General features: G+C 71.9%; 52 protein-coding genes (1 of these 52 cut by a window edge). 26 read left to right on the forward strand and 26 right to left on the reverse strand.

Annotated elements, in window-relative coordinates; translation table 11 throughout:
• The 3 genes from KBX34_RS14265 to KBX34_RS14275 all read right to left on the reverse strand — a co-directional run.
• Window positions 1-371 (reverse strand): glycosyltransferase (locus KBX34_RS14265; protein WP_210925348.1); only part of this gene is annotated, 371 nt, incomplete at its 3' end.
• Window positions 368-541 carry a hypothetical protein gene (locus KBX34_RS14270; RefSeq protein WP_172862148.1) on the reverse strand — a complete coding sequence of 58 codons (174 nt, stop codon included), beginning with the start codon at window positions 539-541 and terminating at the stop codon, window positions 368-370. The genes KBX34_RS14270 and KBX34_RS14265, both read right to left, overlap by 4 nt.
• A 312-nt stretch (window positions 542-853) precedes the next feature.
• Window positions 854-1,735 carry a helix-turn-helix domain-containing protein gene (locus KBX34_RS14275; protein WP_210792436.1) on the reverse strand — a complete coding sequence of 294 codons (882 nt, stop codon included), beginning with the start codon at window positions 1,733-1,735 and terminating at the stop codon, window positions 854-856.
• A 132-nt stretch (window positions 1,736-1,867) separates the two neighbouring features.
• On the opposite strand from KBX34_RS14275, the gene KBX34_RS14280 reads away from it, so the two are divergent.
• The gene (locus tag KBX34_RS14280; RefSeq protein ID WP_210792437.1) at window positions 1,868-2,734 is read left to right on the forward strand and encodes an oxidoreductase; all 867 of its coding nucleotides are present in this window, start codon (window positions 1,868-1,870) and stop codon (window positions 2,732-2,734) included.
• Window positions 2,735-2,768: 34 nt separating this feature from the next.
• Here KBX34_RS14280 and KBX34_RS14285 read toward each other — a convergent pair whose 3' ends face one another.
• On the reverse strand, window positions 2,769-3,674 hold the full coding sequence (locus KBX34_RS14285; protein WP_210792438.1) for a LysR family transcriptional regulator: 906 nt from the start codon (window positions 3,672-3,674) through the stop codon (window positions 2,769-2,771).
• Window positions 3,675-3,702: 28 nt separating this feature from the next.
• Between KBX34_RS14285 and KBX34_RS14290 the strand changes: the two genes are divergently transcribed.
• Window positions 3,703-4,584 carry an NAD(P)-dependent oxidoreductase gene (locus tag KBX34_RS14290; protein WP_374223686.1) on the forward strand — a complete coding sequence of 294 codons (882 nt, stop codon included), beginning with the start codon at window positions 3,703-3,705 and terminating at the stop codon, window positions 4,582-4,584.
• Entirely contained in the window at window positions 4,581-4,988 is a 408-nt protein-coding gene (locus KBX34_RS14295) for a RidA family protein (RefSeq protein ID WP_210925352.1), read from the forward strand. The genes KBX34_RS14290 and KBX34_RS14295 overlap by 4 nt, the downstream gene beginning before the upstream one ends.
• A 91-nt stretch (window positions 4,989-5,079) precedes the next feature.
• Here KBX34_RS14295 and KBX34_RS14300 read toward each other — a convergent pair whose 3' ends face one another.
• Complete coding sequence (locus KBX34_RS14300; RefSeq protein WP_307871396.1) at window positions 5,080-6,627, reverse strand: MFS transporter; 1,548 nt, start codon at window positions 6,625-6,627, stop codon at window positions 5,080-5,082.
• 104 nt (window positions 6,628-6,731) lie between these two features.
• On the opposite strand from KBX34_RS14300, the gene KBX34_RS14305 reads away from it, so the two are divergent.
• Window positions 6,732-7,211 (forward strand): helix-turn-helix domain-containing protein, encoded by a 480-nt coding sequence (locus tag KBX34_RS14305; RefSeq protein WP_088951318.1) that lies wholly within the window; start codon window positions 6,732-6,734, stop codon window positions 7,209-7,211.
• A 268-nt stretch (window positions 7,212-7,479) separates the two neighbouring features.
• On the forward strand, window positions 7,480-8,730 hold the full coding sequence (locus KBX34_RS14310; protein ID WP_210925356.1) for an HNH endonuclease signature motif containing protein: 1,251 nt from the start codon (window positions 7,480-7,482) through the stop codon (window positions 8,728-8,730).
• A gap of 301 nt (window positions 8,731-9,031) precedes the next feature.
• Here the strand turns inward: KBX34_RS14310 and KBX34_RS14315 are convergent, their stop codons facing one another.
• Window positions 9,032-9,823 (reverse strand): serine/threonine protein kinase, encoded by a 792-nt coding sequence (locus tag KBX34_RS14315; protein ID WP_247671820.1) that lies wholly within the window; start codon window positions 9,821-9,823, stop codon window positions 9,032-9,034.
• A 236-nt stretch (window positions 9,824-10,059) separates the two neighbouring features.
• Between KBX34_RS14315 and KBX34_RS34035 the strand changes: the two genes are divergently transcribed.
• Together KBX34_RS34035 and KBX34_RS34040 are read left to right on the forward strand one after the other, a co-directional pair.
• Complete coding sequence (locus KBX34_RS34035) at window positions 10,060-13,074, forward strand: S8 family serine peptidase (protein WP_210925358.1); 3,015 nt, start codon at window positions 10,060-10,062, stop codon at window positions 13,072-13,074.
• 98 nt (window positions 13,075-13,172) lie between these two features.
• Window positions 13,173-15,599: an AAA family ATPase gene (locus tag KBX34_RS34040; protein WP_210925360.1), complete on the forward strand. Its 2,427-nt coding sequence runs from the start codon at window positions 13,173-13,175 to the stop codon at window positions 15,597-15,599.
• A 128-nt stretch (window positions 15,600-15,727) separates the two neighbouring features.
• Here KBX34_RS34040 and KBX34_RS14330 read toward each other — a convergent pair whose 3' ends face one another.
• From KBX34_RS14330 to KBX34_RS14350, 5 genes are read right to left on the reverse strand one after another with little or no spacing between them, the layout of a single operon-like run.
• Window positions 15,728-17,941 carry a glycoside hydrolase family 27 protein gene (locus tag KBX34_RS14330; protein WP_210925362.1) on the reverse strand — a complete coding sequence of 738 codons (2,214 nt, stop codon included), beginning with the start codon at window positions 17,939-17,941 and terminating at the stop codon, window positions 15,728-15,730.
• Window positions 17,942-17,986: 45 nt separating this feature from the next.
• Window positions 17,987-20,074 carry an alpha-galactosidase gene (locus KBX34_RS14335; RefSeq protein WP_210925364.1) on the reverse strand — a complete coding sequence of 696 codons (2,088 nt, stop codon included), beginning with the start codon at window positions 20,072-20,074 and terminating at the stop codon, window positions 17,987-17,989.
• Entirely contained in the window at window positions 20,071-20,892 is an 822-nt protein-coding gene (locus KBX34_RS14340) for a carbohydrate ABC transporter permease (RefSeq protein ID WP_210925366.1), read from the reverse strand. Before KBX34_RS14340 ends, KBX34_RS14335 begins: the two co-directional genes overlap by 4 nt.
• A complete protein-coding gene (locus KBX34_RS14345; RefSeq protein WP_210925368.1) occupies window positions 20,892-21,809 on the reverse strand; it encodes a carbohydrate ABC transporter permease in 918 nt (305 codons plus the stop codon). Before KBX34_RS14345 ends, KBX34_RS14340 begins: the two co-directional genes overlap by 1 nt.
• A 1-nt stretch (window position 21,810) precedes the next feature.
• Window positions 21,811-23,106, reverse strand: coding sequence for an ABC transporter substrate-binding protein (locus tag KBX34_RS14350; RefSeq protein ID WP_210792447.1), 1,296 nt, complete (start codon window positions 23,104-23,106; stop codon window positions 21,811-21,813).
• A 147-nt stretch (window positions 23,107-23,253) separates the two neighbouring features.
• On the opposite strand from KBX34_RS14350, the gene KBX34_RS14355 reads away from it, so the two are divergent.
• The 8 genes from KBX34_RS14355 (at window position 23,254) to KBX34_RS14390 (ending at window position 30,426) form a co-directional block, all read left to right on the forward strand.
• Window positions 23,254-24,012, forward strand: coding sequence for an SDR family oxidoreductase (locus KBX34_RS14355; protein ID WP_307871397.1), 759 nt, complete (start codon window positions 23,254-23,256; stop codon window positions 24,010-24,012).
• A gap of 35 nt (window positions 24,013-24,047) precedes the next feature.
• Entirely contained in the window at window positions 24,048-24,758 is a 711-nt protein-coding gene (locus KBX34_RS14360; RefSeq protein WP_088951310.1) for a FadR/GntR family transcriptional regulator, read from the forward strand.
• Window positions 24,755-25,900 carry a galactonate dehydratase gene (gene dgoD / locus KBX34_RS14365; protein ID WP_210792449.1) on the forward strand — a complete coding sequence of 382 codons (1,146 nt, stop codon included), beginning with the start codon at window positions 24,755-24,757 and terminating at the stop codon, window positions 25,898-25,900. Before KBX34_RS14360 ends, dgoD begins: the two co-directional genes overlap by 4 nt.
• A complete protein-coding gene (locus KBX34_RS14370; RefSeq protein ID WP_210925370.1) occupies window positions 25,894-26,733 on the forward strand; it encodes a hypothetical protein in 840 nt (279 codons plus the stop codon). The genes dgoD and KBX34_RS14370 overlap by 7 nt, the downstream gene beginning before the upstream one ends.
• A gap of 11 nt (window positions 26,734-26,744) precedes the next feature.
• Window positions 26,745-27,365, forward strand: a complete 621-nt coding sequence (locus KBX34_RS14375) for a bifunctional 4-hydroxy-2-oxoglutarate aldolase/2-dehydro-3-deoxy-phosphogluconate aldolase (protein ID WP_088951307.1) — start codon at window positions 26,745-26,747, stop codon at window positions 27,363-27,365.
• Window positions 27,362-28,303 (forward strand): sugar kinase, encoded by a 942-nt coding sequence (locus KBX34_RS14380; protein WP_210925372.1) that lies wholly within the window; start codon window positions 27,362-27,364, stop codon window positions 28,301-28,303. The genes KBX34_RS14375 and KBX34_RS14380 overlap by 4 nt, the downstream gene beginning before the upstream one ends.
• A gap of 20 nt (window positions 28,304-28,323) precedes the next feature.
• Window positions 28,324-29,205 (forward strand): SMP-30/gluconolactonase/LRE family protein, encoded by an 882-nt coding sequence (locus KBX34_RS14385; RefSeq protein WP_210925374.1) that lies wholly within the window; start codon window positions 28,324-28,326, stop codon window positions 29,203-29,205.
• A gap of 117 nt (window positions 29,206-29,322) precedes the next feature.
• On the forward strand, window positions 29,323-30,426 hold the full coding sequence (locus tag KBX34_RS14390) for an L-dopachrome tautomerase-related protein (RefSeq protein WP_210925376.1): 1,104 nt from the start codon (window positions 29,323-29,325) through the stop codon (window positions 30,424-30,426).
• 18 nt (window positions 30,427-30,444) lie between these two features.
• On the opposite strand, the gene KBX34_RS14395 is transcribed toward KBX34_RS14390, so the two are convergent.
• A complete protein-coding gene (locus KBX34_RS14395; protein ID WP_210925377.1) occupies window positions 30,445-31,197 on the reverse strand; it encodes a dienelactone hydrolase family protein in 753 nt (250 codons plus the stop codon).
• Between the two features lie 164 nt (window positions 31,198-31,361).
• On the opposite strand from KBX34_RS14395, the gene KBX34_RS14400 reads away from it, so the two are divergent.
• The gene (locus KBX34_RS14400) at window positions 31,362-31,694 is read left to right on the forward strand and encodes a hypothetical protein (protein WP_210925379.1); all 333 of its coding nucleotides are present in this window, start codon (window positions 31,362-31,364) and stop codon (window positions 31,692-31,694) included.
• Between the two features lie 47 nt (window positions 31,695-31,741).
• Window positions 31,742-32,098 carry an SAV_915 family protein gene (locus KBX34_RS14405; protein ID WP_210925381.1) on the forward strand — a complete coding sequence of 119 codons (357 nt, stop codon included), beginning with the start codon at window positions 31,742-31,744 and terminating at the stop codon, window positions 32,096-32,098.
• Here KBX34_RS14405 and KBX34_RS14410 read toward each other — a convergent pair.
• From KBX34_RS14410 to KBX34_RS14440, 7 genes are all read right to left on the reverse strand, one after another.
• Window positions 32,086-32,766, reverse strand: coding sequence for a response regulator (locus KBX34_RS14410; protein WP_088951300.1), 681 nt, complete (start codon window positions 32,764-32,766; stop codon window positions 32,086-32,088). The two genes, KBX34_RS14405 and KBX34_RS14410, sit on opposite strands and share 13 nt — an antisense overlap.
• On the reverse strand, window positions 32,763-35,312 hold the full coding sequence (locus KBX34_RS14415) for a DUF4118 domain-containing protein (protein ID WP_210925383.1): 2,550 nt from the start codon (window positions 35,310-35,312) through the stop codon (window positions 32,763-32,765). The genes KBX34_RS14410 and KBX34_RS14415 overlap by 4 nt, the downstream gene beginning before the upstream one ends.
• Window positions 35,313-35,384: 72 nt before the next feature.
• Entirely contained in the window at window positions 35,385-36,266 is an 882-nt protein-coding gene (locus KBX34_RS14420; protein WP_210925385.1) for a potassium-transporting ATPase subunit C, read from the reverse strand.
• On the reverse strand, window positions 36,266-38,461 hold the full coding sequence (kdpB, locus tag KBX34_RS14425; RefSeq protein ID WP_210925387.1) for a potassium-transporting ATPase subunit KdpB: 2,196 nt from the start codon (window positions 38,459-38,461) through the stop codon (window positions 36,266-36,268). Before kdpB ends, KBX34_RS14420 begins: the two co-directional genes overlap by 1 nt.
• Before the next feature lie 20 nt (window positions 38,462-38,481).
• A complete protein-coding gene (gene kdpA / locus KBX34_RS14430) occupies window positions 38,482-40,137 on the reverse strand; it encodes a potassium-transporting ATPase subunit KdpA (protein ID WP_210792461.1) in 1,656 nt (551 codons plus the stop codon).
• The gene (gene kdpF, locus KBX34_RS14435) at window positions 40,137-40,226 is read right to left on the reverse strand and encodes a K(+)-transporting ATPase subunit F (protein WP_036390805.1); all 90 of its coding nucleotides are present in this window, start codon (window positions 40,224-40,226) and stop codon (window positions 40,137-40,139) included. The genes kdpA and kdpF overlap by 1 nt, the downstream gene beginning before the upstream one ends.
• A 444-nt stretch (window positions 40,227-40,670) precedes the next feature.
• Window positions 40,671-41,711 (reverse strand): TRM11 family methyltransferase, encoded by a 1,041-nt coding sequence (locus KBX34_RS14440; protein ID WP_210925389.1) that lies wholly within the window; start codon window positions 41,709-41,711, stop codon window positions 40,671-40,673.
• A gap of 72 nt (window positions 41,712-41,783) precedes the next feature.
• Here KBX34_RS14440 and KBX34_RS14445 point away from each other — a divergent pair, with 72 nt between their 5' ends.
• Complete coding sequence (locus KBX34_RS14445; RefSeq protein WP_210925391.1) at window positions 41,784-42,641, forward strand: zf-HC2 domain-containing protein; 858 nt, start codon at window positions 41,784-41,786, stop codon at window positions 42,639-42,641.
• A 9-nt stretch (window positions 42,642-42,650) separates the two neighbouring features.
• On the opposite strand, the gene KBX34_RS14450 is transcribed toward KBX34_RS14445, so the two are convergent.
• From KBX34_RS14450 to KBX34_RS14465, 4 genes are all read right to left on the reverse strand, one after another.
• Complete coding sequence (locus KBX34_RS14450; protein ID WP_307871398.1) at window positions 42,651-43,325, reverse strand: CGNR zinc finger domain-containing protein; 675 nt, start codon at window positions 43,323-43,325, stop codon at window positions 42,651-42,653.
• A complete protein-coding gene (locus KBX34_RS14455) occupies window positions 43,318-44,166 on the reverse strand; it encodes an MBL fold metallo-hydrolase (protein WP_210925393.1) in 849 nt (282 codons plus the stop codon). Before KBX34_RS14455 ends, KBX34_RS14450 begins: the two co-directional genes overlap by 8 nt.
• Window positions 44,167-44,304: 138 nt before the next feature.
• Window positions 44,305-44,958, reverse strand: a complete 654-nt coding sequence (locus KBX34_RS14460; RefSeq protein WP_210792464.1) for a TetR/AcrR family transcriptional regulator — start codon at window positions 44,956-44,958, stop codon at window positions 44,305-44,307.
• A gap of 21 nt (window positions 44,959-44,979) precedes the next feature.
• Window positions 44,980-45,387, reverse strand: a complete 408-nt coding sequence (locus tag KBX34_RS14465; RefSeq protein ID WP_088951289.1) for a VOC family protein — start codon at window positions 45,385-45,387, stop codon at window positions 44,980-44,982.
• Window positions 45,388-45,487: 100 nt separating this feature from the next.
• On the opposite strand from KBX34_RS14465, the gene KBX34_RS14470 reads away from it, so the two are divergent.
• From KBX34_RS14470 to KBX34_RS14490, 5 genes are all read left to right on the forward strand, one after another.
• Window positions 45,488-46,462 carry a YafY family protein gene (locus KBX34_RS14470; protein ID WP_210925394.1) on the forward strand — a complete coding sequence of 325 codons (975 nt, stop codon included), beginning with the start codon at window positions 45,488-45,490 and terminating at the stop codon, window positions 46,460-46,462.
• Window positions 46,463-46,603: 141 nt separating this feature from the next.
• Window positions 46,604-47,770: an acyl-CoA dehydrogenase family protein gene (locus KBX34_RS14475; RefSeq protein ID WP_210925397.1), complete on the forward strand. Its 1,167-nt coding sequence runs from the start codon at window positions 46,604-46,606 to the stop codon at window positions 47,768-47,770.
• Entirely contained in the window at window positions 47,760-48,974 is a 1,215-nt protein-coding gene (locus KBX34_RS14480) for an acetyl-CoA C-acetyltransferase (protein ID WP_210925399.1), read from the forward strand. Before KBX34_RS14475 ends, KBX34_RS14480 begins: the two co-directional genes overlap by 11 nt.
• A gap of 17 nt (window positions 48,975-48,991) precedes the next feature.
• Window positions 48,992-51,148, forward strand: coding sequence for a 3-hydroxyacyl-CoA dehydrogenase NAD-binding domain-containing protein (locus KBX34_RS14485; RefSeq protein ID WP_210925401.1), 2,157 nt, complete (start codon window positions 48,992-48,994; stop codon window positions 51,146-51,148).
• The gene (locus KBX34_RS14490; RefSeq protein ID WP_210925403.1) at window positions 51,145-52,266 is read left to right on the forward strand and encodes a CaiB/BaiF CoA-transferase family protein; all 1,122 of its coding nucleotides are present in this window, start codon (window positions 51,145-51,147) and stop codon (window positions 52,264-52,266) included. The genes KBX34_RS14485 and KBX34_RS14490 overlap by 4 nt, the downstream gene beginning before the upstream one ends.
• A 32-nt stretch (window positions 52,267-52,298) precedes the next feature.
• Here KBX34_RS14490 and KBX34_RS14495 read toward each other — a convergent pair whose 3' ends face one another.
• A complete protein-coding gene (locus tag KBX34_RS14495) occupies window positions 52,299-53,150 on the reverse strand; it encodes a cytochrome c oxidase assembly protein (RefSeq protein WP_307871399.1) in 852 nt (283 codons plus the stop codon).
• The gene (locus tag KBX34_RS14500) at window positions 53,147-53,635 is read right to left on the reverse strand and encodes a DUF2243 domain-containing protein (RefSeq protein WP_210925405.1); all 489 of its coding nucleotides are present in this window, start codon (window positions 53,633-53,635) and stop codon (window positions 53,147-53,149) included. The genes KBX34_RS14495 and KBX34_RS14500 overlap by 4 nt, the downstream gene beginning before the upstream one ends.
• Before the next feature lie 186 nt (window positions 53,636-53,821).
• Here KBX34_RS14500 and KBX34_RS14505 point away from each other — a divergent pair, with 186 nt between their 5' ends.
• The 3 genes from KBX34_RS14505 (at window position 53,822) to KBX34_RS14515 (ending at window position 56,841) form a co-directional block, all read left to right on the forward strand.
• Complete coding sequence (locus tag KBX34_RS14505) at window positions 53,822-55,087, forward strand: DUF2786 domain-containing protein (protein ID WP_210925407.1); 1,266 nt, start codon at window positions 53,822-53,824, stop codon at window positions 55,085-55,087.
• A 147-nt stretch (window positions 55,088-55,234) separates the two neighbouring features.
• Window positions 55,235-55,591 carry a YciI family protein gene (locus KBX34_RS14510; RefSeq protein WP_231927527.1) on the forward strand — a complete coding sequence of 119 codons (357 nt, stop codon included), beginning with the start codon at window positions 55,235-55,237 and terminating at the stop codon, window positions 55,589-55,591.
• Complete coding sequence (locus tag KBX34_RS14515; protein ID WP_210925409.1) at window positions 55,588-56,841, forward strand: RNA polymerase sigma factor; 1,254 nt, start codon at window positions 55,588-55,590, stop codon at window positions 56,839-56,841. Before KBX34_RS14510 ends, KBX34_RS14515 begins: the two co-directional genes overlap by 4 nt.
• A gap of 6 nt (window positions 56,842-56,847) precedes the next feature.
• Here KBX34_RS14515 and KBX34_RS14520 read toward each other — a convergent pair whose 3' ends face one another.
• A protein-coding gene (locus KBX34_RS14520) for a helix-turn-helix domain-containing protein (RefSeq protein ID WP_210925411.1) crosses the window boundary here: on the reverse strand, window positions 56,848-57,070 show its 3' portion. 362 nt of this gene lie beyond the right edge of the window; 223 of the gene's 585 nt are visible here — the last part of the coding sequence; its start codon lies off the right edge, out of view; the stop codon is at window positions 56,848-56,850.

Genomic DNA, 57,070 nt, shown 5'->3' on the forward strand with positions numbered 1-57,070 from the left:
GCGGGCAGGATCCCCGCGCCGGAGAAGCCGTGCACCGTGGTCAGCAGCGGTGCCCGGCAGTGTTCCGCGAAGGCCAGCGGCAGCCAGTCCAGGTGGCTGTGCACCACGTCGAACTGCGCCGAGCGGGCCATCGCGTGGGAGACGTGCATCGCCTCCCACACCCGACCGTCCAGGTCGGGGTCGTCCGCGTACCCCCGTGGGCAGACTCCATCGAGCTGGGCGGAGGTGACGGAATCCAGTGTCGCGAAGAGCGTCACGTCCACGCCGCGGCTGACCAGCCCCTCGGCGAGCAGGCCGGTCACCTGCTCCCACGGCCCGTAGTGGTGCGGGGGCGTACGCCAGGCGACCGGTCCGAGCAGCGCAACCCTCAAGGGGAGGACGCGTCGACGAGATCAGCTGGGTTGAGGTGCAGGGTGGCGAGCAGCCCGGAGTGCTTCGCCGGGTCCACGCGCTCCGGCAGCTCGCGCTCGACCCAGTCGGCCCGGGCCTGCTGGCCCCGGTCGCGAAGTGCGGTGACGATCCTGTCCCTGGCGATCCTCATCTGGTGCTCCCCCTGGTTGGGTGTTCAAAACGATCATTCGCACGGACAGTGGTGTGCATGCGTGCGTCGGATCCGGACCACCAACTGTTCCGACCGCGATGACGGCGGAACCCGACAGCCGGCACGTGCTCGGCGATCGGCCGACACGGCCAAAGAGTCGCGGCGACGGGGATGACGATCGGTAACGCCCCTGATGGGCTGGTGGCGACGGCGTCTGGCGGCCACCGGGATCCCGGGCGACGTGTCCACCGTACGCCCTCGGGGCCCTCGACTGCATACGCACCGGTGGCGAGGCCTGCCGGACACGGGAGCTCACTCCGACGGGTAGAGCCGGGCCGGGTCACCGGGTCGGAGACTGTCCGGGGTGTCGTCCCGGGTGCTGGCGGCGATCGAGCCGAGCAACGCCAACGAGCGTGCGGACTCCGTATCCGGCTCGGCGTGGTAGATCACCAGCAGCTGCCCGTCGGCGCCCGCCACCGCGAGCTTGTCGCAGTACAGGTCGAGGTCACCCACCTCGGGATGACGCAGCCGGCTGACCACGCCCTCCCGCCGACGCACCTCGTGACGCGCCCACAACCGGCGGAAACAGTCGCTCTTGAGTGACAGCTCCCCCACCAAGGCCGTCAACCGGGGGTCGTCGGTGGCCCCGCCCGAGTCGGCGCGCATCTGCCCCACCACGCTCTGCATCGCCTGCCGCCAGTCGCGGAACAGCTCCCGCTCGGCCGGGTCCAGAAACACCGCGCGTAGTCGGTTGGCGCCCGGGGCGAGATTCGGCGACAGTGCCCTCGCCATCGGGTTCGAGGCCAGGATGTCGAGGTAGCGGTTCTGCACGAAGGCCGGCATGTCGAGCTCCCGCAGCAGGTGCAGGATGCTGGCCGGCACCCGGTCCGCGGCCGGCCGGGCGGCCCGGCGCGACCGCGCACGGCTCAGCCCGATCATGTACGCGGTCGCCTCCGGGTCCAACCCCAGCACCCCGGCCAGGGCATCGAGGACCTGCACCGACGGATGCCGCTCGCGGCCCTGCTCCAACCGCAGGTAGTAGTCGGCGCTGATCCCGGCCAGCATCGCCACCTCCTCGCGCCGCAGCCCCGGCACCCGGCGCAGGCCCACTCCCGGGCCGAGCCCGACGTCCTCGGGCCGGGTCTGCTCCCGGCGGGCACGCAGAAAGTCGCCGAGCGGGTTCGTTGCGTCCATGAGACCGACGGTAGATCGCCGGGCCGCCCGGTGACTGGCTGTGTCACTACCAGGAACAGCTCGCCCTGCCGGCCGGCTGACCCCCGACGCACAGTCGACGCATATCCACTCCGATCACGGATAGAGGACGACATGAGCGAGAACCTTCCCGGCGGGTCCCTGACCCTGGCTGAGGGCCTCACCCTCAGCCGGATGGGCTACGGAGCGATGCAGTTGGCCGGCCCGGGTGTCTTCGGCCCGCCCCGCGACCGCGAGCAGGCGATCGCCGTGCTCCGCGAGGCCGTCGACCTCGGTGTCCGGCACATCGACACCAGCGACTTCTACGGCCCGGTGGTGGTGAACGAGCTGATCCGCGAGGCGCTGCACCCGTACCCCGAGGATCTGCACCTGGTCACCAAGGTCGGCGCGCGCCGCGGCGCCGACCGCTCCTGGATCCCGGCGCTGGAGCCGGACGAACTGAAGGCCCAGGTCCGGGACAACCTCCAGCACCTCGGCCTGGACGTCCTCGACGTGGTCAACCTGCGGGTCGGTGTGGCGGAGGGCACCGGCGACGATCCCCTCTCCGAGCAGTTCGGCGCCCTCGCCGAACTGCGGCAGGAGGGGCTGATCCGGCACCTCGGGCTCAGCAACGTCACGCTCGACCAGCTGACCGAGGCCCAGGCCATCGCCCCGGTGGTCACTGTCCAGAACCTTTACAACCTCGCCAACCGGCAGGACGACGCCCTGGTGGACCGGTGCGCGGCGGAGAACATCGCGTTCGCCGCGTTCTTCCCGCTCGGCGGTTTCACGCCGTTGCAGTCCGACACGCTCAACGACGTGGCCGCCCGGGTGGGGTCGTCGCCGCAGCAGGTCGCCCTGGCGTGGCTGCTCCAGCGCTCCCCCACCACGGTGCTGATCCCGGGCACCTCGACGCTGGCGCACCTGCGGGAGAACATCGCCGCTGCCGACCTGAAGCTGCCGGCCGACGCGATCGAAGAGCTCGACACCATCGGCGGCTGACGCCGGGACGCGGACCGCCACACGGCGGTCCGCGTCACCCACCCGCTTCACTCAGGCCCGCCGCCCGGTCCAGATGGGTGAGGAACCGCCGGACCGCCGGTGGTCGGCTCCGCCCGGCGACGGTCGCGGCGAAGATCCGCCGGACGGAGACGTCGTCGGGGTGCAGGCGGAGCAGGGTCAGGTCGGATGGAGCGGCGCGTACGGCCAGGGCCGGCACCAGCGCAACGCCCAGACCGGCCGCGACACAGCCCAGCTTGCCGGTCCACTCGGCCGCGACGATGTCGATCCGCGGGCGAAAACCCGCCGGTAGGGTCGCCCGCAGCAGGGTCTCCTCAGCGGTCGCCGAGCCGGCAATGAACGACTCGTCGGCCAGGTCGCGCAGGCGGATGGTCCGCCGGTGGGCGAGCCGATGCGCCCGGGGAACGGCCACCAGAAGCGTCTCGTCGACGAGGTGGTGCAGGTCGAACTGGTCGCCGTCGAGCGGCTTGTCCGACGCGGCGCTCACCACGGCGACGTCGGCGTCGCCGTCGACCAGGCGCTCCAGCAGCCCGGGCGTGAGCCCTTCGACCAGCGACAGGGCCACCTCGGGATGCTCGGACCTGAAGCTGGCCAGAGCACGTGGCACAAGCGCGGCGACCGCCGTGGGGAACGCGCCGACCCGCAACCGGCCGGCGGACAGGTCGCGCAGCGCCGCCAGGTCCCGCCGGGCGGTGTCCAGCCGGTCGAGCACCGCCTCGGCGTGGCCGAGCAGGCAACGGCCCTGCTCGGTCAGGGCGACACCGCGCGGCAACCGGTCCAGCAACGGCGACCCGGTCTCGGCTTCCAGCGCGGCGATCTGTCGGGACACCGCCGACTGGGTGTAGCGCAGGCTGCGGGCCGCAGCCGTGATGGAGCCGTGCTCGGCGACGGCACGGAAGACCTGGAGCGCGTTCAGCTGCATCGTGCCATGCTCCCGCAGCATGGCAACGATGCGTAACAGTCGTTGGTGGCATGACTTCCCGCCCCCTAGCGTTGGCGACATGTTCGAGATCGCACTGTTGGGTACGGGCACGATGGGCACCGCGATCGGCCGTCGGCTGCTGGCCACCGGGCATCGGCTCACCGTCTGGAATCGCACGTCCGCCCGCACGGCGCCGCTCATCGTCGCCGGGGCGCGAGCCGCCGGCAGCCCAGCCGAGGCGGTCCGCGACGCCGACGTGGTGATCACCATGCTCACCGATGCGGTCGCGGTCCGGCACACGTTGGTCGACTCCGGTGCGGCACTGGCGCTGCGGCCGGGCACCCCCGTGATCGAGATGTCCACCATCGGTCCCCGGGCCGTGGCCGAACTGGCCACCCTGCTGCCGGCGGGAGTACCGCTGGTCGACGCTCCGGTCGCCGGCAGTGCCGGGGCTGCCGAGACGGGCCAACTCGTGGTCCTGGCCGGCGGGGAAGAGGCGGTCGTCGAGCGGATCGCCCCGCTGCTGGGGATGTTGGGCACCGTCCGTCGCTGCGGCGGCGCCGGCCGGGGCGCGGCGTTGAAGCTGGTGCTCAACACCGCGCTGATCACCGCTGTCACCGCGGTCGCGGACACGCTCACTGTCGCGGACGCCGTCGGCGTCGACCGACGTACCGCGATCGATGCACTTGGCACCGGACCGCTCGGCGGCGCGGTCGCCCGGGCGACCGCCACGGACGCCGCGTTCGCCGCCGCCCTGGCCGCCAAGGACGCCCGACTCGCCCTCGACGTGCTCGGCGACGCGCCGGTGCCCCTGCTGCGCGCCGCCGCGTCGGCGCTGGCGGCCGCGCGCCATCCGCAGGACGACATCGCCCGTCTCACCGACGCCGCCGCTTCCGAGGAGAATCAGTGAACCTGACCCTGGACAACCCGACGACCGTCGCCGCGCCGTTCGGCGACCGGTTCGCGCACGTCGCCCGCCTCGACCTGCCAGGGGGCGCGCTGCTGATGCTCTCCGGTCAGGTCGGTGTGGACGACGCCGGCGCGGTGGTCGCACCCGGCGACGTGCGGACGCAGTCCGAACGGATCTTCGAGTTGATCGGCTCGCTGCTCGCGGCGCACGGCGCCACCTTCGCCGACGTGCTGCACGTCCGGACGTTCATGACCGACCTCGGCGACCTGGCCAGCTATGCGGACGTCCGCAACCGCTACTTCGGGCAGACCAGGCCCGCCAGCACCACCGTCGAGGTGAGCCGGCTCTTTCTCGACGGCGCGGTGCTGGAGGTCGAGGTCACCGCTGCCGTGACCACGGGTTGACCAGCATCGGCTGATCTTCGTGGCGATCGGCGCAGTCGGCGCGCTGGTCTCAGTGCTGGTGCGGCCGGTCTCAGCGCTGGTGCGGCCGGTCTCAGCGCTGGTGCGGCCGGTTGCGGACGAGGGCGAGCGTGAGCACGGCGGTGACGAGGAAGACGATGCCGTTGATCCGCAACCCGGCCTGGACGCCGGAGGTCATGGCTTCGGCGATCGCCGCCCGGACCGGGTCGGGCAGCGGCTGGTCGCCGGTGACACCGGCGGCCACCGCCGCCTGCACGGCGCCACGGGTAGGTTCGGCGACCTGGTGCGCGGCCAACCGGTCGGGCAGGTCAGCCAGCATCGTGGTGGTGAGCAGCGTGCCCAGCAGGGACGTGCCGAGCACGGAGCCGACCTGTCGGGCGGCGTTGACCGCGCCGGAGGCCATCCCGGCCTGCGCGGGCGCGACGCTGGCCAACGCGGCGGCGGTCGCCGGAGCCACCACCAGGCCGCCTGCGGCACCGAACAAGGCGAACAGCGCCCACCGGTGACCGAACGACGCGGTGGGACCCTGGGCCGCCAGGCCGAAGCTCGCCACCGCACCGAGGACCAGGCCGAGGGTGAGCGGCGCTTTGAAGCCGGTACGACGGATCGCCCGCCCGGCGCCGAAGGCGACGACGACGTAGGCGCCGAAGAGCACCAGCATCCGCCAGCCGGTGTCCAGCGGGCTGAGTGCCTGGACACGTTCGTGGAAGAGGACCAGCAGGATCGCCACGCCGGTGAAGCCGAACAGCGACACCGCGGCGACGACCATGACGGCGCTGAACGACGCGGACCGGAACAGCCGTATGTCGAGCATCGGCGCATCGGAGCGCAGCTCGACCAGGACGAACGCGACAAGCGCGGCAGCCGCGGCGATCCAGGCCACCGTCACCACCGGGCTGGTGTAGCCGTCCTTGCCGCCCTGGATCAGGGCGTAGACGGCCGCGGCGATGGCAACGGTGCCGAGCAGCAGGCCGGGTACGTCGAGTCGGCCTGCGCTCTGCCGGGACTCGGCCACGCCGATGGCGGCGACGACGAGGGTGACCACGCCCAGCACGATCGTCGACAGGTAGACGCTGTGCCACGCGTAGTGCTTCAGCAGGGTGCCGGCGATGAGCGGGCCGATCGCGAGCCCGATGCCGGAGGCGGCCGCCCACGCGGTGATGACCTCGGTACGGCGGTGCGGGTCGGTGAAGGTCGCGCCGAGGATCGCCAGGCTGTTGGGCAGGATCAGGGCCCCGCCGAGGCCGGCGACCAACTGCCCGACGATCACCCAGGCCACGGTGGGGGCACCGGCCACCACGGCACCGCCAACGATCATGGCGAGGATGCCGGCACCGAACATGCGCCTGCGTCCGTAGCGGTTGCCGAGGGTGGCTGCGGACAGCACCACGCTGGCCACGACCAGGGTGTAGGCGCTGGGAATCCAGATCACGGTGGTCGGGTCGACCCGAAGATCGCGCTGGATGGTCGTCAGGGCGGAGACCGTCGCGGTGATCTGGAGGAACGTGATCATCGCGCCCAGGCACATGGCGATCAGGGTCACCGGGCGGGAACCGCGAAGGGACCTGGCGGTGGCCGGTCCGGGTGCGGCTGCGGTCGGGGCCGTGGTGTTGGTGGTCACTGGCGTCCTCGATGCTCGTCGGGCTGACTTGCGTTCGCATAAGCCAGCGACGGCCAAGTGAACCACCTGGCTAGCTTTTACGCAAGTCAGGTACGCTGGACGGCATGGAGGACCTCCGAGAAGATCGCGACTCCTGGTCGAGCGAGAACTGCTCGGTAGCCCGGGCGATGGACATCGTCGGCAGCAGGTCGACGGTCCTGATCATGCGCGAGGCGCTGCTCGGCACACGCCGCTTCGACGACTTCGTCCGCCGGGTCGGCGTCGGCGAGCCCGCCATGGCCGCCCGACTCAAGGAAATGGTCGCCGCCAACCTGCTCGAACGCATCCCCTACCGGGAGCCGGGTCAGCGCACCCGCCACGAATACCAGCTCACCCGCAAGGGCCACGAACTGCTGCCCGTGATCACCGCGCTGCGCAACTGGGGCGACACCTGGGCCGCCGACGACGCTGGCCCGTCCGTCGTCGCCACCCACCACGACTGCGGCGAGCCGGTCCGCGCGGTGCTCCGCTGCGCGGCGGGCCACGAGGTGGAGGACGGCGACATCGACATCGCCGCCGGCCCGGGCCTGATCCGGCGCAGCTGACGGCTGACAGCCCGACGAGGCCGACCCTCGGACCGGACCCGATCCGGGCGTGGATGACCCGGGGGCCGCGGGCCAGGGTCGAACCCCCTCGACCAGGCCAGACCGGGACCGGCGGGGCCAGGCCAGGCCGAGACCGGCCGGGCTGGGCTTGATCCGACGTGGCAAGGCATGGGGGCACGGCCCCGAGACCCGGACGGCACCAGCGGAGCGCCGCCGCCAATCGATCTCTGTCGCTAAAAACGTCGTACACCTGTTCTAGTGTGTGGTCATGGTCGAGGAGTTGGCGCAGGCAGACGACGCGGTCGCTGCCTGCGTTGACGACGCCGTCTGGGCTCTCGCCGACGATGAGCTGGTCGCGGCGCTCGATGCCGCGCATCGCTTGGAGCAGCGTCTCGCCGCCGTGAAGCTGGCGTTGGTGCGCGAGGTGGACGGTCGGGGCACGGCGGTCGCGCAGGGCGCGTCGAGCACCGCGGTCTGGTTGCGTGAGCGACTGCGGTTGACCATTCCCGCGGCCCGCCGGTTGGTCGATCTCGCGGCGTGCGTCGACGCGGCCCCGACGGCCGTGCGGGGCGCGCTGGCGGCCGGCGCGGTCAGCATGGAGCAGGTGCGGGTCATCGCCGACACCGTCGCCACCGTGCAGTCGGTCGCTGGGCCGGAGGTGGCCGACAAGGCCGTCGGTGTGCTGGTCGACTGGGCCGGGCAGTTCGATCCCATGCTGCTGCGCAAGCTCAGCACCCGCATCCTCGACCACGTCGCCCCCGACATCGCCGACGCCGCCGCCCAGGCCGCACTCGAAGCCGACGCCCGCCGAACCAACCGCGACCGCCACGTCACGATGTCCACGCTGACCGACGGCCGACTCCGACTCACCGGCATCCTCGACAGCGAAACCGCCGGCCTGCTGCGCGCCGCGATCGACCCGCTCACCGCCCCGTCCGGCCCCGACGACCAGCGCTGCGCCGGGCAGCGCCGCCATGACGCCCTCGCTGACCTCTGCCGGCTCAGCCTGCGCACCGGAGAGCTACCCGAACACGGCGGCGACCCCGCGCAAATCGTCGTCACCACCAGCTACGACGCCCTCGCGGGACAACTCAGCGCCGCCACCCTCGACACCGGCCTGCACCTCACACCGGAAACGGTGCGCCGACTCGCCTGCGACGCCGCGATCCTGCCCGCCGTGCTCGGCGGCACCGGCCAGGTCCTCGACGTCGGCCGACAACGCCGCCTCATCACCGGCCCACTACGCCGGGCCCTCGTATTACGCGACGGTGGCTGCGCCTTCCCCGGCTGCGACCGACCACCCCGCTGGTGCGACGCCCACCACATTCACCACTGGGCCGACGGCGGCGACACCAACCTCAACAACGCCGTCCTACTCTGCGGCCACCACCACCGACACCTCCACCACAACGACTGGACCGTCCGGCTGACAGGCGACGGCTACCCCGAATTCATACCGCCCGCCTGGCTCGACCCCGACCAACTCCCCCGCCGCAACCACTACCACCGACGGACATAGACACGACCAGCCGCGCTGAGCGCACTGTCACCACGCAGCCGGATCCAGGTAGTCGCACGCGCGACCAGGCCGGGCCTCGGATGACGCCGCGCGCTCGGCGGTACCGGCACGGTGGCGCGACGGCGCAGGCCGGCGCTGGGCATGAGCCCAAACCGCTGCGGGCCACGCTTCCGAACGCGGAGAACCAGCCCTTTCCCGCCACCCGGCCACCCGGCCACCCGGCCACCCGGCCACCAGGCCACCAGGCCACCAGGCCACCAGGCCACCAGGCCACCAGGCCACCAGGCCACCAGGATGAGGGTCAGGGTGTCGCGGACCGACGACAAGGGCATCCCGGTCGGCAACCAGCCCGCCGCCAAGCAGCTACCAGCGCTGGCACGTCGGAGTAACGGGCGGCGGGGGCAGCCCTGGTCGCCCGGTCCACGACGCGACGCTGGTCGTTGTTGCCCCGCCAGCCCTCGGGGGAGTGAAGCAGGTGGTGCAGGGTGCGGCCGAGCAGGTGCACGGTGGTCCGCTCGTCGATCACCGCGCCACGGACGAACTCCTCCGGTGCCATGTAGCGCCGCGAGCCGGGCAGCCGTTCGGCGTCGAGCAGGAAGGGCCCGGGTCGGTACTCGTCCAGGTCGATCAGCCGCATCCGCCCGGCGGAGAAGTCGTACAGGAAGCAGCCGTCGTAGAGGTCGACCGCGACCAGGCCGGCGGCGCTGACGGCGAGATGGGCGTCGAGGATCGCGTCGAGGGCCTCCTCGACCTGCGGCAGCGGCAGTTGCTGGAACCGCGTGAGCCCGCTGCGGTCGGCGCCGTGCACTGTCGCGTGGTTCAACAGGTCGCCGTCGTACCAGGGGTAGACGAGCGTTGGCCCGGCCGGTCCGTGAACTGTCCGCACTGGACGGACGATCGCCGGGTGGTGGACTGCGGCGTGCACCGCGCAGGCCCGGTCGAGGGAAGCTCTGCCCTCGACCGTGATGGCCGTCTTGACGAGCCAACGCCCGCCCGCGTCCTCGACCCCGTAGGACAGGCACCCGGAGTCCTGCTCGCCGAAGACGACGAAGGCCGAATTGATCGACGGCACCGAAACCCGCCGAAATGGCATGGACACCCCCAAGTTCGGTGGCGCCAAATGACGCGCAAAGTACCCGTTGTGTTACGAGCTTGTTTCCAAGATGACAGCCAGGTTACGAGTGCTTCTCGATGATCGATACCGATCCTAGGTTTCGGCCACCGTCATCAGTCGTGGCGGCCGGCACCGAACGTGGAGGCAACGACGTGCCACAACCGAACACAGATCGGACCGGACGGGCCAGGCGCGGGGTCAGCATGCTGGCCGCCGTGGCGCTGACCGCGGCCGGGCTGACCAGTCTGCCCGCCAGCGCAGTCGCCGCGCCGGCGGGCAGTGGACCGACCGCCCGTTACCTCGTCCAGCTCGACGAGGAGCCGCTGGCCACCTACACCGGCGGCGTCCCCGGCATCGCGGCGACCAAGCCGGCCGACGGCGCGAAGCTGAACCGCACGTCGGGCAGCGCCAAGGCGTACCGCGATCACCTGCGCCAGCAGCGTACGTCCGTTCTGGACCGTGTCGGCGTTCCGGCCGACCGCACCCGCGTCACGATGGAGACCGCGTTCAACGGGTTCGCCGCCGACCTGACCGGGCCGCAGGCCGCCCGGCTGCGCGCCACCCGAGGTGTACGGGCGGTCTACGAGAGCCAGAAGGTGCACGCGGCCACCTCGCACACCCCGGACTACCTGGGCCTGACCGGCAAGGGCGGGGTGTGGAAGAAGGAGTTCGGCGGGGACTCCCACGCGGGCGAGGGCATCATCGTCGGGGTCATCGACAGCGGCTACTGGCCGGAGAGCGCGAGCTTCGCACCGCTGCCCAGCCCTCGCCCTGACCAGGCCGTCATCGACGCCAAGTGGAAGGGCACCTGCGACGTTGGCGTCGAGGCACCGGTCACCTGCAACAACAAGGTGATCGGCGCCCGTTGGTACAACGACAGCGGCATCGCCGACGCGTTCCCGGACGACTACTCCTCGCCTCGCGACCGCAACGGCCACGGCACCCACACGGCCAGCACCGCGGCCGGCAACCACGGCGTGCGGGCGACCTCGGGCACCCAGGACCTGGGCATGATCTCCGGCATGGCGCCGGCCGCGCGCCTGGCGATCTACAAGGCGCTGTACGACAACGGTGCGGGCGGCGCGACCGGTACCGACATCGACATCGTGCACGCCATCGACGACGCGGTCGCCGACGGTGTCGACGTGATCAACTATTCGATCGGTGACGACACCGAGCGGTTCGGGGCGGTCGACGCGACGTTCTTCAACGCCGCCGCCGCTGGTGTGTTCGTCGCCGCCGCAGCGGGCAACTCCGGCCCGTTCGCCAACACCGTCGACAACTCGACGCCGTGGCTGACCACGGTGGCCGCGAGCACCACCGACCGGCAGAACACCCGGAAGCTCACCCTCGGCAACGGCACGACCATCGCGGGTGTGGGCATGGGCGAGACCGGTGTCGGGCCGGCCCGACTGGTCTTCGCGAAGGACAGCGCACTCGACCCGGACGGCGCGTACGGTGCGGGCCTCTGCGCCGACGACACGTTGGATCCGGCCAAGGTCAAGGGCGCGATCGTGCTCTGCCTGCGTGGTGAGATCCCGCGTACCGACAAGAGCATCGAGGTGGCACGGGCCGGCGGGGTCGGCATGGTGCTGTACAACGAGGAACTCAACTCCCTCAACGCCGACGTGCAGGCCGTGCCGACCGTGCACATCAACGAGGTCGACCTGGCCACGGTCACCGCATACGTCGCCAAGGGCAACGCCACGGCCACCATCTCGCCGAGCAGGCTGGAGACTGTCGAGGCCCCCGCGGTCGCCGCGTTCTCCTCGGCCGGCCCGTCCAACCTGAACGCCGGTGAGCTGCTCAAGCCGGACATCAGCGCGCCCGGTCAGGACATCGTCGCCGCGTTCTCCCCGTCCGCTGGCGGGAACGACTTCGCCCTGGAGTCCGGCACCTCGATGGCGGCGCCGCACATCGCCGGCATCGCCGCCCTGCTGCTGGCGAAGCACCCCGACTGGTCGCCCGCCGCGGTCCGCTCCGCGCTGATGACCAGCGCGGTGGACAAGACCGACAAGGGCAACCCCATCAAGATCGGCACGTACGACGCCACCCCGCTCAACTACGGCGCCGGCCAGGTGAAGCCGGGTGGGGCGTTCGACCCGGGCCTGGTCTACGACTCCAACCAGCAGGACTGGATCCAGTACCTGTGCGGGGTTTCCGCCGACCGGGGCAGCGACTACGGGCTCGCCGACCTGGACGGCTGCGACACCATCGGTGCGATCGACACGGCCCAGCTCAACTACCCGTCGATCTCGCTCGGCCGGATGGTCGGCAAGCAGACCGTGACCCGTACGGTCACCAACGTCAGCGACAAGACCAGCACGTACACCTCGTCGGTGCAGGCCCCGCCGGGTTACAAGGTCAAGGTCACGCCAGCGAAGATGCAGATCCGTCCGGGCAGCAGTGCCCGCTTCAGCGTGGAGGTCACCAACACCGGCGGCGCGTTCGACACCTGGGCCGACGGCTCGCTGACCTGGCGCGACCAGTTCAAGCACGAGGTGCGCAGCCCACTGGTCGTCCACAACTCCGGGTTGGTCGCTCCCGACGCCATCACCGGCAAGGGCACCTTCGGCAGCGTCCGGATCGCCGCCGAGGTCGGCTACAAGGGTCAGCTGATCTCCCAGCTCTCCGGCCTCACCGCGGGCACCAGCACCGTGGTCACCCTCCAGGGCGACGGCCCGAGCTGGGACTGGAGCACGTCGAACAACCTGCCGGTGCCACTGCCCGCGTCGATCAGCAGGACCACCCTGCACGTGCCGGCCGGCACCCGCAGCCCGCTCGTCCAGGTGACGTCGGAGCGTCCCACCTGCTCCCACATCGACTGGGACGACGAGGAGGGCGTGATGGAGTGCACCGAGTTCAGCCTCAACGTCTACGACAAGGACGGGAAGTTCGTCACCGCCACGGCCAGCGGTCGTGACGGCGCCAAGGTGACGCTGCCGGACGGTGCCGGGGACTACATCGTGGTCGTCGAGCAGGAGTTCACCGAGAACATGCCGAAGGGCACGAACGCGTACACCCTCACCAGCTATCTGCCCGGCGCGCCGGGCACCTCCACCGGCCGGTTCACCATCGACCCGAAGCAGCGCGGCGTGCAGCCTGGCACGACGGCGAACCTGACGGTGCGCTGGTTCGGCCTCGCTCCGGGACAGCGTTACCTCGGGGTGCTGGAGTTCCGCAACGGTGACGGCTCGCTGAAGACCGTGCCGGTCACCGTCCAGTCCTGACGGTGCCAGCGGGGCCGGTGGGCCGGCGTGTGACCCAGGTCACCGCCGGTCCGCCGGCCCACCGTCGGTCCGCGCAGAGGTGATCTGCTCGGCCCACGGTGATCGACGGCGGCGGGGACAAGACGCGGGGCGGCGGGGGCCCAACTCCGGTCCGCCCCGAACGTCTGCGTGGGCCCGTCGAGTTCGTCGGACGAACGGAGGAGTTGGCGCAGTTGCGCCGGCTCGTCGAAGCCCCGCCGTGCCTGATCCTGTTGGAGGGCGAGCCCGGGATCGGCAAGAGCCGGCTGGTCGCCGAGTTGCTCGCCGAACTTCCCGGGCACCACCTCGTCGGCGAGTGCGACGACGTGCCGGAGCCCTTCCCGCTCGGCGTACTGCTGGACGCGATCCGGGACAGCGCCGACCGACTCGGCCCGCTCAGCCCGGTGGCCGGCGCCCTCGCGCCGCTGCTGCCCGAGCTCGCCGACGCCCTGCCCGCCCCGCCGCCCCCGTTGACCGACCCGGCGGCCGAACGACACCGGCTGCTGCGGGCCGTCGCCGCGGTGCTGGCCGCGCTGAGCCCCGCCACCCTGCTGCTGGAGGATCTGCACTGGGCCGACCCGGCGACCTGCGAGTTCCTCGGCTACCTGAGCACCCACCCGGTGGACGGGCTGGCGGTGGTGCTGACCGCACGCACGGCCGCGCCGGGCGGCAGTACGCCGATCCACGACGCGTTGGCCCGAACCCCTCCGTGGAGCGTCGCGCGAGTGCCGCTCGGCCCGCTGGACGCCGACGACGTACGCCGGCTCGCCGCCCGGACCCTGCGGCTCGACGACCCGCCGCAGCAGCTCACCGCCACCCTGCTCGACCGGACCGCCGGCATCCCGTTCGTGGTCGAGGAGGTGCTGCGGACACTCGCCGAGCGGGGTGGCGACCCGTTGGCGGACGACAGCGTTCCGTTCGTCCTGCGTGACGTGCTGCTCTGGCGGCTGCGCCCACTCGACGAGGCCACCCGGGAGGTGCTCGGTGCCGCCGCCGTGCTGGGAATGGCACCGGACCAACGCATCCTCGCCTCGGTGCTCAGCCTGGACCGGGTGGCGATCGGCGCGGCGTTGACCGCCGCCCACCGCGCGGGCCTTCTGCACGACAGCGGTGACGGCCTGCGCTTTCGTCACGACCTGGCCCGACAGGTGGTGTACGACCTGGTGCCCCGGGAGAGCCGGGAATGGCTGCACCTGCGTGTCGCACGGGTGCTGGAACAGGAGCTTCCCAGGCCGGTCGCCCAACTGGCGCACCACTACCGCCGGGCCGGCAGCGGAGCCGACTTCGTCCGCAACGCTGAGGCGGCTGCCGACCTGGCCACCGAGCGCGGCGACGACGCGACCGCCGCCAGCTTCCTGCTCCAGACGATGGACGTCGCCGAGCTGCCCCGACCGGTACGGGTCCGGCTCGCCGCGAAGCTGGGCCGGTCGGCCATCGACGGGCTCAGCCAGGCCGAGGCGATCCCGGTGCTGGAACGGCTGCTCGCCGACCGCCGGCTACCGCCCGGCGCCCGGGGCGAGCTGGGCCTGGTGCTCGGGCGGATGCTGCGTCAGCAGGGCGAGGCACTGCGCGGGTACGCCGAGATCGAGCGCGCCGTGCCGTACCTGCGCGCACCGCGCCGGAGGGCCCCGGCGCTCGCGGTGCTGGCGGCCCCGGACACCGTCGTCGGCCGGCACGTCGACGGCCACCTGGCCCGCTGCGCGGAGGCCGAGGCCGCCGCGACGGCCAGCGGGGACCCGGCCGCGCACCTCGCGGTCCGCATCGCCCGTACCTCGCTGCTGATCGAGCTGGGCGATCCGACGGCCTGGTCGATCATCACCGAGCTGCGCGCGTCCGCCGAGTTGGCCGACCGGCCCCGGGAGCATGCCCGCGCCTGCCTGAACTGGGCGCAGGGCGCGTTGCACGCCGGTCATCCGGAGCAGGCCGAGGCGCTTCTGGCGGCGGGCCGGGGGTTGGTCGACGAGACCGGGTACGAGCGGCTGACGACCCTGGTGGAGGTCACCGAGTTGTCGCTGGACCGGGCCGCCGGGCGGCTCGACGGGCTGGCCGAGCGGCTCGCCCGGCTGGCCGTGACGGCCGAGCGGATGCCGGTGACCCTGCTCGACGCGCGGGTCGAGCTGGCGACCGTGCAGGGCCGTACCGCGGTCGACGCCGACGAGGTGGAGACGGCCGAACGGGCGCTGCGGGAGGTGGTGGCCGACGCCCGGCGGGTCGGCGCGATCTGGCCGCTGGTGCAGGCGCTCTCGGCGCTGGCCAGGCTGACTCTGGCCGGGCGACCGGACGAGGCGGCGCGGCACGCTACGGAGGCGCTGTCACTGGTACGCGGAAAGGGCATCCTGGCGTGGGCCGCCGAGGCGGTCCTGGTGCTGGCCGAGGCGGCAGCCGCAGCGGGCGACCCGGCAGGGGCCGCGGGAGCGGTCGCCGAGTTGGAGGCCGGGATTGCGGGCCGCGACGCGCCGCTCGCCCTGGCCGCCCTGCGCCGATGCCGGGAGCTCGTCCCGGCCTGACGCCGACCCGCCCGAGCCAGGCGACCCGGGACGAGACGCGCCGACGAAGGTGCGGGAGTCGACGCCGCCTGAGCGGACCGGGATGGTGCAGGGTGGCGGGCCGCCCAACGACGGCCCGCCACCGTGGATCAGAGGACGACCTGGTGCACCCGGTTGTCCACGCCGCGTACGGCCAGCCAGGCGCTGCCGTTGGCACCGGCGGCGGCCCCGGGCGCGCCCCGGAACGCGTCGGTCGCGAACTCACCGCGCCGGAACCAGCCACCCCAGGCGCCGTCGGTCAGGTTGCGCTGCCAGAGCCGGTTGTCGGCGGCCAACGAGAACAGGTAGACCCGGCCGGACGTGGCGAGCAACGTCGGGCTGCCACTGGTGGTGCCGCCCAGGTTGGTCCAGGCGGACCAGGTGGTGCCGGTCCGGCTGCTCCACCACACCTCGTCGGTGCGGCTGCGGACAGCCACGTGCAGGACGCCGGCGTCGTCGACGACAGCGCTCGGCCGACCGTAGAACGGCCGGTTCTCCGGAGCCCCGACGCCGATCCAGCCGGTGCCCGCTGCACGGGACCAGAGCTTGCCGTCCGCACCGCGGGCGACCAGCGTCCACTGCGTCGGGCTGGTCCACGCCACAGTGGGCGCGTCGGTCAGCGTGCCACCGAGGCTGCGCCACGGCCCCCAGCTGCCGGCCACGTAACTGCGCTGCCAGGCCGCATTGTCGGTGCCACGGACGAAGACGTCGAGTCGCCCACCGGCGGAGCCGTACGCGGCTGACTGGCCGAGGATCCGGCCGCCGACCGGGCCGCCGAGCGAGGTCCAGCGCGTGCCCCACGTCGTACCGGTGCGGGTGTTCATCGCCAGCGCGCCGGAGGCGTCGCGGACGAAGGCGGCGGCGTGCGTGTCGTCCACCCGGACCAGCGCCGGGCTGGCGCTGGCGGTGCCGCCGAGGGTGGCGCCGGCGACCTGGTCGGTGCCGGTCAGACCGAGCATGGCCACGCCGTGCGCCGGCACCTCGACGGTGTACGAGCCGGTGAACGGCTGGACTCCGGCGGAACCGGGCTGGGCGTCCACGTCAGCGCGGGACCACAGGTCACGGACGCGCACCGACCCGCCGAGCGCGACGTCGGCGAAATTCACAGTGATCTGCTGAGCGGTGTCGTGTCGGTTGAGCAGCGCGACGGCCCGCTTGCCGGAACCGGTGAGCACCTTGCTCCAGACCTGCGCGTCGGTGCCGGTGTCGGCGACCTTGACGCCCTGTCGGACCAGCGGGTCCTGGTCCACCGCGATGATCTCCGGGTTGGTCAACGCCGAGATCATCTCCGCCGGCAGGCCACGCGGGTCGGAGCCGATCACCAGCGGCGCGGCCATGATGGCCCACATGCCGAGCTGCGTCTTGGACTCGTCCAGGCTCAACTCGTACCCGCCGTCGGGCAGCGGGCGCATCGGCAGCAGGTAGTCCGGGTCGTTGTAGTGCCCCGGCCCGGTGGCCGCAGGGTGGTACGCGTTGACGTCCATGTTGCGCAGCACCCACGGGTACGCCCACTGCGGGCTCGGGTCGGTCAGGCCCACGTCGGTGTACGTCCGCCAGGAGTCGGCGATGGTGGGCGCGTACGTGTAGCTCCAGGTGGAGAGCTGTTCCGGGGTGTACGGGCCGCCACCCCAGTCGGAGCTGACCGGGTTGCAGATGTTGAGCAGCATCGGCCGCGGCGACTGGCGTACCGCCTCGGCCAGCTCACGGAAGGTGGCCTCCGGGTCGAGGCCGGCGGCCCGGCCGCAGAGCCAGTCGGCCTTGAGCGCGTCGAAGCCCCAGCCGGCGAACTGGGCGACGTCGGCCTGGTAGTGGCCGTTGCTGCCGAGCCCGCACTGCCCCGACAGGTACGGCCCGGCGTCGGTGTAGATGCCGGCCTTCATCCCCTTGCTGTGGATGTACGCGGCCAGCGCTGCCATTCCGCCGGGGAAGCGGGCGGGGTCGGCGACGAGCTGACCGGCCTCGTTGCGTGGGGTGGGCGCGGCCCAGTTGCCGTCGATCCAGACGTAGGTGTAGCCGGCGTCGCGCAGGCCACTGTGGACCATATGGTCGATGACGGACCTGACCTCGACCTCGGTGGGATCGCCACCGAGGCCGAAGTAGGTGTTCCAGCCCTGGTAGGGCGTCGGGGCGAGGCCGCTGTTGAAGAACGTCGGGGCCCCCTGGTCCTCCGCGCCGGTGGCGGCCGGGGCGTGGCCGGGCCGGCCGGGCCCGTGACCGACCTGGGGTGGGTCGGTGTGCGGTGGGCCGGCCAGTGCCGGCGTCGGGCTGACCAGGCCCAGGCCGAGCACGGCCAGGGCAGCGGTCAGCGGTCGGTTCAGGCGCATGGAGGTACTCCTGTCCCTCGGGGGTGGGGTGGTGGTGCTCCGACCTCAGTCGCGGGTCAGCACGATGAGGTCGGCGTCATGGGTCGGGCTCCACTGCACGGGCAGGCCGACCGCGGCGAGGTGACTGCCGGAGTAGTGGCGGTCGCCGTGTCGGTAGCGGGCCGCCGGGTCGAGGCCACGCAGCGGCAGCCGTACCGGGCGCGACGGCAGCAGGCCGGCGCCGTCGAGCCGGCCGGTGTGCCAGGCCAGGACGACGACCCGGCGCTCGTCGGGCGCCGTGTACTGCACCGCGCAGCGGGCCTGGTCGGGCCCACCGATCAGGTGCACCTCGCCGTGCGTGACGACGTCCCGGATCTGCTTGTACCGGGCGATCCAGCCGGCCGCTTCGGCCCGTTCCTCGGGAGTCCAGGCCCGGATGTCCGCGCCGATGCCGAGCACACCGGCCATCGCCAGGACGAACCGGAACGCAAGGGTTCGCGGTCGACTGTCGAACAGGCCGGGCGCGTCGGTGACCCAGGAGCTGAGCAGGTGCGGGGCGTTGGCGTGCAGAAAGCCGTACTGGATGGCCAGCCGGTCGAGTGGGCCGGTGTTGTCGCTGGGCCAGAACACGTCGGCGCGGGCGGCCATCGCCAGGTCGGTCCGCGCGCCGCCGCCGGCACAGGCCTCGATCAGCACACCGGGGTGGTCCCGGCGCAGCCGCTCGTAGATCCGGTGCAGGTTGGCGACGTGGGCGCCGTCCAGGTCGAGCGGACCGACACCGCCCGGCCGGCCCGGCTCGGTACGCGGCCGGTTGAAGTCCCACTTCAGGTAGTCGATGTCGTACCGGCGCAGCAGATCATCCACAGTGGAGTGGACGAACTCGGCGACCTCCGGCCGGCCCAGGTCGAGCAGGTACTGGTTGCGCACGGGGGTGAGCGGCCGACCGTCGACGGAGTAGACCCATTCCGGGTGCTCGGCGTAGAGGCTCGACCTCGGGTTGACGCACTCCGGCTCGACCCAGAGCCCGAAGTTCAGCCCGAGCGCGCGGACGTCGGCGATGAACGTGTCGAACCCGGCGGGGAACTTCGCCGGGTCGGGCGTCCAGTCACCCAGTCCGGCGGTGTCGTCGTCGCGGCCGACGAACCAGCCGTCGTCCACCACGAACGTCTCGACGCCCAGGTCGGCGGCGATCCGAGCGAGCGCGAGCTGGCTCTCCGCCTCGACGGCGAAGTAGGTGGCCTCCCACGAGTTGTAGAGCACCGGTCGTGGGGTGAGCCGGTCGGCGGCGAGCAACCGCTGGTGGGTGTGCCAAACCCGGGCGAGCCCGTCCAGGCCGTCCGGGCTGTACGCCCCGGTGACCACCGGCAGGGCCAGCAGCTCGCCGGGGGCCAGCGCCAGCGGGCCGTCGACCAACTGTCGGCCGGCCCGGACGCGGGTCAGCCCGCCGGTGTCCCGCTCGGCGCTGATCTCCCACGAACCGGTCCAGGCCAACGCCATCCCCCACGCCGGACCGGCCGGCTCGGCGGTGTCCCGCACGGCCAGCCAGGGCACGTGCAGATGCCCGGGTACGCCCTGGGAGCTGCCGATGCTAAAGGTGCCGTGGCCCAGCTCGACGTGGGAGAGCTGGAACTCCTGCGCCCACTGCCCCCACTGGTGGCTGAGCAGCGCGCCGTGCGGCGTCGGTACGCAGAAACCGCCCGACCCGGCCCGGACCACCCGCAGCGGGGCGGAGCCGCCGTTGGTCAGCTCGACCCACCGCTGCACCACATCGGTGCCGGCGGGCACCCGGTAGTGCACCGTTGCGCGCAGCCCGGTCACCGCGTCGGCGAAGTCGACGGCCAGCTCCCGCTGGTCGGCGTCGACCCGTACGCCGGTGTGCGTGAAGCCCACCCGGCGCTGCCCGGTCACGGTCTCCACCACCAGGTCCGCGCCGGTGAACGGCCGGTCGGCGTCGGTGGCGTACTCGATGGGGGCGGCGTCCCCGGCGGTGAGGAACGGCACCGGGCCGTCGTAGGCGACCGGCGACGGTCCGTCGGAGACGCCGTGCGGCCCCCACGCGATCAGTTCCAGCCAGCGGCCGTGCGCCGGCACGGTGACTGTGTACTCGGTCTGCGTGCCGCGCAGCGTCCAGCGCTGCCCGGGCGCGGCGGTCACTTGACCGCTCCGAGCGCCAGGCCGGAGACGAAGTGCCGCTGGAAGCGCAGGAAGACCGCGACGGTGGGGACGGCCGCGATGACGGTGCCGGCGGCGATCACGTTCCAGGACGAGACGAACTGCCCCTGGAGGGCCAACAGCGCCGGGGTGACCGGCATGTTGTCATCGGTGCGCAGCACGGTGATCGCCCAGAGCAGGTCGTTGAAGATCCAGGTGAAGGACAGCGCCCCGAGAGCGGCGAGCGCCGGCCGGGTCAGTGGCAGCATCACCCTGGTGAAGATCTGCGCCGTGCCGGCGCCGTCGATGGTGGCCGCCTCCTGGATCTCGCCCGGCAGGTCCCGCATGAAGCCGTGCAGGACGAAGGTGTAGAAGCCGAGCCCGAAGCCGACCTGCACCGCGATCAGCGCCCAGAGCGTGTCGTACAGGCCGGTCAGCTCGCTGAACTTCGCCACCGGGATGAGCAGGATCTGCGGTGGCAGCAGGTTGCCGGCGAGCATCAGCAGCAGGATGGTGCGTCGGCCGGGGATCCGGAAGCGGCTCAGCGCGAACGCGGCCATCGCGGCGAGCCCCAGGCTCAACGCCACCGACGGGACGGCGACCAGCATGCTGTTGATCAGGGCGCGCAGCTCGCCGCCGTCGGTCCACGCCTGTCGGTAGGTGTCCACCGTGAACGATCGGGGCAGGCTTCCCACGCCGTGCGCGGCGATGTCGTCGAACGACCGGGTGGACATCACCACGACCCAGAGCACCGGGCCCAGCCAGAGCAGCGAGAGCAGGATCATGCCGGTGTGGAAGGCCCCGGTACGGAGCTTGTTCATCACGCTTCCTCCCGGAACGCGCGGACCAGGTAGCCGAGGATGACGGCCAGAGCGAGCACGAAGATCACCACGGCGATCGCGGAGGCGTAACCCAGCCGCAGGCTCTGGAACGCTGTCGAGTACATGTAGGTGCTGAGCAGCTCCGACGAGTGGTACGGCCCACCCTTGGTCAGCGACCAGACGATGTCGAACGAGCGCAGCGAGTCGATCACGATGACCGACAGCACGACGGCGTTGACTCCCTTGAGCTGGGGGATCGTGACGTGCCGCAGCCGCTGCCAGGCGTTGGCACCGTCCATCCGGGCGGCCTCGTGCAGCGCCGGGTCGATCGCCTTCAGCCCGGCCAGGAACAGCACCATCACGTAGCCGATCTGCCGCCACAGGGCGGGCAGGATCACCGCGTAGAGGGCGGTCTGCGGGTCGGCGAGCCAGGGTCGGATCAGGTGCTCCAGGCCGACGGCCCGCAGCAACGTGTCGGCGATACCGTCGGGCTGGTAGAAGACCCGCCAGACCAGCGCGGTCACCACCAGTGAGAACACCACAGGGGTGAACAGCGCGGCCCGGTAGAAGCCGACCCAGCGCCGCTCCTTCTGCAGGACCAGCGCCATGCCGAAGCCACCCAGCACGGAGAGACCACCGAAGAGCACCAGCCAGATCACCGTGTTGACCAGCGCGCCTCGGAAGGTGGCGTCACCGGCCAGCTCGACGTAGTTGTCCGTGCCCACGAAGGTCGGCGACGACATGCCGTCCCAGCGGGTGAGGGAGAACCAGAAGCCCTGCAGCGCCGGCCAGAAGACCCAGATGCTCTCGACCGCGAACGGCACGAGGACGAACGCCACCAGCAGCGGCGACAGTTGAGCCGACCGTCGCCGCCGCCGGGTGGGGGTGACCGAGGTCGTGGAGATCGTTGCTGTCACGTCAGCCCTTGAAGACCTTCTCGGCGCCGGCCTGCCACTCCCGCAGGATCGCGTCGATCTGGTCCGGCTTGTCGATGAACTTGGTCAGCGCGGTGTCCGCGGTCGGCTGGAGTGCGTCACTGGAGTCGCGGTTGAAGAACTGGGTCAGCTCCTTGGCCTCGTCGAGCATCGCCTTGCCCTTGACCACCAGCGGCGAGTCGGACGCCTTGGCCCTGGGGTTGGCCGGCAGGACGATGCCGGAGCTGGCCTTGACGTACGCCTCCTGGGCCTCGACCCCGGAGAGGTAGCTGAGCAGGGCCCTGGTGCCGGTCGGGTTGGCGGTCTTCGCGCTGGCGAAGAAGCCGTCCGTCGGGGCCTCCTCGGCCAGCGGCACCGCCGGGTCGATGATCGGGAACCGGAAGAAGTCCAGGTCACCGAGGGCGTCCTTCGGTGCCGCGTCGGCGAAGAACGTGCCGATCAGGAACATGCCGGTCTTGCCGGCCAGCAGAGCGGTGGTCGCCTCCTGGAACGGGTACGCCTTGCCCTTGGGGTCGAAGTAGGGCAGGGCCTCGCGCCAGCGGGTGAAGACCGCCTTGACCTTGGGGTCGTCGAAGCGCTGCTTGCCGGCGAGCAACTCGCGGTGGAACGGCGCGCCGTTGATCCGGATGTTGAGGTAGTCGAACCAGGCCGAGGCCACCCACGGGGTGTCGCCGAGGCCGATGCCGATCGGCGGGATGCCCTTGCTCTTCAGCGTCTCGCACAGCGCCAGGAAGTCGGTCCAGGTCTTCGGCTCCTGCACGCCCCACTTGGCGAAGTTGGACTTGCGGTAGAAGAAGCCCCACCAGTAGTTGTTCATCGGCACGAAGATCTGCTTGCCGCTGGCATCGGTGGAGAGGGTGCGCAGCGACTGGGGGTAGTCGCCCAGCGACTTCCAGACGTCGGAGACGTCCAGCAGCAGGTTCTTGCTGGCGTAGTCGTTGGCGACCGAGCCCGCGTACCAGGTGTAGAGGTCCGGCGGGTTCGCCGAGGTCAGGTACGTCGGCAGCTGGGTCCGGAAGGTCTCCGAGGCGATCGTGTTGAGGCTCGCCGTGCCCTTGCCCTGCGCGTTGAAATTCTCGATCAGCTTCTCCATCGCGGCCTTGGCCTGCGGCGAGGAGAGGTTGGACTGGATGGTGACCGCGCCCGAGCCGTTGCTCGTCGTCGGCCCGCTGGCGGAGCTGGCGCACGCGCTGAGGAACGAGCTGGCGCCGAGCGCGCCCATGCCGGCGAGCCCAAGGTGACCAAGGAATCGCCGGCGACCGGGGTCGAAGTCGCTCACGGAGGTATCCCTTCCTCTACGACACGCAGCGTCACTGCGCAGTGTGTCGTCCATGTGAATGCTGTGACGAGAAGGTTGCATCGGCCGTCGCCGGCTGTCAAGATATCTTCGTAATTAATGATTAGATGAGATCAAGGTGAGGGTCAGGTGGATCAGCCTATGCGTCGGCTCGAAGGCAAGAACGCGCTGGTCACTGGCGCTATGGGCGGGATCGGTGCGGCCATCGCCCGGCGGCTCGCCGCCGAAGGTGCGGCCCTCGCGCTGCTCGACGTCCAGGATCCGACCCCGCTGGCCGACGAGCTGACCGCCGCCGGCCACCGAGCACTGTCCGTAATGGGCAGTGTCAGCGAGGAGAGCGACTGGACGGCTGCGGTGTCGGCGGCACGAGCGAGCCTCGGCCCGATCGACATCCTCGTCAGCACCGCGTACACCGTGCAGGTCGCTCCGGCGCACGAGACCAGCCGGCAGTCCTGGGACGACCAGCTCGGCGTCAGCCTCACCGGCTCGTTCCTCGGCGTCCGCGCCTGCCTGGACGACCTGCGGGCCCGCTCGGGCGCGGTGGTGCTGATCTCCTCGGTGCACGCGCTGGTCGGGCTGCCCGGCCGACCCGCGTACGCCGCGGCCAAGGGCGGCCTGGTCGCGCTCAGCCGCCAACTCGCCGTGGAGTACGGCCCACAGGTGCGGGTCAACACCGTGCTGCCCGGGCCCATCCTCACCGGCGCCTGGGCCGACGTGTCCGAAGAGGACCGGCAGCGTAGCGTCGCCGAAACCGTGGCGAAGCGCTTCGGCACGCCCGACGAGGTGGCCTCGACAGTCGCGTTCCTCGCCTCACCGGACGCCGCCTACATCACCGGCGCGAGCCTCGTGGTGGACGGTGGCTGGACAGCGGTGAAAGCCTCGGCCTGAGAGATCGATACCGACCAGCGAAAAGGCCAGGAGCATTGGCACAGTACGCACGCCGCGGCGTCCACGGGCAGACCGTCGAAGCTATCGCCCGTCGCATCCTCACCGGCGAGATCGCCGTCGGCGCGACCCTGAACATCGTCGCGTTGCAGGAGGAGTTCGGCGTCAGCCTGACCGCGCTACGCGAGGCGCTGAAGGTCCTCTCCGCGAAGGGCATCGTCGACGCCCGGCAGAAGCGCGGCACCTTCGTGCGGCCCCGCGCGGACTGGAACCTGCTCGACGGTGACGTGATCCGCTGGCAGTTCGCCGAGGGCCCCGACGAGCGCCTGCTCGAAAAGCTGCACGAGGTACGCGCCATTATCGAGCCCGCCGCCGCGCGACTGGCCGCCACCCGTGCGACCGAGGACGACCTGGCCGCCCTCGACCAGGCACTCGCCGAGATGACCGACGCCATCGGTGATCCCGCCGCCGCCATCGCCGCCGACCTCGCGTTCCACCGTGCGCTGCTCGCCGCCACCCACAACGAGCTGTTGGAGCGGATGGAGGTGGTGATGGAGACCGGGCTCGCCGAACGGGACCGGCTGGTGCACGGCGGTGACGCGCACGACGACCCGGTGCCCAGTCACCGTGCGGTCGTCGACGGGCTGCGCGAACGGGACGAGACGGCGGCCGAGACCGCCATGCGTGAGTTGCTGGACAAGGCCGTCCGCGACGTCGAGAAGGCACGGGGACGAAGGGGCAGTCAGTGAAGATCGAGCGGATCGAGACCTTCCTGGTCGCGCCACGGTGGCTGTTCTGCCGGGTGGAGACCGACGACGGGTTGGTCGGGTGGGGCGAACCGGTGGTGGAGGGGCGCGCCGAAGTGGTGCGCAGCGCCGTCGAGGTGCTCGCCGAACACCTGATCGGCGCCGATCCACTGCGCATCGAACAGCACTGGCAGGTGCTCACCAAGGGCGGCTTCTACCGGGGCGGCCCGATCCTCTCCAGCGCCGTCGCCGGCCTCGACCAGGCACTCTGGGACATCGCCGGGCAGGCGTACGGCGCGCCGGTGCACGCGCTGCTCGGCGGGCCCGTACGTGACCGGGTGCGGATCTACTCGTGGATCGGCGGGGACGAGCCGGACGAGGTGGCCGACGCCGCCGCCGCGCAGGTCGCCGCCGGTCTCACCGGCGTCAAGATGAACGCCTGCGGGCGACTCTCCCCCATCCCCACCTCTGCCGAGGTGGACGCGATCGTCGGCCGGGTCGCCGCAGCCCGCGAGGTGCTCGGCCCCGACCGGGACATCGCGCTGGACTTCCACGGCCGGGCCGGGATGGCCGCCGTACGCCGGATCCTGCCCGAGCTGGTCTCCCTGCGCCCGTTCTTCGTGGAGGAGCCGGTCCTGCCCGACCAGGCCCACCACCTACGCGACATCGTCGCCAGCACACCGATCCCGGTGGCCACCGGCGAACGGCTCTACGGCCGGTCCGAGTTCCTCGGCCCGTTGCAAGCCGGAGTCGCCGTGGTCCAGCCGGACCTGTCGCACGCGGGTGGGATCTCCGAGGTCCGCCGGATCGCCGCGCTGGCCGAGACGTACGGCGCCTTGCTCGCCCCGCACTGCCCACTCGGCCCGATCTCCCTGGCGGCGAGCCTCCAGGTGGCCTTCGCGACGCCGAACTTCCTGATCCAGGAGCAGAGCATCGGCATCCACTACAACGCCGGCTCGGAGTTGCTGGACTACCTGATCGACCCGGAGCCGTTCCGGTTCGTGGACGGGCACATCGCCCGCTTCGACCGGCCCGGCCTGGGCATCACTGTGGACGAGGCGGCGGTCCGCAAGGCCGCCCAGACCCCGCACACCTGGCGTAACCCGGTCTGGCAGCACGCCGACGGGTCGTTCGCGGAATGGTGACCGGCGCGACGCCGGTGCCGCTGCGGGTGGCGTACGACGCGGCGCACGGCGGCCGGTGGACCAGCCTGCACGGCGGCGGTCGGGAATGGCTGTGGCGCGGCCCGGAGCCCGGCCGCCACGAGGTACGCCCCGACGACGCGTTCGTCGACGCCGGCGGCCTGGAGGAGTGCCTGCCCACAGTGCGCGGTCGACCCGACCACGGCGAGGTGTGGTCGCGGCCGTGGCACAGCGCCGGCCCCGACACGCTGGTGATCCAGCGGCCGACGTTCACACTGAGCCGCCGGATCGCCGACGAAGGGGGCGTGGTGGTGGCCGACTACCGACTGTCCGCCGACCCCGGTCACCGGTTCGTCTGGGCCGCGCACGCCCTGCTCGACCTGTCCCCCGCAGCCCGCCTCGACGCACCTGCCGGCACGCCGACCCGACTGCATCCGGAGGCCGCCGCGTTCCTGCCGTCGGGCACCTGGCCCACCGAGGCCCCGTGGGTCACCGGGGTGTGGCCGGCCCCCGCCGGGCTGACGCTGGACACCTTCGGCCCGGATGACGGGACGGCGCTCGGCGCGGTGCTGCTCGACTGCCCCCGGGTCCAGGTGATCGACGGCCCCGACCGGCTGACCCTGGAGCTGGAGTGCGTTGACCAGCCCCGCAGCACCGCGCTCTGGCGCAACCTGGGCGGCTGGCCGGCCAACGGCCCCTACCGCAGCGTCGGGGTCGAACCGATGCTCGGCGCCGCCTTCGACCTGGCCGACGCCGGCCCGTCCGACGCGGCGGTGGTTCCCGCCGCCGGTGAGGTCGCCTGGCGACTCACCATCTCCGCCCACCGCACCCCCTGAGGACATCCGCGATGAACCTGCTCGACGAGTTGCGTACCCACCGGCTGCTGGCCATCGTGCGCGGCCCCGACCCGGCGGCGGCGCTGACCGCCGTGCTCACCCTGGCCGAGAGCGGCGTCGCACTGGTCGAGGTCTCGCTCACCAGCGCCGACGCGCTGGACGTCATCCGACGTGCCCGGGCCGCCCTCGGGCCTGACTACGCCCTGGGCGCGGGCACCGTGCTCAGCGCCGAGGACGCCCGCGCGGCGGCCGACGCGGGCGCCGCCTTCCTGGTCACCCCGGCGATCTCCGCCAGCCTCGCCGAAGGTGGCCGGCTCGGGTTGCCGGTGCTCGCCGGCGCGCTCACCCCCACCGAGGTGGTGCAGGCCAGCAGCGGCGGGGCCGCCGCGGTCAAGCTCTTCCCGGCCTCCCTGGGTGGGCCCGACTACCTCGGCGCGCTGCGTGACCCGTTCCCCGGCACCGCGTTCGTACCGGTCGGTGGGGTCGACGCGGACGGCGCGCGACAGTACCTGGACCGGGGCGCGGTCGCGGTCGGCGTCGGCTCCCCGCTGCTCGGTGACGCCGTTCGCGGCGGCGACCCGACGGCGCTGCGCGAGCGCGCCGAGACCTTCCTCGCGGCGGTCCGGCGATGACCGACCTGCTCACGCTCGGCGAGACGATGGCGGCCTTCCGCACCACCGGGCCGCTGCGACTGGGCGGCACCGCCGGGATCTCCATCGCCGGTTCCGAGTCGACGGTGGCGATCGGGTTGGCTCGGCTCGGCCACCAGGCCGCCTGGATCGGGGTCACCGGCGCCGACGAGCCCGGCGAACTGGTCCGCCGCACGCTGCGCGCCGAGGGTGTCGACCTGCGCTGGTCCCGGGTCGACCCGACCGCTCCGACCGGCCTGATCCTCTTCGAGAACCGGGTCGCCGACATCAACCGGGTCACCTACCACCGCGCCGGCTCCGCCGGCTCCCGGCTGGGCCCGGCCGACGTGACACCGGCCTTCGACGCGCCCGGGCCTCCACCCCGGCTGCTGCACGTCACCGGCATCACCTGCGCGCTCGGCGTCGAGCCGTACCAGGCCGTGGTGGAGGCCGTCCGGCGCGCCCGCGTCGCCGGCAGCACGATCTGCCTGGACGTCAACCACCGCAACCGGCTCTGGTCGGTCGCCGAGGCAGCCGACGCGCTGCGCCCGCTGCTGCCCTCGATCGACCTGGTGGTCGCCTCCGACGACGAGCTGGCGGTGCTGACCGACGCGACCGACCCGGTCCCGGCGCTACTCTCGGCCGGCGTCACCGAGGTCGTGGTCAAGCACGGTGCCGGCGGAGCGACCAGCCACAGCGCGACCGGCGTCGTGCACCGTCCAGCCCGGACGGTGCCGGTGGTGGACACCGTCGGCGCGGGCGACGCCTTCGTCGCCGGGCTGCTCTCCGGCTGGCTCGACGGCGCCGACGTCCCGGGCCGGCTGGACCGGGCGGTCACCACCGGGGCGTTCGCGGTGGCCACCCGGGGCGACTGGGAGGGCCTGCCCGACCGTGCCGAGCTGGCGCTGCTCGACCATGGCCCCGGCGGTACCGTCCGCTGACGATCCTTTGGAGGAGCACCATGGAGCTGACCGAGCCGACCATCTGGAGCACCGACCGGTTGGAGCTCGGCGAGGGGCTGCGCTGGGTCGACGACCGGCTGGTCCTGGTCGACCTGCTGGCCGGGCGACTGCTGGAGACCGACGGCGACGCCCCGACCCCGCTGCGGGAGCTGCGCCGCCTGGATGTCCCGCTCGGCGCGGTCGCCCCGGTGACCGGCCGACCCGGCGACTGGCTGGCCGCCGCCGGGACCGGCATCACAGTGCTCACCGCCGCCGGCGACCCCCGACCGGTCGCCGACCTGGTCGGTGACGCACCCGAGCCGACCCGGATGAACGACGCGGTCGCCGACCCGCACGGCCGCTTCTGGGCCGGCAGCATGACGTACGCCGCGGTGCCCGGCGGAGGCACGTTGTTCCGCCTCACCCCGGGCAGCGAGCCGGTGCCCGCGGTGACCGGGTTGACCATCCCGAACGGGCCGGCCTTCGACGCCGCCGGCACCACCATGTACCTGGCCGACACGCCGCTTGGCGCCATCGACCGGTTCACCGTCGACCCCGAGACCGGGGCCCTGCACGGGCGGGAGCCGTTCCTGCGGATCTCCTCCGCCGACGGCGGGCCCGACGGCATGACCGTGGACGCGGCCGGCCATCTCTGGATCGCGCTGTGGGGTGGTTCCGCGGTACGCCGCTACCGTCCCGACGGCACCCTCGACCGGGAGATCCGGCTACCGGCGAAGCAGCCGGCCGGCATCTGCCTGGGCGGCCCCGACCTGCGCCGACTCTTCGTCGGCACCGCCCGCGTGGGGCTGGACACCGCCGGCCCGGCGGACGGCGCGCTGCTCGCGGTGGACGTCGAGGTCCCCGGCCTGCCCGCCGCGGGCGCCACCGCGCCCCCGAGCTGACCGCAGGCACAGCTGGCCGCAGGCATATCGGACGCCGGGGCGGGAATAGTCCCGCCGAAGCGGGACAACGGGCCGACTGGCAGGGGGCGGGACGATGAGCACCATGGGGCGGGAGTCGTGAACGGGCCGGTCGGCGACGAGCCGGTCGGCGAGTTGGAGCTGGTGCACGCCTTCACCGGCCCCATGCCGACCGGCGTGAGCGTCTCGCACCAGGGCCGGATCTTCGTCAACTTCCCCAAGTGGGGCGACGAGGTGCCGGCCACGGTCGTCGAGCTGCGCGACGGCCAGGAGGTGCCCTACCCCGACCAGCAGTGGAACGACCCGTCCGGCGACGACGACGCGGGCGCGTTCGTGTCGGTGCAGAGCATCGTGGTCGACCCGGCCGACCGGCTCTGGGTGCTGGACACCGGCAGCCCGATGTTCCAGCCCACGAAACCGGGCGGCCCGAAGCTGGTCCGCGTCGACCTGGACACCGACACGGTGGCCCAGGTGATCACCTTCCCGACGGACGTGGCGCTGCCGACGACGTACCTCAACGACGTCCGCTTCGACCTGCGGCGGGGCGAGGCGGGGATCGCGTACATCACCGACTCGGCGGACTCCGGCCCGAACGGGATCATCGTGGTGGACCTGGCCAGCGGTGCGTCCTGGCGACGGCTGCACGACCACCCGTCCACCAAGGCGGAGCCGCTGACGTCGTTCCGCCCGGTGGTCGAGGGCCGACCGTTCCTCGAACGCCCGGCGGACGGCCCACCGAAGCCGGTGAGCATGGGCTCCGACGGCATCGCCATCTCCGCCGACGGCACCCGGCTCTACTACTGCCCGTTGGCATCCCGGCGCCTGCACAGCGTGTCCACCGAGGCGCTGGCCGACCCGGGCGTCACCCAGGAGGCGGTCGCGGAGACAGTCGTCGACGAGGGCGACCGGGGCACCGCCTCGGACGGGTTGGAGAGCGACGATGCGGGGCGGCTCTACCTGACCTCGTACGAGCACAACGCGGTGCTGCGTCGACTGCCCGACGGCGAGTACGAGACCCTGGTCCACGATCCGCGGCTGCTCTGGCCGGACACCATGTCGGTGGCAACCGACGGGTACCTCTACGTCACCGCCAACCAACTGCACCGCCAGCCGCAGTACCAGCGGGGCCAGGACCTCCGGCGCAAGCCGTACGCGCTGTTCCGCACCCGCATCGACGCCGGCCCGGTGCTGCTGCGCCGCTGACCCGGGCCGGCGAGCTCGTCAGCTCGCGGGCAGGGTGCGGTCCAGGAGGTCGAACAGGGCGGCCCAGTGACGCTCGGTGGCCTTCTCGTCGTACATCGGGGTGTCGGCCATGGTGAAGCCGTGGTGGGCGCCCTCGTACACCTCGGAGCGGTAGCGCACGCCGGCGGCGTCGAGCGCCTGCTCCAGCGTGGCGATCTGCTCGGGCGTCATCGACTGGTCGGCGTCGGCGTGCCCGAAGTACACCTCGCCGGTGATCGAGCCGACGCCCCGGTGCGGGCTGTCCGGCGCGTCGGTGACGAGGTGCCCGCCGTGGAAGCTGGCGACGGCCGCGATGCGGTCGGGGTGCGCCTCGATGGCCCGCAGCGCGTTGGTGCCGCCCAGGCAGTAGCCGGTGATCGCGACCGGGCCCGGCCGGACGTCGTCGCGGGCGGCCAGGAAGTCCAGGTACGCGGCGGTGTCCCGGCTGATCGCCTCGGGGGTCAGCGCCTGGGCCAGCGGCGCGATCTTCGCGAAGAGCGCACCGCGCTGGTCGGCCTCACCGAGCCGGGAAAGGTCGAACATCGGTGCCCGGCCGCCCCGGTAGAACAGGTGGGGCGTCAGCACCAGGTAGCCGCGCTCGGCGATCCGCTCCGCCATCTCCACCAGGCGCGGACGCGGCCCGAAGGCATCCATGAAGAGCAGGACCGCCGGGAACGGGCCGTCCCCGTCGGGCCGGATGAGGGACGCGTCCGCCACTCCGTCACTGGTCGGGATGTCCACCGTCGTCTGCACAGGAGCCTCCTCGTACGCCGATCTTGGTCCGTCCGGAACGCTACTCCCCGTGTCTGTGAGGCGGCCTGGCAGCCGCGTGAACGCGGCGTCAAGAATTGGCGGTGACCCGTCGAAAGCGCGTATCGACGGGCGCTCCACCGCCGTCGGGTGGTGACGATGGGTCCATGACGACCAGTGCGGAAGAGCCGGTACGGCGGCACGAGGCGCTGGTCAGCGTCCGGCTCGGCCCGTCCGCGCCCGGCAGTCACCTGGTGGAGTACCTGCGGCACGAGCCCTGCGCCGTCGACGCGTGGTGGATCGCCGCCGACGTCGACGCCGTGGTGCGGCTCTCCGCCGACAGCATGACGGTGCTGCACCGCGCCGTGGCCGACCTGCGCCGCCGTGCCGGGGTGGAGGTCGCCGTGGCCAACTACATCCTCCGCGCGCTCGACCTGACCACGCCCGCGGACGCGCGTACCGGGAAGGACGCCCCGGCGTGGGCGGTGTCCGCCGCGTGAGCCGCCCCGCCGACGACCGCTTCCCTTCGGAAAGGACCAACCCGACCATGGACGAGGCCCCGATAATTTACGCCGTTCCGGTGCGCGATCTGCCGGGGCGGCTGGGGGTGCGGACGGTGCGGACCGGCTGTTCGCCACAGGGGCAACGGGTGGGCATCGCCTTCACCCGCCCCGAGCTGCTGGTCACCGCAATGGGTGCCGACCAGCAGTGGGAGGAGTTGTGCGAGTCGGCGCTGCGCGGCATGCTGCGCCCTCTCGGTATCGACGTGATCCAGGTCGACCCGCTGCTGGTGGCGCCGCCGCTGGATCCGAAGACCGCCGCCCGTCCGATCGGTGTCCGGATGGTCACCCCGCCTGAGTACGCGATGTCCACGGGCGGGTTTCACCGGGGTCAGGGGCGGTAGCGGTAGCCCATTCCCGGCTCGGTGATGAGGTGGCGGGGGCGGGCCGGGTCGTCCTCCAGCTTGCGCCGCAGCTGGGCCAGGTACTGACGCAGGTAGTTGGTTTCGTTCTGGTATTCCGGGCCCCACACGTCCTGGAGGAGCTGACGCTGACTGACCAGTTTGCCGGGGTGACGCAGCAGCTTCTCCAGCACGCTCCACTGGATCGGGGTCAATTTGACCTCGGTGCCGTCGTCGCGCCGCACACTGTGGTCGGCCAGGTCGACGGTGTGCTGGCCGATCCGCAACGCCGGCACCGCCTCGCTGGGCCCGCCGAGACGACGGGTGACGGCACGGATGCGGGCCAGCAGCTCCTCCACCCCGAACGGCTTCGTGACGTAGTCGTCGGCGCCGGCGTCGAGCGCCGCGACCTTGTCCTCGCTGCCGGCCCGGCCGGAGAGCACGATGATCGGCACGGCGGTCCATCCGCGCAGGCCGCGGATCACCTCCACCCCGTCGATGTCGGGCAGACCGAGATCCAGCACCACCAGGTCGGGCGGGTGGCTGGCGGCGGCCTTCAACGCGGCGGCGCCGGTCGCGGCGACGTCCACGTCGTACCGGCGGGCCCGCAGGTTGATCCGCAGGGCGCGCAGGATCTGCGGTTCGTCGTCGACGACCAGGATGCGCGTCATTCCTGCGACCCCTCCGAGCTGGTCGGCGCGGCGGGCAACCGCAGCACCATGGTGAGCCCACCGCCGGGCGTGGTCTCCGGGGTGATGCTGCCACCCATCGCCTCGGCCAACCCCCGGGACAGGGCAAGCCCGAGACCGACACCGGTCTGGTTGTCCCGGTCGCCGAGGCGTTGGAACGGCAGGAAGACGTGCTCCCACTGGTCCTCCGGGATGCCCGGCCCCCGGTCGATCACCCGCAGCTCCACCTGGCCGGCGTGCGCGCTGGCGGTGATCGTGGGCGGCTGGTCCGGTGGGCTGTAGCGCAGCGCGTTGGCGACGATGTTGACCAGCACCCGTTCCAGCAGGCCCGGGTCGGCGGTGGCGGCCGGCAGGTCGGCCGGGATGTCCGTGCCGACCGTCGCGGCCGCCGGGCCAAGTTCGTCCAACGCCAGGGGTACGGCGTCCTCCAGGCCGATCGCCGTGGCCGTGATGCCGAGGACGCCGGCCTGGAGCCGGCTCATGTCCAGCAGGTTGCCGACCAGCCGGGCGAGCCGGTCCAGCGACTCCTCGGCGGTCTCCAGCAACTCCTCACGGTCGGACTCGTCGAACTCGATGTCGTGGCTGCGCAGGCTTGTCACCGCCGCCTTCGCCGACGCCAGCGGCGTACGCAGGTCGTGGCTGACCGCGGCGAGCAGCGCGGTGCGCATCCGGTCCGCGGCGGCCAGCGGCCGGGCGGTGGCGGCCTCCTCGGCGAGCCGTTCCTGGCGCAGCGCGACGGCCGCCTGGGCGGCGAACGCCTCGACGATGCGCCGGTCGGCAGCCTCCAACCGTCGGCCACAGAGCACGACGGTGATCCGGTCGTCGACCGGCACCGTCGTCTCACCGCCTTCGGGTGTGCAGGGCGGGCTCTCGCCGACGCTGGCCACGACACACCAGGCGTGCTCCTCGCGGGCCCGTTCGGGGCGCCCGCTGGCGTCCTCGGCCAGCTCCAGGACGCTCACGGCGCGCAGCCCGAAGGTTTCCCGGAGCTGTTCCAGCAGTGCGGGAAGTGGGCGTTCGCCGCGCAGCACGCCACCGGCGAGGGCGGCGAGGGTCTGCGCGTCGGCGGCGGCGCGGGCGGCCTCCCGGGTGCGCCGGGCGGCCACGTCGACGACCCAGCTCACCGCCAGCGCCACGGCGACGAAGACGGCCAGGGCGAGCAGGTTGTCGGCCTCGGCGATGGTCAACGTGCGGTAGGGCGGTGTGAAGAACCAGTTGAGCAGCAGCGAGCCGCCGAGCGCGGCGACCAGGGCCGGCCACACCCCACCGACCAGCGCGACACCGACGACCCCGGCGAGGAACAGCAGGATGTCGTTGGTCAGCGTCAGGTCGGGCAGTGTCCTCAGCAGCAGGGTGAGCAGCGGCATCCCCAGCGCGGCCAGACCGAAGCCGAGCAGCCGTCGACGCCGGGACAGCGCCGCCGGCACGGCCATGGCTCGACGGCCCTTGCCGGCCTGCTTGTGGGTGACCAGGTGCACGTCGATCGACCCGGACAGCGCTGTGGTGGTCACCCCGACGCCCCGGGCGAAGATCTGCGCGAGGCGACCCCGCCGGCTGGCGCCGAGCACCAGCTGGGTGGCGTTCACGCCCTGGGCGAAGTCCAGCAGAGCGGCCGGCACGTCGGTGCCGAGCACCTGGTGGTACGTGCCGCCCAGACTCTCCACGAGCACCCGCTGACGGGCCAGTTGGGCCGGGTCGGCGCCGGCCAGGCCGTCGCTGCGGGCCACGTGCACGGCGAGCAGGTCGGCGCCCTTGCTGCGGGCCGCGACCCGGGCCGCCCGCCGGATCAGCGTCTCACCCTCCGGGCCACCGGTCAGTGCCACCACGACCCGTTCCCGGGCCTCCCAGGTGGCGGCGATGCCCTGCTGGCTGCGGTAGCGGTCGAGCTGCTCGTCGACCTTGTCGGCCAGCCAGATCAGCGCCAGTTCGCGCAGCGCGGTGAGGTTGCCGACCCGGAAGTAGTTGCCCAGCGCGGCGTCGATCTTGTCGGGTCGGTAGATGTTGCCGTGCGCCATCCGCCGACGCAGCGCCTCGGGGGTCATGTCGACCAGCTCGACCTGTTCGGCGGCGCGGACGATCTCGTCCGGCACGGTCTCCCGCTGGGTGGTGCCGGTGATCTGCGCGACGACGTCGTTGACCGACTCCAGGTGCTGCACGTTGACCGTGGACAGCACGTCGATCCCCGCGTCGAGCAGCTCCTGGATGTCCTGCCAGCGCTTGTCGTGCCGGGAACTGGGCACGTTGGTGTGCGCCAACTCGTCGACCACAGCGATCTCCGGCCGGCGGGCCAGCACCGCGTCGAGGTCCATCTCGGTGAACTCGACGCCCCGGTACTCCATCGTGCGGCGGGGCACCTGCTCCAGGTCGGCGAGCATCGCGGCGGTGTGCTGGCGACCGTGGGTCTCCACGAAGCCGATCACCACGTCGGTGCCGCGCGCTGCCCGCCGCTGGGCCTCCTCCAACATGGCGTACGTCTTACCGACGCCGGGGGCGGCCCCGAGATAGATGCGCAGTTCTCCGCGTGGCACGGGGACCATCCTCCCTGGTCAGATCGGCGGGCGGGGCCGTGCCCGGTTGGCACGGCCCCGCCCAGAGTGTGCTCAGCGTGCGGCGAACTGCTTGTCGAGGGCGATGTTGAGCTCCAACACGTTGACCCCGGGCTCGCCCATGAAGCCGAGCCCGCGCCCGCCGGTGTGCTCCTTGACCAGCTTGCGGACCGCCGCCGGGTCCGCGCCACGCTCGCGCGCGACCCGGTTCACCTGCAACTCGGCGTACGCCGGGCTGATCTGCGGGTCGAGACCGCTGCCGCTGGCGGTGACCGCGTCGGCGGGCACTGCCGGCTCGGCGGGCGCGTCGCCGCGGATCGGGGTGACCACCCCGCCTGCGGCCACGTAGTCCTCGCCGGGCTGGGCCGGCTCCACAGCGACACCCTCGTACTCGGTGACGAACGGGGTGGCCGGGGCCGCCTGGTTGACGCTGACCACCCGGGTGACCTGGCCGGTCAGACCGTCGGCGCGGAAGACCGCAAGCACGGCGCCCACCCCGTCGTCGGTGCAGTAGGGGCGCCGGCCGTCGACGCCGTTGAGTTCACCGACGGACTTGCTGCGCCCGCACACCTGGGTGAGCAGGCTCTCGCTGGACTCCTCCGGGTCGGTGGCGATGGTGTCGACCACGCTCTCCGGCCCCAGGTTGCTGGCCGAGGTGGACGTCGGGTCGTAGCCGTCGCCAGCGGCGGACGGGCGGGACTGGAAATAACGGGCGACGGGGTTGCCGTCCGCGTCGGTGAAGGACTGGCCGATCAGCGCGCTGCCGACGGTGTCCCCGCCCACGGTGATCAGCGAGCCGTCGGCCTTGTGGTTGAGGCCGGGCAGCTGACCGAGCGCCACCAGGGCCAGCGGGTAGACCAGGCCGAGCAGCACCGTGAAGACGAGTACGGCGCGCAGCGCGGCGAGGTGTTGGGCGATCCAGGTCGGTAGGCGCATCACGAAATCCCCGGGATGAACTGGATGAGCAGGTCGATGAGTTTGATCCCGATGAACGGCACGATGATGCCGCCCAGCCCGTAGACCAGCAGGTTGCGGCTGAGCAGCTTCGACGCGGCCGCCGGCCGGTACCGCACGCCCCGCAGGGCGAGTGGGATCAGCGCGATGATCACCAGGGCGTTGAAGATGACCGCGGACAGGATCGCCGACTCCGGGCTGGACAGCCGCATGATGTTCAGCGCGTCCAGGCTCGGGTAGAGGCCGGCGAACATGGCCGGGATGATCGCGAAGTACTTCGCGATGTCGTTGGCGATGCTGAACGTGGTCAGCGCGCCACGGGTGATCAGCAACTGCTTGCCGATCTCCACGATCTCGATCAGTTTGGTCGGGTCGGAGTCGAGGTCGACCATGTTGCCGGCCTCCTTGGCGGCCGACGTACCGGTGTTCATCGCCACCCCGACGTCCGCCTGGGCGAGCGCCGGCGCGTCGTTGGTGCCGTCACCGGTCATCGCGACCAGCCGGCCGCCCTCCTGCTCCCGCTTGATCAGCGCGAGCTTGTCCTCAGGCGTCGCCTCGGCCAGGAAGTCGTCCACCCCGGCCTCGTCGGCGATGGCCTTCGCGGTGCGCGGGTTGTCACCGGTGATCATCACGGTCCGGATGCCCATCCGGCGCATCTCGTCGAACCGCTCGCGCATGCCGGACTTGACGACGTCCTTGAGGTGGATGACGCCCAGGGCGCGGGCGGGTTCACCGTCGACGTGCTCGGCGACCACCAGCGGGGTGCCGCCGGTGCCGCTGATCGCGTCCACGATCTCGCCGACCTGTTCGGTCGGGTGACCGCCGTTCTCCCGTACCCACTTCATCACAGCGGCGGCTGCACCCTTGCGGACCCGGCGGGCCGTGCCCACCGCGCCGCCGTCCACGCTGGCGTCCGGGGTCAGGTCGACGCCGCTCATCCGGGTCTGCGCGGTGAACGGCACGAACGTGGCGTGCGGCATCACGCCGGGCTCCCGCTCGCGCAGCCCGAACTCGTTCTTCGCCAGTACGACTACGGAGCGCCCCTCCGGGGTCTCGTCGGCCAGGCTGGACAGCTGCGCGGCGTCGGCCACGGTCGCGGCCGTGACGCCCTCGACTGGTACGAACTCGGCGGCCTGCCGGTTGCCCAGCGTGATGGTGCCGGTCTTGTCCAGCAGCAGGGTGTTGACGTCACCGGCCGCCTCGACGGCCCGGCCACTCATGGCGAGGACGTTGCGCTGCACCAGCCGGTCCATGCCGGCGATGCCGATGGCGGAGAGCAGCGCGCCGATGGTGGTCGGGATCAGGCAGACCAGCAGCGAGACCAGCACCACCCCGGTGACACCGGAACCGGTGATCGCCCCGCTGTCCGGCGCGGCCGCCTGGTACGCCTTGGAGAAGATCGCCAGCGGCTGGAGGGTCACCACGGCCAGCAGGAAGATGACCGTGAGCGCGGCGAGCAGGATGTTCAGCGCGATCTCGTTCGGCGTCTTCTGCCGGTTGGCGCCCTCGACCAGGGCGATCATCCGGTCGATGAAGCTCTCCCCCGGCTTCTGGGTGATCTTCACGATGATCTGGTCGGAGAGCACCTTGGTGCCACCGGTGACCGCGCTGCGGTCACCACCGGACTCCCGGATGACCGGGGCTGACTCGCCGGTGATTGCCGACTCGTCGACGCTGGCGATGCCCTCGACGATGTCGCCGTCACCAGGGATGATGCCGCCCGCCTCGATGAGCACGATGTCGCCCTGACGCAGCGCGGGCGCGGGCACCGCCTCGTCGCGGTAGGTGTTGGCCCGTGCGCCGGGCTTCCAGTCGATCAACCTCGTGGCGATGGTGTCCTGCTTGGCCTGCCGCAGCGCGGCGGCCTGGGCCTTGCCCCGGCCCTCGGCGACCGCCTCGGCGAGGTTGGCGAAGACCACGGTCAGCCACAGCCAGATGGTGATCGCCCAGGCGAACACCGACGGGTCGATCACCGCCAGGACCGTGGTGAAGGCCGCGCCGACCTCGACGATCAGCATCACCGGGTTGCGCCACAGCGTGGTCGGGTTGAGCTTGCGTACGGCGTCCGGGAGGGACCGGACGAGCTGCTTGGGGTCGAGCAGGCCCCCGCCGATCCGGTTGCCCTGGGTGGCGGGCGTGCCGGGGAGTTGCTCTGTCGGGGCGGACGTGATGGACATGTCCTCGTTCCTCATGATGGTCAGAGCCCCTCTGCCAGCGGGCCGAGCGCCAGCGCGGGCAGGAAGGTCAGCGCGACGAGGACCACGGTGACGCCGACGACCATGCCGATGAACAGCGGTCGGTGGGTCGGCAGGGTGCCCTCGGACGCGGGGGTGGGTGCCTGGCGGGCCAGCGAGCCGGCCAACGCGAGCACGAAGATGATCGGCAGGAACCGGCCCAGCAGCATGCACAACCCGAGCGCCGTGTCCCACCAGGTGGTGTTGACAGTGATGCCGCCGAAGGCCGAGCCGTTGTTGTTGCTGGCCGAGGTGAACGCGTACAGCACCTCGGAGAGGCCGTGCGGGCCGACGTTGAGCGCCGTGGAGTTGTTGCCGGTGGCGAACGCGGCCGCCGTACCGGTCAACACCAGGATCGGCGTGATCAGGAAGTAGAGCGAGGCGAACTTGATTTCCCGCGAGCTGATCTTCTTGCCCAGGTACTCCGGGGTCCGGCCCACCATCAGGCCCGCCACGAAGACCGTGATCACCGCGAGGATGAGCAGGCCGTACAGCCCGGAGCCGGTGCCGCCCGGCGCGACCTCGCCGAGCATCATGTTGACCATCGTCATCATGCCGCCGAGCGAGGTGAACGAGTCGTGGAACGAGTTCACCGCACCGGTCGAGGTCAGCGTCGTGGCGGCGGCGAAGGTGGCCGAGTTCGAGACGTCGAACCGCACCTCCTTGCCCTCCAGGGCAGCGCCGACCGCCTGCGGCACCGTGCCGTGGCCGGTCAGCTCGAAGATGTTGGTGATGACGACGCTGGCGACCGCCAGAATGCCCATCACCGCGGCGATGGCGTAGCCCTGCCGGTTCTGCCCGACCATCCGACCGAAGACCCGGGGCAGGCTGAACGGGATCAGGAAGATCAGGAAGATCTCCAGCCAGTTCGTCCAGCTGGTGGGGTTCTCGAACGGGTGGGCGCTGTTGACGTTGTAGAAGCCACCGCCGTTGGTGCCCAGCTCCTTGATCACTTCCTGGCTGGCGACCGGGCCACCGGTGATGGTCTGGGTGCCGCCGGTCAGCGTGCTCACGTCGGTGCCGCCGGAGAGGTTCTGCACCACGCCGCCGATCATCAGCGCGATGGCGCCGAGCACGGCGATCGGCAGCAGGATCCGCAGCACGATCCGGGTCAGGTCGACCCAGAAGTTGCCGAGCTGCCCGGTCCGGCTACGGGCGAAGCCGCGTACCAGGGCGACCGCCACCGCGACACCGACCGCCGCGGAGGTGAAGTTCTGCACCGCCAGGCCGGCCATCTGCACCAGGTGACCCATGGTCGACTCACCCGAGTACGACTGCCAGTTCGTGTTGGTCACGAACGACACGGCCGTGTTCCACGCGCCGTGCGGCACCACCGGGTCGAAGCCCAGGGACAGCCACAGGTGGTTCTGCACCCGCTGGAACAGGTACAGGAACAGGATCGAGACCGCGGAGAACGCCAGCACGCTGCGGGCGTACACCCCCCAGGTCTGCTCGGCGGCGGGGTTGACCCCGACCAGCCGGAAGATGCCCCGCTCGACCCGCGACTGCTTCGTCCCGGCGACCGCCCGGAACATGTAGTCACCGAACGGCTTGTAGACGGCGACGAGGGCCGCCACCAGCGTCACGATGAAGATGACGCCCGCTGTTGTCATGGTCATCAGAAGCGCTCCGGAAACAGCAGGGCGAACACCAGGAACGCGCCCAGGACGATCGCGAGCACCAGACCGACGGCGTTGACCGCGTTCACAGCTTCTCCACCGCCCGGACCACCAGGGCGAGCACTGCGAACAGCACCACCGTCAGGACCACGAACACCACGTCAGACACGCTGACTCCTCATACCGGAAAGGTTCGTCGCGACCGCCTTCCGGTCGCGCCGGGCAATCAAAGCCCCACCACCCACCGGTCGGCAGGGGTCATAACGCGACCATGACGGAGCCGAACCTTTTCTTGACGTGGTTTTCACACCCGTGCACTGAACAGGTGAAATGCGGCACAGGCCCTGGACCGTCCGCGAGGTCAAGACCTGTTGTCCGCCCCCCTTTGCTCTGCACCCGCGGAGGCACCAGCAACAGAGCGTGAGTGTCGCCTCCGCGGCTGCAGAGCAAAGGACGGACGAGAGACCACGCGCGACCCGGATGGGTGGCGCGGGCAGTGGGCCGGGCCGGGTCAGGCCGGGCAGTGGGCCGGGTCAGGCCGGGCGGCGAGCCACCAGCACGTCGCGCATGATCGACTGGTCGACCCGGTGCCGCAGCGCGCGGTAGGGCTCGGCGTCGACCACGGTCAGCCCGGCGTCGGCCAACGCCGCCGCCGCGTCCTCGCGGCTGGCCACGTGGGTGTTCCAGGAGATTCCGAGCGCACCGCCGGGACGCAGCAACCGCGCCCAGACCGGCGCGGCGTCCGCGAGCAACGCCAGCGGATCACGGGTCAGGCCCTTTTCGGCCGTACGGCTGCCGTGCTGCACGCCGTACGGCGCGTCGGCGACGACCAGGTCGACGGTCTCCGGGCGGAAGAACTCCGCCGAGCGGGCGGTATCGGCGCTGACCACGTCCAGCAGTTGGGTCTGACCGGCCTTGTGCTCCTCACGGGTCGGAGCCAGCTCGATCCGCACCCGCCGGCCGACCACCTTGCGCTCCCGCCGCACCGGCCCCGACTCCAGCACCCGGTGCTTGACCCGCTTCTGCTTCAGCCAGGTGGTGATGAACGCCCGGTACGCCTCGACGTCCTTCTGGTCGCGCTCGATCCCGGCGGCGTCGAAGCCATACATCAGCGCCTGGTTGAGTGTGGTGCCCCGGCCGCAGAGCGGGTCGAGCACCCGGAACCGCCGGCTGGTCATCTCGGTGGCCCAGTCCGAGGCGAGCAGGGTGACGTTGAGCAGCAGCTTGGTGAACTGCTCGTTGGTCTTGCCCGGGTACTTCTGGATGGTGAGCAGGTCGTCGTCGTAGCGGTCCAGCCGGCTCCACTCGATCGGGCGCAGCAGCTCACCGACGATCTCGAACAGCGCGTACCCGGCGGAGAGATTGCCCAGGACGGTCAGGTCCCGCTCGGTCAACCCGTCACCGGTGAAGGTGACGTAGGAGGCCCCACCGACCACCTCGGTGTCCAACTCGCCGATCTGGCCGTCGAGGGCCGAGAGACCGAAGATCTCCAGCTCGGCCCGGGTGAGGTCGATGGCGGAGCGGGCGTACACCCGGTTGGTGGCGGGCAGGATCAGCAGGCCGTAACGCGTCATGATCGGGCGAGTATTCCACAACAGGCCCCGGTCACCGGGAACCGGAGCGGCCCCCGGAGCGACTACCGGTACATGGGGTGTGAGCAGTGGCGGGAGGTCCTGTCCGCGCAGTTGGACGGGGAGGAGACCGCCGCCGAACTGACGGCGGTGCAGGGGCACCTCGACGGGTGTGCCGATTGTCGGGCCTGGTTCACGGCGGCGGCTGCGGTGACCCGTCGGGTTCGTACCCGTCTGGTCACCGACGTGCCCGACCGGACCGAGGCGATTCTGGCCGCCGTCGCGGCGGCACCGGCCCGCCGGCCGTGGTGGCGGCGAGGCGGGTTGGTCGCGGGCGGTCGGCCGGTCGGCGGGCTGCGCGCGGCGTTCGGGCGCGGCAAGCTGGTCGCAGGGTTGCGCGCGGCGCTCGGGCTGCTCGGCGCGGTGCAGTTGGTGCTCGGGCTGGCCCAGGTGGGCCGGGGCGCCGCCGCCGATCACCTGCACCCCACCGGTCAGCACCTGTGGCACGAGTCAGCCGCCTGGAACGTCGCGGTGGGCGCCGGCTTCCTCTTCGTGGCGGTGCGTCGCAGCCCGCCGGCCGGGCTGCTGCCGATGCTCAGCGCGTTCGTCGGCACCTTGCTGCTGCTCTCGGTCAACGACCTGGCCACCGGCTCGGTGGGCGGTGAGCGGTTGGTAAGCCACGGCTTCCTGGTGGTCGGCTACCTGATCACCGTGCTGCTGTCCCGGCCCGGTCTGCGCCCCGGTGGGCCCGCGCCGCAGCGGCAACCGATGCCGTCGCGCTGGCGGTTCGGCGCCGACGAGGTGGACCGGCCGCTGCGGGTGGTCCGCGCCGAGTCGTACCCGGCGCAGGCCGCCGACCGTTACGCCGCCCCGGCAGCGCGTACCGGCCGACCCGCGCGCAGCGGCCAGGCCGACGAACGCCGCGCCGCCTGACCGGCCAGGTCAATCCGCTTGCCGCTGGCGTGCGCGGTGGGCGCGCAGGTTGGTCGGGTGCCCGCAGACACGCACGGAGTGCCACACCCCGCTGTTGTTGCGCGAGCGATCGTAGAACGCCACCCGGCAGCGGGGGTTGCGGCAGGTCTTGATCCGCCGCCCGACGTCGGCGAGTTGCGCCTCGAACAGCGCGGCGAGAACGAGCGAGATCAGCAGATCGGCTCCGACCCCGGCGGGGTCGAGGTGGACGGATCCGTTCCGATCGAGCCGAAGGGTGGCGCCGCTGGTCCGGGACCCGGTCGGTGCACGTTCCGGCGTTCCGGTGCCGGGTTGCCCAGGTTCCGCCGGGACGTGGAGTCTGGCGTCGATCTCGTCCCGCAGTTCCTCGCGGAAGATCCGCAGCGCCCGGAGTCCCGCAGCGTCAAGCGTCACGTCGGGTGCCGGCCGCCCGGTGGCCGTCGACCACTGGACGACGGCCTGCTGTGCCCACTCGGTAGCACTGGCCAGGTCGTCAAGGAGATCGGCCTGCCGTGGCACGCCGGCCGAGATCGTGTTGAGCAGATCCTGGACGAGCCCGAGGCCGCCTGGGGCCTGGTCCAGGTCGTATCTGGCGGTGGCGATCCACGGCGCGACCACCACACCTGCCGCGCTGTCGGGAACCGAGGGCACCATCAGCTCACTCACCGAGCAGGGCGAGCGCCCCGTACCACGCCGGTCCCGGATTCACCCAGTCTGGGTAGAGCCGCACCATCTCGTCGAAGAACTCTCGGGCGGTCGGCTTCTCGGCCAGCAGCCGCTCCACGTTCAGCAGGTAGTTCCGGGTCTGATCGATGCTGGCCGGGTCGTCCGGGCGGTCGCGGTTCTTGTGGCCGGCGACGACTGCGCGGGGCGCGAGCGCCTCGACGCGGTCGAGAGCCTTGAGCCATTCCCGCAGGCCACCGTCGACTGTTTCCACGATGTACTGGTGAACCCCGTTGTAGACGACGTCACCGGCAACCACGAGGCCGATCGACGGGACGTGCAGGACTGTCGTCTGGTCGGTGTCGGTGTGCCCGGTCTCGACCGGCTGGATGAGGTTGCCCTCGAGCAGGAATCCTTCGGCAGGCACGGGCACGGCGTCGACCGGTGTTTCCGGAATCAGGCCGGGGAAGACCTGGTCGAACAGCTGGCTCCGCCCGACGGTGGCCTGCTGGCGCATGACGTCGATGGTGCCGGGCGTCGCGTAGGTGACGGCCCCGGGGAAGCGCTTGACCAGCTCACCGGCGCCGAACCAGTGGTCGCCGTGCCCGTGAGTGGCGTAGATGTAGGTCAGCCGTTTGCCCGACTGCGCGATCCAGTCACCCACCGTCGCGATCTGCTCGTGAGTGAAGGGGGGATCCACGAGGAGCGCCTCCTCGGCCCCGAAGATCAGCGTGGACGAGATCGGGTTCCAGTGGATCCGCGAGCCGTCCGGCATGCGCTGGTCACCCGCTCGAACCGGACCATCCGAGACGAAAACCTCGTAGGACAGGGCGGATGGATTCATGCGTCCCCCTCGGTGATGTGACGAACCAGGTGCCGCAAGCACTGGCGTACCCTGGGTCAGTGAAATAACCATAGCTCGTATGCCTATTTCACTCGCGCCATCGCTTCCATGGCCTGCGTCACCCACGCGGGTCAGGTCCTAGGCGGAAGGCACCGCCGACCGGGTCGGACCGTCATCGGCGATGACCTGCGGGATGACCTGTTCGACGATGGTCAGCAGGGTGGTGGTGAGCAGCAGGTGCACCTGCGCGCGGGTCAGCGCGCCACGCTGTAGCCACTCCCGGGCGGTCGACGTCGCCAACCCGCAGTACGCCCGCACCATGCCGCGAAGCTCCTCGTGGTGCGCGGCCTGGCCAGCCAGACCGACGGCGACGAGCATCCGGTCCGCGGCGACCTCCTCGGCCTCGGCGAGCACCCGCTCGACGTCGGCGTCGCCGCCCATCCCCCGGGCGGTGACGGCGGCGAGCCAGGAGGTGCTGTGCCGGGACACCACGTCGAGGAACCAGGTGACGCTGGCGTCGACCCGGGTCCGCAGGTCCCCCTTGGGCAGGCGCTCCACGGCGACCTCCGGGATGGTCACCATGACCCGGACGACCTCCAGGTAGAGGCCCTTCTTGGCACCGAAGTAGTGGTTGACCAGGCCGCGAGCGACACCGGCCTCCCGGGCGATGTCGGTGGTCGACACGTCCGCGTACGGGCGTTCGCCGAACAGCCGGACCGCACAGGCCAGGATCTGCCCCCGCCGGGCGTCCGGCTCCAAACGGCGGCGGCGCGGAGCCGTCTCGACACTCATCTGCCCGACCCTATCGGCAGCTCAGCGATCGGCCGCCGTTCGCGCTCGCTGCACCCGGTCGACGACCGGGGTGAAGAAGTTGACCAGGTTGCCGTCGGGGTCGCGGAAGAGCAGGGCTCGGTTACCCCAGGGCATGGTCGTGGGCTCGTTCACGAAGTCCTCCACCACGTTCTTCAGCTTCTCGTAAAGCGCGTCCACGTCTGCCACGAGGAACTCGATGATCACGGTGTGGTTGTCGGCCGGGCGGGCCGACCCTGGCGCGAACAGTGGGACCGTGCGGGTACTGCCAATCGCCAGCGTGCCGTGGGCAGTGCGCAACTCGGCGAAGTCCTCGTTGCCCCAGGCCGCCTGCACGCCGGTGATCTTCTCGTAGAAGCCGACCAGGCGGTTGATGTCGCCAGTGATGATGCGGATCGAGACAAAATCCACTGCATTCTCCCTGCTCAGTACGGTCGGGACCCGTCTGTCGTCAGCACGCTAACCCGAATACCGGACAGATCTGGTCCAGTATTCGGATTAGGTTCAGACCATGGCACGACCGACAGCCCAGGTGCTCGCACTGCTGGGGCTCTTGCAGTCCGGCGGCGTCCGGACAATGGCCGAGCTTGCCGAGCGCCTCGGTGTCGAACCGCGCACGGTGCGGCGCTACGTGACTCACCTGGTCGACCTCGACGTGCCAGTGGAGTCGGTGCGCGGTCGCTACGGCGGGTATCGGCTCGCCGCCGGCTATCGTCTGCCGCCGCTGATGTTCAGCGACGACGAAGCCTTGGCCGTCCTGCTCGGCCTGGTTGCCGGCCGCCGTGCCGGGCTGGCGACGGCTACAGGTACGGCGGGTGAGACTGCCGCCGCGAAAATCCGGCGTGTCCTGCCGTCGCGGATCGCGGACCGGCTGGACGCCGTACTCCAGTCCCTCGCCTTCACCACCGAACCCGACGACTTCCCTGCGCCGCAGGCAGATGTGCTTCTCACCGTCGCCGAGGCGGTCCGCCAGCACCGGCCGATCTCACTCCAGTACACCTCGCGCAACGGCAGGCGTAGCGTCCGCGCCCTGCATCCGTTCGGGCTGGTCAACCATGCGGGCCGGTGGTATGTCATCGGGGCCGATCCGGATATCGGTGAGGATCGAACCCTTCGGCTCGACCGCATCGCGGACGCGAGAACGCTGCCCGGCTCGTTCGAGCCGCCCGCCGGGAACGATCCGGCAGGGCACCTCCTCGCCTCGATGGCACAGGCGCCGTACCAGCATGCGGTGTCGCTACGGATACGAGGAACACAGGAGCAGATCCGCAGGCAGCTACCGGCCAGCATCGCCGAGGTGCGAGAGGGTGCGGACGAAGGCTGGCAGGACGTGGAGATCCGAGCGGAGAGTCTCGACTGGTTACCCGGTGTGCTCGCCACGCTCGACCTGCCGTTCGTCATCGAACGCCCGGACGAACTCCGCGATCGTGTCGTCGCACTCGCTGAGCGGTTGGCGGCATCTGGACGACGTGAGTCGCCGTCGTAGCGGGCAGTCGCGAGGCGTACGCCCGGCACGTGGCGCTGGCGGGCTGCGGACATCTGCCCTTCGCGGACGACCCAGAACCGGCCCCCGCCCGTGGATCTCTACTTATTGACATGCTGCCAACAGCGCGCGAGGGTGGTGCACATGCCGACGCCCCCACTCGACGGTCCCCTCTCGCCCTGGCGCGAGCCGGAGCACGACGACCTGGCCGACCTGGCCCGCACCTTCTTCACCAAGGAGGTCCTGCCGCACGCCGACCGCCTTCAGGAGCAGGGCCACCCGGACCGTGAGCACTACCGGCGCGCCGGTGAGCTGGGGTTGCTCGGCCTGTCCGTCCCGGAGGAGTACGGCGGCGGGGGCGGCGGGTTCACCCACGAGGCCGTGATGCTGCACGAGCAGGCGTACACCGGGGAGAGCAGCCTCGGGCTGGCCGTCCACAGTGGCATCGTCACCGGTTACCTGGTCGCGTACGGCAGCGAGGAGCAGAAGCGACGCTGGCTGCCCGGCCTGTGCAGCGGCGAACTGGTCGGCGCGATCGCGATGACCGAGCCGGACGGCGGCTCCGATCTTCAGGCGATGCGGACCAGGGCGGTCCGTGACGGCGACGACTACCTGGTCACCGGCGCGAAGACGTTCATCACCAACGGTGGCCTGGCCGATCTGATCATCGTGGCCGTGAAGACCGACCCCGAGCAGCGGGCAGCCGGCGTCTCCCTGCTGATCTGCGAGGTGGGCGGCGACCCGGAAGGCTTCCGCCGCGGCCGACTGTTGTCCAAGATCGGGCTGCACGCCAACGACACCGCAGAGCTGTTCTTCGACGAGTTGCGGGTACCGGCGGCCAACCTGCTCGGCGGCGCTGAAGGGCTGGGCTTCATCCAGCTCATGCAGCAGCTCCCCCAGGAACGGCTGGTGATCGGCGTCGGCGCGGTCGCGGCCATGGAACGGGCCGTCGCGCTGACCGTCGCGTACGCCAAGGAGCGCACCGCCTTCGGCAAGACCCTGATGGGCCACCAGAACACCCGGATGGTGCTCGCCGAGTGCGCGACGCGTACCCGGGTCAGCCGGGTCTTCCTGGACGACTGCATCGTCCGGCACAGCCGCGGCGACCTGGACGTGGCGACCGCGGCGATGGCGAAGTCGTGGCTCACTGACGGGCAGTGCGAGGTCATCGACCGGTGCCTGCAACTGTTCGGCGGCTACGGCTACACGACGGAATACCCGATCGCCCGGATGTACGCCGACGCCCGCGTCCAGAAGATCTACGGCGGCACCAACGAGATCATGAAGGAGCTGATCGCCCGTGCCCTCTGAGGCGTACGTCTATGACGCGGTCCGCACCCCGCGCGGACGCGGCCGGGACACCGGCGCGCTGCACGGGGTCAAGCCGATCTCCCTGGTGGTCGGCCTGATCGACGCGTTGCGTGAGCGCAATCCCGGCCTGGACGTCGGCCGGCTGGAGGATCTGCTGCTGGGCATCGTGACTCCGGTCGGCGAGCAGGGCGGCGACCTGGCACGGGCCGCCGCGCTGCTGGCCGGGCTGCCCGACGAGGTTGGTGGGGTGCAGCTCAACCGGTTCTGCGCCTCCGGGCTGGAGGCGGTCAACTCCGCCGCCGCGCGGATCCGCTCCGGCTGGGAGCACCTGCTGCTCGCCGGCGGGGTGGAGTCGATGTCCCGGGTGCCGATGGGCTCCGACGGCGCGGCCTGGGCCACCGACCCGCAGACCGCCCTGGCCACGTCGTTCGTGCCGCAGGGGGTCAGCGCCGATCTGATCGCGACCCTGGAGGGCTTCACCCGCGACGACGTGGACGGCTACGCGCTGCGGTCGCAGGAGCGGGCCGCCAAGGCGATGGCCGGCGGGTACTTCGCCCGCTCGGTGGTGCCGGTCCGTGACGGCAACGGGCTGGACATCCTCACCGTCGACGAGCACCCGCGCCCGGAGACCACCCGGGAGGCGCTGGCCCGGCTCACCCCGTCCTTCGCCATGATGGGTGAGGCGGCGGGCTTCGACGCGGTCGCGTTGCAGAAGTTCCACTGGCTGGAGGCCATCGAGCACGTCCACCACGCGGGCAACTCGTCCGGCATCGTGGACGGCGCGGCGCTGGTGCTGATCGGTTCGGAGCAGCTGGGTCGGGATCTCGGCCTCAACCCGCGCGCCCGGATCGCCGGCGCGGCGGTCACCGGCGCGGACCCGACGCTGATGTTGACCGGCCCGATCCCGGCCACCCACAAGGCGCTCGCCGTCGCCGGGCTCACCCTCGACGACATCGACCTGTTCGAGATCAACGAGGCGTTTGCCGCTGTGGTGCTCAAGTACGTCCGCGACCTGGGCCTCGACCCGGACCGGGTGAACGTCAACGGCGGGGCGATCGCTCTCGGCCATCCGCTCGGCGCGACCGGCGCGATGCTGCTCGGCACCGCGTTGGACGAGTTGGAGCGCCGCGACCTGCGCCGCGCCGTGGTGACCCTCTGCATCGGTGGCGGCATGGGCGTCGCCACCGTTCTCGAGCGCTGCTGACCCGGGGGAAAAGACAAATGACCACCACCATCCGGTACGACCGCGGCGCCGACGGCATCGTCACGCTCACCCTGGACGACCCCGACCAGTCCGCCAACACCATGAACCGGGCGTACGCCGCCTCGATGAGCGCGATCCTCGACCGGCTGGAGGCCGAACGCGACGACGTGACCGGTGTCATCGTGACCAGCGCGAAGTCGACGTTCTTCGCCGGCGGTGACCTGCCCGAGATGATCCGGGCCACCCGCGAGGACGCGCCCGCGCTGGCGGAGCTGCTCGGCACCATCAAACGGGACCTGCGCCGCCTGGAGACACTGGGCCGGCCGGTGGTCGCGGCCGTCAACGGCTCCGCGCTCGGCGGCGGGCTGGAGATCGCGCTCGCCTGCCACCACCGGATCGCGCTGGACGCGCCGGACAGCCGGCTCGGGCTGCCCGAGGTGACCCTGGGCCTGCTGCCCGGGGCCGGCGGTGTCACCCGGACGGTACGGATGCTCGGCCTGGCGGGTGCGCTGACCACTGTCCTGCTCACCGGCCGGCGGATGCGCCCGTCCGATGCCCTGGCCGCCGGCATCGTGGACGAGGTGGTCGCCACCGAGGCGGAGCTGCTGGACCGCGCGCGGGCCTGGATCGCCGCGAACCCGTCTCCCAAGCAGCCGTGGGACCGACCGGACTACCGGATGCCCGGTGGCACCCCGGCCAGCCGTTCGCTGGCCGCCCAGCTGCCCGCCTTCCCGGCCACCCTGCGCAAGCAGCTCAAGGGTGCCCGGCTTCCCGCTCCCGAGGCGATCCTGGCCACCGCCGTCGAAGGCGCCCAGGTCGACCTGGAGACCGCCCTGACCGTGGAGACCCGGCACCTGATCGGCCTGCTCACCGGGCAGGTCGCCAAGAACATGATCGGGGCCTTCTTCTTCGATCTGAAGGCCGTCAACGGTGGTGCCGCCCGGCCGTCCGTCGACGTTCCGCCGGTGCGGCGGGTGGCGGTGCTCGGCGCCGGCATGATGGGCGCGGGCATCGCGTACGTCTGCGCCAGCGCCGGCCTGGACGTCGTGGTCAGGGACGTCTCGCCCGAGGCCGCCGGGCGGGCCCGGGAGCACGCCGAACGGCTGCTGGCCCGCAAGGTCCGTAAGGGCCGCGCCACGGAGGCGGAGGCCCGCGCGGTGCTGGACCGGATCACCACCACCGACCAGGTGGACGCCCTCGCTGGATGCGACGCGGTCATCGAGGCGGTCTTCGAGGACCCGGCGCTGAAGCAGGCCGTGTTCGCCGAGGTGCTGCCGGTGCTGGCGCCCGACGCGCTGATCGCCTCCAACACCTCCACCCTGCCGATCACCGGGCTCGCCGCCGGGGTGGACCGCCCGGCCGACTTCATCGGCATGCACTTCTTCTCCCCGGTGGACCGGATGCCCCTGCTGGAGATCGTGGTCGGCGAACGGACCGGTGACGCCGCGCTGGCGCGGGCGTTCGACCTGGGTCGGCGGATCGGCAAGACCCCGATCGTGGTCAACGACGGCCGGGGTTTCTTCACCAGCCGGGTGATCGGCCGGTTCATCGACGAGGCGGTCGGCATGGTCGCCGAGGGTGTTCCCGCCGCCTCGGTGGAGCAGGCCGCCCTTCAGGCCGGCTATCCCACCGGGCCGCTCGCGCTGGCCGACGAGGTCAGCCTCACCCTGATCCAGCGGATCCGCCGCCAGTTCGAGGCGGCCAGCGAGGAGTTCCTGCCGCTGCCGGCGCACCGGCTCGTCGACGAGCTGGTCGACGCGTACGACCGGCCGGGGCGTGCCGCTGGGCGCGGCTTCTACTCCTACGACGAGGGCGCCCGCGGCCGGCTCTGGCCCGGCCTTGCCGACCTGGCCACCGACGCTGGTCGGGCGGTGCCCTTCACCGACCTCCAGGAGCGGATGCTCTTCGCCGAGGCGCTGGACGCGCTGCGCTGCCTCGACGAGGGGGTGCTGCGGACCGAGACCGACGCCAACATCGGCTCGATCTTCGGCATCGGCTTCCCGGCCTGGACCGGAGGGGTGATCCGCTACGTCCGGCAGTACGCGGGCGGCCCGGCCGGCTTCGCGGCCCGCGCCACCGAACTGGCCGACCGCTACGGCGACCGGTTCACACCCCCCGCCGACCTGGTCGACCGGCTGGCCGCCCGTCCCGCCGAAACGGCCGGCGTCGCGTGACGGCGGCGCGGGGCGGGCCGCTGGCCGGGGTGCGGGTGGTCGAACTCGCGAGCCTCGCCCCGGCGCCGTTCGGGTGCATGGTGCTAGCGGACCTCGGCGCGGACGTGGTGCGGGTGGACCGGCCGGGCGCTCCGGGTGCGGGGCGCCTGGCCGCACCGACCGGCGGGCCGTTGCAGCGCGGCCGGCGGGTCACCACGCTGGACCTGAAGTCCCCGGCCGGCGTGGCGGACCTGCTGCGCCTGACCGAGCGGGCGGACGTGCTGGTCGAGGCGTACCGGCCGGGGGTCGCCGAGCGGCTCGGCTTCGGCCCGGAGGTGTGCCAGGCCCGCAACCCCAGACTGGTGTACGCGCGGATGACCGGCTGGGGTCAGGACGGCCCGCTGGCGGCTCGCGCCGGGCACGACATCGACTACATCGCTGTCGCCGGGGCGTTGGAGCCGCTGGGCCGTGCCGGCGAGCGCCCGTACGCGCCGATGAACCTCCTCGGCGATTTCGGCGGCGGCGGCATGCTGCTCGCCGTCGGCGTGCTGGCCGCGCTGCTGGAACGGGAACGCTCCGGTGTCGGCCAGGTGGTCGACGCGGCGATGGTGGACGGTTCGGCTCTTCTCACGTCGTTCCTGCACGGGCTGCTCGGCACCGGACTGTGGGCGGCGCCGCGCGGGCGCAACATGTTCGACGGCGGTGCGCCGTTCTACGACACGTACGCCACCTCGGACGGCGGTTTCATGGCCGTCGGCGCGATGGAACCGGCCTTCTACGCCGTACTGCTCGCGGGCCTCGACCTCGCCGACGACCCGGACCTGCCCGCGCAGTACGACCCGAGCGGCTGGGACGAGCTGCGGCGACGGTTCACCGAGCGGTTCGCCGAGCGGACCCGGGACGAGTGGACGGCGGTCTTCGCCGACCTGGATGCCTGCGTCGCGCCGGTGCTCGCCCCCGGTGAGGCCCACCAGCATCCGCACAACGCCGCCCGGGGCACGTTCGTCGAGGTTGGCGGCGAGATCCAGCCGGCGCCAGCGCCACGCTTCGACCGGACGCCGGCTGACCGACCGGCCCCCGCGCCGGACCCGCAACGGGACGTCCTGCCGGTAGAGGAGATCCTCACCGGGTGGCAGTGACCGCGCTGGCGGCACCCGCCCCGCCTAGTTGATCAAGAGGTTTGCGTCAGGGAACCGTTCCCTGGTGACGCAAACTTCTTGATCAACCGGGTTGGGCGGGGTGGGCGCAGACGGTCGGGGCGGTTGTACCAGGTGGCGAAGAGGGCGACCGCCAGGAGCAGCTCCGCCAGGTCGCCGCCGTAGTACATGAGTTGGGCGGCCGACTGGAACGCCGCCGGGTCCCGGTCGGTGAGGCCGGGTGGCAGGGTGTCGGCGTTCGCGTACAGGTATTTGGCCAGCACGGCGTGACCGGCCGCCGCCCCCAGCAGCGCGCCCACCCGTACCGCCAGGCCGGGTCGACGCGGTGCCGGGTCCGGGCCGGCCAGGGACCAGGCGAAGAGATAGCCGGCGGCGACATAGTGCAGGTGCAGGGCGTGGTGCAGCGCAGAGTGACGTTCGGCCGCCGCGTACAGCGGGGTGAGCAGCACCAGCGCCAGCCCACCCGTGCTGAGCAGCGCGGCGGTGACGGGGTGCGCGATCAGGTGCAGCGGACGGGCGCGCAGCAGCCGGCCCACCACCCGGCGTACGGGCGGCGGGGCGACCCGCAGCAGCAACGTCACCGGGGCGCCGAGCACCAGCCCGAGCGGGGCCAGCATGCCGAGCAGCAGGTGCTGCGCCATGTGCCCGCGCGGGTCGTCGGGGAGCGGGGCAAACGGCCCGACGGCGACCGCCAGCAGGGCGCAGCCGACCAGCCAGGCGGCGGTACGCCGGTGGTCCCAACCCCGCGGGTCGCGTACGGCCGCCAGCAGGTAGCCGACGGCCAGCAGCACGACCGGGAGCAGCGGGAACCAGCTCGGGCCCTCCGCCACGTGCCCGCCGTGGGCGAACGCGGGCGGCACGGTCACCGTCCCCGACGGTCGTCGCCCGGCCGCCGGGACCGGGCCCACCAGACCACGGCGACGCCGGCCAGCAGCAGCACAGCACCGGACGCGATCCACACCACGTCGTACGGCAGCAGGTGTACGCCGTAGCGGATCTGGTGCAGCCGGAGCACCTTGTGGTCGACCACCCCGTCGAAGACCTGGAACCCTCCGGCGCCGAGCAGGAATCCGCCCCAGGCCAGCCGGGTCGACAGGGCACGTCGTCGACGCAGGTCGGCGAACCAGAAGAACCCACCGACCAGGATGATCACCTCGGCGGCGTGCAGCAGCCCGTCGGAGAGCAGCGCCACCGACGGGGTGGACCGGTCGTAGAAGTGGTGCCACGCCAGCAACTGGTGGAAGACGATCTCGTCCACCGCAGCCATGATGGCGATGCCGATCAGGACGCCGACGAGCGTGGAGGAACGTACGTCGGCGGTGCGTGCACTCGGCAGGCTTGCATCGGCCACCACACACCTCGCATCCACCTCGGGGTCAGGTCGGAAACTACCCCGAACATGTCGAAACATGCCCAGTCAGCGCCGCCGCGGGCCATCCCCGTTTCACGACTCGCACACCACTAGCGGCATGATCATGCAGCCTGAAGGGGCAGCGAACACCGAGCCGAGCAACCAGAGCCCGAGAAGGAGGTGCCCGTGCCGGACGCGGACGAACTCGTCGCCAACGCACTCGCGGCGGTGCGCGGCACCGACGTACGGCAGGCCGAACGGCAGCTGGACCAACTGATGGTCGGCACCGGCGCGGCGGACGGCACCACGGCGGTGGACGCGGCCCTGCTGCGTCGCCTGGTCCGCGCGCTGGGCCGGCTCTGGCCGCGTGGCTGGCAGCCGGTCGACGTGGACCGGCTCACCAGCCGGCGGCTCGACCCCCGCTCGGCGCGGCTGGTCCGCGAGGCGATGGCCGCCCAACGGCGTGAGCAGGCCGAACCGATCCCGGCCTGGTGGGACGACCAGCTACGCGAGTTGACCGCCGACGTCCGGGACGACGGCCATGACGTGCTGGCTGCCTGGACCGCCGCGGAGGGGCTGGACCGGGCGGACGCGCTCCGCACGGCCGTGGACACTCTCGCGCTGGTGGAGAGCCTGCCGCCGATCGCGGTGCTGCGCCCACCGCCGGGCACGACCGGCGCGCTCACCTCCCGGTCGGCGGGCACGACGCGCAGCGGGTCGCCGATGCTGGACCGGGTCCGGGCGCTGCTGGCGAAGGCCGAGTCGACCACCTTCCCGGCCGAGGCGGAGGCGTTGACCGGTAAGGCGCAGGAGCTGATCGCCCGGCACAGCATCGACGAGGCGCTGCTGGCGGCCGGGTCGGAGCGCGGCGACGTGCCCGGTGGGGTGCGCCTGAGCACCGACACTCCGTACGCGGGCGCGAAGGCGCTGCTGGTGCAGGAGGTGGCGGCGGCGAACAGGTGCGAGGCGGTCTGGTCCGACGATCTCGGCTTCGCCACCGTGCTGGGCTGGCCGGCCGATCTGGTGGCGGTGGAGCTGCTCTACACGTCGCTGCTGGTCCAGGCCACGGCCGCGATGCTGCGCGGGCGCGCTGAGCGCCGGTCGGGGTCGGGGCGGCGCACGAAGGTGTGGGACGAGTCCTTCCTCAACGCGTTCGCGCTGCGGATCGGCGAGCGGCTGCGTACGGCCACCGAGGCGGCGACCGAAGCGGCGGACCAGGCGTCGGCCGAGACGGCCGGGGCGGAGCGACTGTTGCCGGTGCTCGCCGCCCGGGGCGAGGCCGTCCGGGAACGACTGGACACCCTCTTCCCCGGCGTGACCCGGCACCGGCTCAGCGTCCGGGACGCCGAGGGCTGGTCCTCCGGCACGTCGGCCGCCGACCGCGCCTCCCTGGACGTCGGTGGCGGGCGCAAGCAGCCCCGACAGGTGCCCGGCCGGCCCGATCGCCGCTGACCCGACCGGCGTGGGACCACCACCGGCGAAGTTATCTGCGATTTTCTTCGGTACGCCGTAGGGAACGGGTTGTCGGCTCCGACCCTCCGGTGAGCCGCGCCCCGACCGGGGGTGCGACCAGAGCTGAGGAGCACCGCCGTGAAGTACATGCTGCTGATCTGGAACCGGCCCGGCTTCACCGAGGAGCTGACCGAGCAGGACCGCACCACTCTCTTCGGCGAGGTCGACGAGATCATGAAGGAGCTGACCGAGACCGGCGAGCTGGTCGACGGCCAGGCGCTCGCCAACCCGTCGCAGACGTTGACGGTCCGGCAGATCGACGGCAGCACCGAGATCGTCGACGGGCCGTTCATGGAGAGCAAGGAGCAGTTCGCCGGTTACCTGACCGTCGAGTGCGACAGCCCGCAGCGGGCCGCCGAGATCGCGGCCCGCTGGCCGGACGTCCGTTACGGCGGCGCGATGGAGGTCCGCCCGGTGATGGAGCAGGCCGGGACGGAGATGTGACCGAGGACCGGACGGTCGAGGATCTGCTGCGCACCCTCGCGCCGCAGGTCCTCGGCCTGCTGGTCCGCCGGCACGGCCAGTTCGACCGGTGCGAGGACGCGGTCCAGGAGGCTCTGCTGGCCGCCGCGACACAGTGGCCCGGGCAGGGCGTACCGGACAGTCCCCGCGCCTGGCTGCTCACCGTGGCCACCCGCCGGCTCACCGACGAGTGGCGCAGCGAGAGCGCTCGCCGGGACCGCGAGGTGGCGGTGGCGCTGCGCGAGCCGACGTACGCCCAGGTGGCGCCGGCGGCCGACGCGGAGCCGGCGGTCCCGGCCGCGGACGACACCCTGACGCTGCTGTTCCTCTGCTGCCACCCGGCGCTGACCGGATCGGCGCAGGTGACGCTCACCCTGCGCGCGGTCGGTGGTCTCAGCACCGCTCAGATCGCCCGGGCGCACCTGGTGCCGGAGGCGACGATGAGTCAACGGATCCGGCGGGCCAAGCAGCGGATCGAGGCCGCCGGGGCCCGGTTCACGATGCCCGAGCCGGCCGAGCGGGACGAGCGACTGCGGTCGGTGCTCCGGGTGCTCTATCTGATCTTCAACGAGGGGTACACCGCGTCGAGTGGCCCGGACCTGCACCGGGCCGAGCTGACCGGCGAGGCGATCCGGCTGGCCCGCATCCTGCGCGGGCTGCTGCCCGACGACGGCGAGGTGGCCGGGCTGCTGGCGCTCATGCTGCTCACCGACGCGCACCGGGCGGCCCGGCTCGGCCCGGACGGGGAACTGGTGCCCCTCGCCGAGCAGGACCGCACCCGGTGGGACTCTGCCGCCATCGCGGAGGGGATCGCGCTGATCACCGAGGCGTTGACCTGGTCGCCGCCGGGCCCGTACCAGCTCCAGGCGGCGATCGCCGCCGTGCACGCCGAGGCGTCGACGGCGGCGGAGACCGACTGGCGGCAGATCGTCGCGCTCTACCGACTGCTGGCCCGGATCGCGCCGAACCCGATGATCACCCTCAACCAGTCGGTGGCGGTGGCGATGGTGGACGGGCCAGGGGCCGGGCTCGCGCTGCTCACACCGCTGATCGCCGACGAGCGCACGGCCGGGCACCATCGGCTCGCCGCCGTGCGGGCGCACCTGTTGGAGATGGCCGGGGACGCCGAGGCGGCGCGGGATGCGTACCTGGCCGCGGCACGCGGCACCACGAGCCTGCCCGAGCAGCGGTATCTGGAGCTGAAGGCCAGCCGACTGGCTGGGCAGCGATGACCTGGGTCAATCGGGCTTCGGGGCGGCGCGTATGTGCGCGCGTTCGCCCTGTTTCCCGATCAGGCTGAGGAACTCGACGGGGCCGGAGCTGGTGGCCCCGAACCAGTGCGGGGTGCGGGTGTCGAACTCGGCGGCCTCCCCGGGCGTGAGGACGAGATTGTGCTCGCCGAGGACCAGTCGCAGCGTGCCGTTGAGGACGTAGACCCAGTCGTGTCCCTCGTGGGTGCGC

The organism is Micromonospora sp. M61, assembly GCF_018070245.1.
Taxonomy (GTDB): domain Bacteria; phylum Actinomycetota; class Actinomycetes; order Mycobacteriales; family Micromonosporaceae; genus Micromonospora; species Micromonospora zamorensis.

What these genes read in the sequence shown, in the direction of transcription:
- KBX34_RS14400 (WP_210925379.1), top strand. Translation starts at nt 31,362, where the DNA reads ATGACGACCAGTGCGGAAGAGCCGGTACGGCGGCACGAGGCGCTGGTC.
- KBX34_RS14470 (WP_210925394.1), top strand. Translation starts at nt 45,488, where the DNA reads ATGGCACGACCGACAGCCCAGGTGCTCGCACTGCTGGGGCTCTTGCAG.
- KBX34_RS14485 (WP_210925401.1), top strand. Translation starts at nt 48,992, where the DNA reads ATGACCACCACCATCCGGTACGACCGCGGCGCCGACGGCATCGTCACG.
- KBX34_RS14330 (WP_210925362.1), bottom strand. Translation starts at nt 17,941, where the DNA reads ATGCGCCTGAACCGACCGCTGACCGCTGCCCTGGCCGTGCTCGGCCTG.
- KBX34_RS14420 (WP_210925385.1), bottom strand. Translation starts at nt 36,266, where the DNA reads ATGCGCCTACCGACCTGGATCGCCCAACACCTCGCCGCGCTGCGCGCC.
- KBX34_RS14380 (WP_210925372.1), top strand. Translation starts at nt 27,362, where the DNA reads ATGACCGACCTGCTCACGCTCGGCGAGACGATGGCGGCCTTCCGCACC.
- KBX34_RS14445 (WP_210925391.1), top strand. Translation starts at nt 41,784, where the DNA reads ATGGGGTGTGAGCAGTGGCGGGAGGTCCTGTCCGCGCAGTTGGACGGG.
- KBX34_RS14460 (WP_210792464.1), bottom strand. Translation starts at nt 44,958, where the DNA reads ATGAGTGTCGAGACGGCTCCGCGCCGCCGCCGTTTGGAGCCGGACGCC.
- KBX34_RS14375 (WP_088951307.1), top strand. Translation starts at nt 26,745, where the DNA reads ATGAACCTGCTCGACGAGTTGCGTACCCACCGGCTGCTGGCCATCGTG.
- KBX34_RS14270 (WP_172862148.1), bottom strand. Translation starts at nt 541, where the DNA reads ATGAGGATCGCCAGGGACAGGATCGTCACCGCACTTCGCGACCGGGGC.
- KBX34_RS14410 (WP_088951300.1), bottom strand. Translation starts at nt 32,766, where the DNA reads ATGACGCGCATCCTGGTCGTCGACGACGAACCGCAGATCCTGCGCGCC.
- KBX34_RS14285 (WP_210792438.1), bottom strand. Translation starts at nt 3,674, where the DNA reads ATGCAGCTGAACGCGCTCCAGGTCTTCCGTGCCGTCGCCGAGCACGGC.
- KBX34_RS14340 (WP_210925366.1), bottom strand. Translation starts at nt 20,892, where the DNA reads ATGAACAAGCTCCGTACCGGGGCCTTCCACACCGGCATGATCCTGCTC.
- kdpA (WP_210792461.1), bottom strand. Translation starts at nt 40,137, where the DNA reads ATGACCATGACAACAGCGGGCGTCATCTTCATCGTGACGCTGGTGGCG.
- KBX34_RS14370 (WP_210925370.1), top strand. Translation starts at nt 25,894, where the DNA reads ATGGTGACCGGCGCGACGCCGGTGCCGCTGCGGGTGGCGTACGACGCG.
- KBX34_RS14305 (WP_088951318.1), top strand. Translation starts at nt 6,732, where the DNA reads ATGGAGGACCTCCGAGAAGATCGCGACTCCTGGTCGAGCGAGAACTGC.
- KBX34_RS14385 (WP_210925374.1), top strand. Translation starts at nt 28,324, where the DNA reads ATGGAGCTGACCGAGCCGACCATCTGGAGCACCGACCGGTTGGAGCTC.
- KBX34_RS14280 (WP_210792437.1), top strand. Translation starts at nt 1,868, where the DNA reads ATGAGCGAGAACCTTCCCGGCGGGTCCCTGACCCTGGCTGAGGGCCTC.
- KBX34_RS14440 (WP_210925389.1), bottom strand. Translation starts at nt 41,711, where the DNA reads ATGACGCGTTACGGCCTGCTGATCCTGCCCGCCACCAACCGGGTGTAC.
- KBX34_RS14510 (WP_231927527.1), top strand. Translation starts at nt 55,235, where the DNA reads ATGCTGCTGATCTGGAACCGGCCCGGCTTCACCGAGGAGCTGACCGAG.
- KBX34_RS14475 (WP_210925397.1), top strand. Translation starts at nt 46,604, where the DNA reads ATGCCGACGCCCCCACTCGACGGTCCCCTCTCGCCCTGGCGCGAGCCG.
- KBX34_RS14455 (WP_210925393.1), bottom strand. Translation starts at nt 44,166, where the DNA reads ATGAATCCATCCGCCCTGTCCTACGAGGTTTTCGTCTCGGATGGTCCG.
- KBX34_RS14405 (WP_210925381.1), top strand. Translation starts at nt 31,742, where the DNA reads ATGGACGAGGCCCCGATAATTTACGCCGTTCCGGTGCGCGATCTGCCG.
- KBX34_RS14310 (WP_210925356.1), top strand. Translation starts at nt 7,480, where the DNA reads ATGGTCGAGGAGTTGGCGCAGGCAGACGACGCGGTCGCTGCCTGCGTT.
- kdpB (WP_210925387.1), bottom strand. Translation starts at nt 38,461, where the DNA reads ATGTCCATCACGTCCGCCCCGACAGAGCAACTCCCCGGCACGCCCGCC.
- KBX34_RS14315 (WP_247671820.1), bottom strand. Translation starts at nt 9,823, where the DNA reads ATGCCATTTCGGCGGGTTTCGGTGCCGTCGATCAATTCGGCCTTCGTC.
- KBX34_RS14275 (WP_210792436.1), bottom strand. Translation starts at nt 1,735, where the DNA reads ATGGACGCAACGAACCCGCTCGGCGACTTTCTGCGTGCCCGCCGGGAG.
- KBX34_RS14290 (WP_374223686.1), top strand. Translation starts at nt 3,703, where the DNA reads ATGCGTAACAGTCGTTGGTGGCATGACTTCCCGCCCCCTAGCGTTGGC.